Genomic DNA, 51,368 nt, shown 5'->3' with positions numbered 1-51,368 from the left:
GTTGGCACAAGGATGCCCAGAGACATGGGAGGGTTCGTCCTCATCAGCAATGCAGAGATCCAAGGTGCATCGCATATGTATTTTCCATTGGTTTTAACATACAAAAATAACCAGTGGTCGCGAAGCGCACCTACGGACTGTTAGATATCAACAAAAATGAAAAAGTATGTGATGAATTTTGTCGAAAAATATTTTTTTGGCACCCCTAAGATGCCAAGAAACCTTGATATATCAACATTTTTAGAGGGAGGTGAAAAAAGGTGGAGGCGATTTTACGCGAAATTTTGGCGAAGTTGACAAGCATCGAGAGCAACTTTTTGTCCTTCCAACAAGAAGTGCGTGAACGGTTTACACAGATTGATAAACGATTCGCTCAAATTGACGAGCGGTTCGCGCAGATTGATGAGCGGTTTGCCCAAATTGATGAGCGGTTCGCTCAAATTGATGAACGATTTGCCCAAATTGATGAACGATTTGCCCAAATTGATGAACGATTTGCCCAAATTGATGAACGATTCGCTAACATGGAAGCGCGGTTGGTTGTGCTTGAACAAGAGATGAAAGAAGCAAACAAGCGCATCGGTCGTCTTGAAGAAGAGATGTGTGAAGTGAAGGCACGTCTCGGACGTGTAGAAGCGCAATTAGACGAAGTAAAAGAAACGGTACATCGTCTCGAAGTTCAACTAGCCAACGATGTACACACATTACTGCAAAACATTTATAAAAAGATCGACGAAAAAGGATTTGAAATTGACGCCCTCAACAAACGTTTACTCAGAGTCGAAGCCTCTATCGAGCAACTACAATCGCAAGTGTAATCCAGCGAAAAAGCTGGTTTTTTCTTTTTTCCCATCGCCCTTTTCCGTATGAGTTGTCACCTTTTCCTGTAAATGATATCATGTAGATTAGTGATTCTATAATTAAGGAGCGTTTTCATATGCTTGGAATGTTGAAAAAAGTGTTTGATCCGAATAAACGGCAAATTGCACGATTAGAAAAAATCGCAAATGAAATTGATGCGCTCGGTCCACAAATGGCGCAGCTTTCTGATGAACAATTGCGCCAAAAAACAGACGAATTTAAAGCTCGACTTGAAAAAGGAGAGACGGTTGATGATTTGCTTGTCGAAGCGTTTGCGGTCGTTCGTGAAGCTGCAAAACGCGTGCTCGGCATGTATCCGTATAAAGTGCAATTGATGGGGGGCATCGCCCTTCATGAAGGCAACATTGCTGAAATGAAAACAGGGGAAGGAAAAACGTTAACGGCGACGATGCCGGTATATTTAAACGCGTTAACTGGAAAAGGCGTTCATGTCGTAACGGTCAACGAATATTTAGCGAGCCGTGATGCGACTGAAATGGGACAGTTATATCAGTTTTTAGGTTTATCTGTCGGCCTCAACTTAAGCAATATGTCGCGTGAAGAAAAGCAGGCGGCTTACCATGCAGATATTACATACGGAACGAACAACGAGTTTGGGTTCGACTATTTGCGCGATAACATGGTGCTATATAAAGAACATATGGTTCAACGTCCGCTTCACTATGCGATCATTGACGAAGTTGACTCCATTTTAATTGACGAGGCGCGGACGCCGCTCATTATTTCAGGTACGGCTCAAAAATCAACAAAATTGTACATTCAAGCGAACGCATTTGTGCGCACGTTAAAACGAGACGTCGACTATACGTACGATGAAAAAACGAAAAGCGTCCAGCTGACGGAAGAAGGAATGAACAAAGCGGAGCGGGCGTTTGGAATCGATAACTTATTTGATTTAAAACATGTGACGTTAAACCATCATATTAATCAAGCGTTGCGCGCCCACGTTGTGATGCAGCGCGACGTCGATTACGTTGTCGAAGATGGAAAAATCGTTATCGTCGATCCGTTTACCGGTCGTTTAATGCGCGGACGCCGCTATAGCGATGGACTTCATCAAGCGATCGAAGCGAAAGAAGGGCTTGAGATTCAAAACGAATCGATGACGCTTGCGACGATTACGTTCCAAAACTATTTCCGCATGTATGAAAAGCTAGCGGGGATGACGGGAACAGCAAAAACAGAAGAAGAAGAGTTTCGTAACATTTACAATATGCAAGTCATCGTTATTCCGACAAATAAACCAGTCATTCGCGATGACCGTCCAGATTTAATTTATCGTACGATGGAAGGAAAGTTTCGCGCAGTTGTTGAGGATATCGCAGAACGTCATGCGAAAGGGCAACCTGTCCTCGTTGGTACGGTATCCATTGAGACGTCTGAATTGTTGTCAAGCATGTTAACGAAGCGCGGCATTCGCCATAACGTTTTAAACGCGAAAAACCATGCGAAAGAGGCAGAAATTATTGCACAAGCCGGTCAAAAAGGCGCAGTTACCATTGCGACAAATATGGCAGGACGCGGAACGGACATTAAACTTGGTGAAGGCGTACGGGAACTTGGCGGTTTAGCCGTCATCGGTACGGAGCGCCATGAAAGCCGCCGCATCGATAATCAGCTGCGCGGACGTTCCGGTCGTCAAGGCGACCCTGGTGTATCGCAATTTTATTTGTCGCTTGAAGACGAGCTGATGCGTCGCTTCGGTTCGGAAAATATGATGGCGATGATGGATCGCTTAGGGATGGACGATTCACAGCCAATTCAAAGCAAAATCGTATCCAAAGCGGTCGAATCGGCGCAAAAACGTGTCGAGGGGAACAACTTTGATGCACGTAAACAACTATTGCAGTACGATGATGTATTGCGCGAACAACGCGAAATTATTTATCGCCAACGTTTCCAAGTGCTTGACTCAGAAAACTTGCGCGACATTGTTGAAAAAATGATTCAATCGGTCATTGAGCGCGTCGTGCACACGCATACACCAGATGAGGAGATGCCGGAAGAATGGAACGTGCAGGCGATCGTCGATTATATGCAAGCGAACCTTCTTCCTGAAGGAGACGTAACCGTTCAACATTTAAACGGCAAAGACCGAGAAGAAATGATTGAATTCATCTGGAACAAAGTGCGTGCACGTTACGATGAAAAAGAAAGCCGCATTCCGTCCGAACAAATGCGTGAGTTTGAGCGCGTCATCGTGTTGCGCGCTGTCGATATGAAATGGATGGAGCATATTGATGCGATGGAACAACTTCGCCAAGGTATTCATTTGCGTGCATACGGTCAAATTGATCCGCTGCGCGAATACCAGATGGAAGGGTATGCGATGTTTGAAGCGATGATTGCTTCTATTGAAGAAGAAGTTGCGCGCTATATTATGAAAGCTGAAATTGAAAGCAACCTAGAGCGACAAGAAGTTGCTAAAGGGGAGGCCGTCCACCCGAAAGAAGGCGAAGAAGTGAAACGTAAACCGGTGAAAAAAGCGGTGGAAGTCGGCCGAAATGATCCGTGCCCATGCGGAAGCGGAAAAAAATATAAACATTGTTGTGGACGATAATCGTCGTTTGCGTACAATAATGATTGAGGTGAAAGACATGATTGATTTAGTAGAAATTAAGCAAGAGCTTGAAAAAATGGCTAAGCGATTAGCGGACATTAGGGGGTCTCTTTGACCTCGAAACGAAAGAGGCGCGCATTGAGCAACTAGAAGCGCAAATGGCTGCCCCTGATTTCTGGGACGATCAAAAAGCAGCCCAAGTGGTCATTAGTGAAGCCAATGCGCTGAAAGATTTAGTTGGTGAATTTCGCTCGCTTGAAGAGCGGTTCGAAAATTTAGAGGTGACATACGAGCTTGTGAAAGAAGAGCCAGATGAAGAATTACAAAAAGAGCTCGTGGCTGAGGCGAAAAAATTATCGAAAGACTTTAGCGAATTTGAACTGCAGCTTCTATTAAATGAACCTTATGATAAAAACAATGCCATTTTAGAGCTACATCCCGGCGCAGGAGGAACGGAGTCGCAAGATTGGGCGTCCATGTTGTTGCGCATGTACACGCGCTGGGCGGAGAAAAAAGGATACAAAGTGGAAACGCTCGATTATTTGCCGGGTGAGGAAGCAGGTATTAAAAGCGTCACGTTGTTAATTAAAGGGCATAATGCATACGGATATTTAAAAGCGGAAAAAGGTGTTCATCGCCTCGTACGCATTTCGCCGTTTGACGCTTCCGGCCGCCGTCATACGTCGTTCGTTTCGTGCGAAGTCGTCCCTGAATTTGATGACAACATTGAAATTGACGTTCGTCCAGATGAAATTAAAGTGGATACGTATCGCTCAAGCGGTGCTGGCGGTCAGCACGTCAATACGACGGATTCAGCTGTACGCATTACACATATTCCAACTGGCATTGTTGTGACGTGTCAATCGGAACGTTCACAAATTAAAAACCGCGAAAAAGCGATGAATATGTTAAAAGCGAAATTGTATCAAAAGAAATTAGAAGAACAACAAGCGGAACTTGCGGAGATTCGCGGGGAACAAAAAGAAATCGGCTGGGGAAGCCAAATTCGCTCATACGTCTTCCATCCATACTCGCTCGTGAAAGATCATCGAACAAATACGGAAGTCGGAAACGTTCAAGCGGTGATGGACGGGGAAATTGATGTGTTTATCGACGCGTATTTACGCTCTAAATTAAAACAAGAGTAAGGTGTCCGACATGGGCACCTTTTGTTGTATATTATTGACGCCTAAAAAAAGAGCGTGATAATCTGGACATAACGAAAGGAGGGAATAACATGGCAGTAGACAAAAAAGTGCTTCATGAGATGATTGAACAGTTAAGCGAATCCGATCAAAAATCAGCCTACGAATTTTTATTGCATTTACTGCAAAGAGCAAAAAAAGATCATAAATGGTGGGATGAAATGGAAGAAGTAAGTGAAGAAGAAGCGTTGTTAACAGGAGAAGAAAAACGCCAGTTACAAGGAGATGAAGGATATGTGACTGGTGGTGATGCAAAACGTGAATTTGGCTTACAAGTTGATTTACCGTAAGGAAGCAGTAAAATTTCTTGCTAAGCAAGAGAAAGAAGTACAAGAACGGATAGCTATATCGTTAAAAGGATTGCTTTACAGTCCTCCTCAAGGAGACATTAAAAAATGAGGGGACAACAAGGTTTGTACCGTCTACGTGTTGGCACATACCGCATTCTTTTCCGCATTGATCACCACGAACAAATAATTTACATCGAGGCGATTGGAAATCGAGGAGACCTATATTAACTTCATTATATTAAATCATTATTGCGTTAATTCGATGTCATTTACTTCCTATATCGGGCATGCTATACTCACGAGGGAAGGTGAGAAGCATGCGAAAAAGAAGCAACATAACAAATCCACTCGTTGAAAAAGTGCTCGAATACGTATACATTCTTGTCGGCTCGGCCGTTGTGGCCGTTGCGTTTAATTTATTTTTACTCCCGAACCGTGTTGCGTCAGGCGGTGTGAGCGGCATTAGTACTATTTTACATGCGACGCTTGGCTGGCAGCCAGCATACGTGCAATGGTCTCTTAACATTCCGCTATTTATCGCAGGCGTGTTGTTGCTTGGAAAACAGTTCGGCATTAAAACGTTAGTTGGCACTGCTTTTTTGCCGTTTGTCGTATATTTGACGCGTGATGTCGCACCAGCAACAAACGACGCTCTACTTGGGGCGTTATTTGGCGGCATCGGTGTCGGTATAGGATTAGGGATTGTATTTCGCGGCCGGGCATCAACGGGAGGAACGGATTTAGCTGCTCAAATTATTCACAAATATACGGGTTTATCGTTAGGGACATGCGTTATTTTAATTGATGGCTTAATTGTGTTAACGGCGGCGTTCGTATTTGATTTAGAACGGGCGTTATATGCATTAATCGCATTATTTGTCACAAGTAAGACGATTGATTTCGTCCAAGTTGGATTTAGTAACTCGAAAATGGCGATGATCGTCACAAACAAAGAAGAAGAAGTGCGTGAAGCGATTTTGCATAAAATTGACCGCGGTGTGACAAAACTACATGCATACGGCGGATATACAGAAAAAGAGCGGCCTGTTCTTATGTGTGTCGTAGCACAAAGTGAGTTCACAAAATTGAAACAATTGGTGAAAACCATTGATCCGTCTGCGTTTGTCGTCGTTATGGACGCAGCGGAAGTGCTTGGAGAAGGATTTAAACGTGTCTAACATAAAAATGATGCGATATAATAGAAATGTATGAAAATGTTTACAAGGAGGACACATATATGAAGAAGAAGCTATTCGGTTTGTTCGCTAGTACGGCGATTGTGTTAGCGGCCTGTGGTGGCGGAAATACTGCAACAGAAAAGCCAGCGACTGGTGGAGAGACGGTTTCAGCTGCTGAATCTTTGTATAAAAAATCATGTGCAAGCTGTCACGGCCAAAACTTAGAAGGTGGCGTTGGCCCGGCATTAGATAAGGCTGGCGGTAAATTTTCTCAAGATGAAATTACGGATATTATCGTCAACGGTCGTGGAGGCATGCCAGGTGGCTTACTTCGCGGTGAAGATGCTGATAAAGTAGCGGAATGGTTAGCTGCGAAAAAGTAAGAGGATGCGATTTTGTGCATCCTCTTTTTATTTGTAACAGTCTTGAAATATAACTGTAAATAAAATTCGCCCCCTTTTTGCGACAAATGATGATATAATGGACGAGGTAAGAATTTTGCAGGAATATGTAGAAAAACATCGAATACTTAGGTGGTTGCTTATGATTGAAATGCAAGATGTATATAAAACGTATCCGAACGGAGTGATCGCATTAAACGGCATTTCCGTTCGCATTAAGCAAGGTGAATTTGTATATGTCGTCGGTCCGAGCGGCGCTGGGAAATCGACGTTTATTAAAATGATGTATCGCGAAGAAAAGCCGACAAGCGGAAAAATTATGATTAACGGTGTGAACTTAGCGAATATAAAAGACAGCAAAGTGCCGTTGCTTCGCCGAAACATCGGAATCGTCTTTCAAGACTTTAAGCTTCTTCCCAAGTTAACCGTATATGAAAACGTTGCGTTTGCTTTGGAAGTCATTGAAGAATCGCCAAAAAACATTCGCAAGCGCGTCATGGAAGTGCTTGACTTAGTTCGGTTAAAACATAAAGCGCGCTTTTATCCAGATGAATTATCAGGTGGAGAACAGCAGCGCGTGTCGATTGCCCGTTCGATCGTTAACAATCCGTCGATTGTCATTGCGGACGAACCGACAGGAAATTTGGACCCGGATACATCGTGGGAAATCATGGATATTTTCGAGCGCATTAATGACCGCGGAACAACGATTGTGATGGCAACGCATAACCGTGAAATTGTCAATACGATTCGCAAGCGCGTCATTGCGATCGAGCGCGGGAAAATTGCGCGCGATGAAGTGAAGGGGGAGTATGGCTATGAAACTTAACACCCTTCGCCGTCATTTTCGTGAAAGTTTAAAAAGTCTCGGACGAAACGGTTGGATGACGTTTGCGTCCATTAGTGCTGTCACGGTGACGCTTTTGCTTGTTGGTGTGTTTCTCGTCATTATGCTCAACATTCAACATATAACGAAACAAATTGAACGCGATGTTGAAATTCGTGTGCATGTCGATTTGAGCGCAACAGATGCGGACAAAGATGTGCTGCGGGCGAAACTGAAAGCTCTTTCTGGTGTGGAAAAAGTAGCGTATTCATCAAAGGATGAGGAGCTTCAAAAGTTAATTGAAAGCTTTGGGGAAGATGGGCAGTCGTTTCGTTTGTTTGAGCAAGATAATCCGTTAAGCGATGTATTTATTGTGAAAGCAAAAAATCCGCTTGATACGGAAAAAATCGCAAAACAAGTTGAAGCTTTGCCTTCTGTCGGTAAAGTCAAATACGGAAAAGGACAAATTGAAAAGCTATTTGCGGCAACGACGACGATTCGCAACGTCGGATTGGCGCTCATTGTCGGATTATTATTTACGGCGATGTTTCTCATCTCAAATACGATTAAAATTACAATTTTTGCCCGTCGTCGTGAAATTGAGATTATGAGATTAGTAGGGGCGACTAACGGATTTATTCGCTGGCCGTTTTTCCTTGAAGGGCTATGGCTCGGTGTATTAGGTTCAGTTGTGCCAATTGCGATCGTTCTATCCGCTTATTCGTACGTATTTGATTTACTGTACCCAAAATTAAAAGATACGTTTTTTCAACTTCTTCCTTTTTATCCGTTTGCATGGCAATTGGCGGCAGTGCTCGTTTTATTAGGGGCATGCATCGGCATGTGGGGAAGCTTGATGTCTGTCAGACGATTTTTGAAAGTATAGAAAGAGAGAGGGGTTTACGGTGCAAAAAAGATGGGGAACGATTGTTGTCGCTGTGATGCTGCTTGTTTCAAGCGTAGCTGCGCCTGCGTATGCGGTGACGAAACGTGATATTCAACAGAAAAAAGAAGAAATAAAAAATGTACAACAAAAGCAGTCAACGATTGAAAATAAAATTGAACAGTCGCAACAAGAAATTGAACGGCTAAAAGCGGAACAGCAAAAGATCGATGCGGAAATTAAAAAGCTCGATTTAGCTGTCGAAGAGACAAGTGCTAACATTCGTGCGAAACAACAAAATATTGAAGAAACGAAACAGCAAATTATCGCGCTTCGCAAAGAAATCGAGGAAGTAACAGCCCGCATTGAGCAACGCAATGAGTTGTTGAAAGAGCGGGCGCGCTCGCTGCAAGAAAGCGGAGGAGTTGTCAGTTATTTGGACGTGTTGCTTGGAGCGAAAAGTTTCAGCGATTTTATCGACCGAATGAGCGCGGTTGCGACCATTTTCGAAGCAGACCGTCAAATCATTAAAGAGCAAGAAGCAGATAAAGCGTTAAAAGAAGCAAAAGAGGAAGAGCTAAACGACAGCTTAGTTCGCCTGCAAGAGCAGCTAAATGAGCTACAAAAGTTAAAACAAACGTTAAACGAACAAATTGCGGCGAAAGAAAAACTGATGGCGCAATTGAAAGAGCAGCAAAAGCACGAAGAGGAAAAGCAACTCGCTTTAGAGGAAGAAAAAGAGTTGCTTGAGAAGCAAGAAGCAGCTATGAAAAACCAATTGCAAGAGATGATTCGTCGCCAAAAAGAACAGGAAGAAGCACGGAAACGAGCATTATCAAGCCGCGGATCATCGTCAGAGAGCGGTGGCAGTTTGCCTCCTGTGTCGAACGGTGCATTCATGCGTCCAGCAAACGGTCCAATTACATCAACATTTGGACCGCGGTGGGGTGAATTCCACTACGGAATCGACATTGGAAAACGCGGGGCTAGTGTGCCTGTCGTTGCGGCAGCTGACGGTTATGTTTACCGCTCATACTATTCCTCAAGTTACGGAAACGTCATTTTTATCATGCACTATATTGATGGACAAGTGTACACGACAGTATATGCCCATCTTGAGTCCCGCCTTGTTGGTGAAGGACAAAACGTGAGTAAAGGGCAAATGATCGGCTATATGGGCAATACAGGTCGCTCATTTGGCGCGCACTTACATTTTGAATTGCATCGCGGACCTTGGAATGCATCAAAGTCTAACGCAGTCGACCCATTAAAATATATTCCGTTTTAACGGTAAGCACAGCGAATGAGCTGTGCTTTTACGTATTGGTTGAGAAAGTTGTACGTTCGGTGTAAAATAAATACATCTTCAAGTAGTTATGAACGGTACAAGCTATTCATATAATGAAAACAAATGGGCATCGCACACGGTGTGATGCCTTTCATGTATCGAAGGGTGAGGAGGCAAAACATGAACAAAAAAACAATCGCAGCACTTATGGCTTTATCGATGTTGTTCGGCTCGGGTGTGACGTATGTCGGCATGCAGTCGCTCTCTTCGCAAACGTCAACGATTACAATCGATATGCCGACGACAACGGAAAAGCCGTCGAATGAGGAACTGAAAAAAATCGAACAAGCATACAGCATGATTAAACAAAAATACGTTCAAAACGTTGATGACCAACAGCTTATCGATGGCGCTATTCAAGGAATGATTGCGACGTTAAAAGATCCGTACTCCGTTTATATGGATAAAGAAACGGCAGAGCGATTTAACGAATCGCTAGATTCTTCTTTTGAAGGAATCGGGGCGGAAGTGAGCATGGTTGACGGCAAAGTAACGATTGTCGCCCCATTTAAAGGATCGCCTGCGGAAAAAGCTGGGCTTCGTCCAAATGACCAAATTATTAAAGTGAATGGGGAAAGTTTAGAGGGGCTTGATTTGTATGAAGCCGTCTTAAAAATTCGCGGCAAAAAAGGAACGGTTGCTCGCTTGGAAATTATTCGCCCTGGCGTAAACGGTGTATTGACAATTGAAGTCGTTCGTGATGAAATTCCGATCGAAACGGTATACGCGTCCATAAAGGAAGTGAACGGCAAACGAATCGGCTATATTGAAATTACGTCGTTTGCGGAAAAAACGGCGGAAGATTTTAAAAAGAAGATATCCGACTTTGAAAACAATGGGATCACAGGGCTCATTATCGACGTGCGCGGCAATCCGGGAGGGTATTTGCAAAGTGTGGAAGATATTTTGAAAGATCTTGTTCCGAAAGATAAACCGTACGTACAAATTGAAGAACGTGATGGCGATAAACAACGTTTCTTCTCCAATATAACGAAGAAAAAAGATTATCCAATTGTTGTGCTTATTGATAACGGAAGCGCCTCGGCATCAGAAATTTTAGCCGCAGCGTTAAAAGAAGCGGGCGGCTATCCGCTCGTCGGTGAAAAAACGTTTGGAAAAGGAACGGTTCAACAAGCGTTACCGATGGATGACGGCAGCCATATTAAATTAACGTTATATAAATGGCTCACACCAAACGGAAATTGGATTCATCAAAAGGGCATTGAACCAGATGTGAAAGTGAAGCAGCCTGACTTTTTCTACGCTCATCCGTTGCAAATTGACAAGCCGCTGGCGTACGATATGAACAATGAACAAATTAAAAGTGCACAACAAATGTTAAACGGGCTCGGCTTTAATCCGGGGCGTGAAGACGGCTATTTCAGCAAACAAACTGAACAAGCTGTGCAAGCATTCCAACAAGCCAATAGCTTGCCGGTCACAGGAAAAATTGATAAGCAAACGGCCAATGTGTTGCAAACAAAAGTGATGGAAGCTGTTCGCGACGAGCGATACGACGAGCAATTAAAGCAAGCGTTACAAATGATCGCAAAATAAACATCGCCCCCTGTCTCTTCTGAGGCAGGGGGCGCGTTTTATATGAACAGACTAATAATCCCACGGCGCTTTTGTTTCGTCGGCTTTTCGACGGGAAGTTCTGCTTGTTGTTGTTCCAGTTCGGCGATGCGCCGCTCAAGCTGTTGAATATGTTGAAGCATTTCTTCCATTTCTCGCCGATGTTGCAATAGTTGAAACGAGACGACGTCATCTGCTTTTTGTTCAACTTTTCGTTCGAGCTCATCGAGACGTTGTTCTACCTCTTCCCAATCGACATGTTCCTTCTCTTCTTCCTCTATGCCGAGAAACTTATATTTTTCTAGTTGTTCGACCGCTTCGTTCGTAAACACATAATGTCCTGCCTCGTTTTTTTTGCATGGAATGTTATACTTTTTTACCCACCGTTGCACCGTTTTTGTCGATACGCCAAGCCGTTTAGCGACTGTGCTCGTTTTTAGCTCCATCGTTCCACGCTCCTTCTCATCTTATATGAGAAAACAGTTAGACACTTCGTTTCAAATTCCTTTTTCCTTGACAAAACTAGTGCTCATTCGGCAAAGAAAGTGAATTTTCGTCAACCATAAATGCTTGAAATTTGTTACAATACAAAATAGACGATCGGAAAAAATGGAGATGATGGAAATGGAATTATGGGGACTAGAATGGTTGAAAGTATTCGGAACGTTTTGGCTGCAACCGTTGTTATATTATGCGATCATATTTGCTTCGTTTATCGGCTGGCGCCGTGTGCAACGCGAGCGGCGCGATTTTCATACGCGCGTCTATCGTTCTTCTCGTGAGCTACGTGCTATCGTTCGCTCACGCAGTTGGTTTGCGGTTGTTTTTTCAATTGTAACCGTTGGCGTTGGACTTGTCATTCCGAACGATACGCTCGTTTTTTGGGCGATTGTGACGATCGTATGCAGCTTTATGATGCAGCTCCGGCTTTTATCGGCTGCATATGTCGGGAGCATCGTCATATTTACTGTTAGTTTTTTTGCGCAAATGGAGTGGGCGAAGCCATTTTTTGATCATTTTTTCCCTCAGATGACGGAAACAAATGTGACCGCCGTCGCGCTTTTAATCGGGTTGCTTTTGTTTATCGAAATGTGGCTCGTTCACCGCGAAGGAGCAGAGCTTAGCTCGCCGCGGCTTGTAACGAGTAAGCGGGGACTCGTCATCGGTGAACAAATGATGCAACGTCTTTGGCTCGTACCTTTTATTATTCCTGTTCCAGGGGAGGGAGTGACGCCGTTTGCAGCGTGGTGGCCAATGATTTCAGGCGGTGATGCGTATTCATTTGTTCTCGTGCCGTTTTTACTTGGCTTTTCTCAACGCGTGCAAACGAGCATGCCTACTCATATAGCGAAATGGACCGCAAAGCGCATCGGTTGGCTCGCCACGGTTGTTAGTTTGCTAGCGATTGCTAGCTACTGGTGGGAGCCGCTAGCGATCGTTGTTGCAGTTGTCGCTATTTTATGGAGGGAATGGATTGCTTTATCAGCGAAATTGTATGAACAAAAGCGGCCTCCGTATTTTACAAAACGAGCGAATGGGCTTGTCATTTTAGGCGTGTTGCCGGATACGCCAGCACATAAAATGGCGCTTTCGGTCGGAGAAGTAATTGTGAAGGTAAACGGTATACCGGTCGTGACGGAAGATGAATTTTATGCAGCATTGCAACATAATCGTGCATTTTGTAAGCTAGAGGTATTAAACGAGAGCGGAGAAGTTCGCTTTGCGCAATCGGCTTTATTTGAAGGCGAACATCATGAACTTGGACTGTTATTCGTAAGAGATGAGGGATAGTATGTGGTTTTTGTTAGCGTTAATTGTACCGGCGTTGCTAGTTATTTTATTTACGCGGGTGACGTATAACCATTATGTCGGAACGTTGCTTACTGTCGCGTTGCTCGTAGCATCGTATGTGAAAGGATATACGGATCAATTGTATGAAATTGTTGCTGATGTAGCGTCGCTCATCGTCGGATTTTTATATGCTAAACGCATGGTAGAAAAGCAAAAACAGTCGTAAACCTGTCCATATGGGCAGGTTTTTTCATAGAATATTTGTTCGTATTTTTCGCTTTTCGATTCGTGAATATGGTACAATGAAAATAGAAATGAAGTGGAGGGACGATTGTGGACACATTTCAATTAGTATCCGCTTATGAGCCGCGCGGCGATCAGCCAAAAGCGATTGCCGAACTCGTTGCAGGCATTCAACAAGGCAAAAAACATCAAACGTTGCTCGGAGCAACAGGAACAGGAAAAACATTTACGATTTCAAACGTCATTCAACAAGTGAATAAACCGACGTTAGTCATTGCGCATAATAAAACGTTGGCAGGGCAGTTGTATAGCGAGTTTAAACAGTTTTTCCCGCATAATGCGGTCGAATATTTTGTGAGCTATTATGATTATTATCAGCCGGAAGCGTACGTGCCGCAAACGGATACGTACATTGAAAAAGATGCGAGCATTAACGATGAGATCGATAAATTGCGCCATTCCGCAACGTCTGCGTTATTTGAACGGCGCGATGTCATTATTATCGCAAGCGTGTCGTGCATTTATGGTTTAGGTTCTCCGGAAGAATATCGCGAACTAGTCGTCTCCCTTCGCGTCGGAATGGAAATCGAGCGCGATTATTTATTGCGGCGGCTTGTTGATATTCAATACGAGCGAAACGATATTGATTTTCGGCGCGGAACGTTTCGTGTGCGCGGGGATGTTGTTGAAATTTTTCCAGCTTCACGCGATGAGCATTGCATTCGCATTGAGTTTTTTGGCGATGAAATTGAACGCATTCGCGAAGTCGACGCGTTGACGGGGCATGTGATGGCAGAGAGGGAGCATGTGGCGATTTTCCCGGCATCGCACTTCGTTACGCGCGAAGAAAAAATGAATATAGCGATCGAAAACATTGAAAAAGAATTAGAAGAGCGGCTTCGCGAGCTGCGTGAACAAGGAAAATTGTTGGAAGCGCAACGACTCGAACAGCGGACGCGCTACGATATTGAAATGATGAAAGAGATGGGATTTTGTTCGGGCATCGAAAACTACTCGCGTCATTTGACGTTGCGTCCGCCCGGTTCGACCCCTTATACGTTGTTAGATTATTTTCCTGACGACTTTTTAATTGTGATTGACGAATCGCATGTGACGCTGCCGCAAATTCGCGGCATGTATAACGGGGATAAAGCGCGAAAAGAAGTGCTTGTCGAACACGGTTTTCGCTTGCCGTCGGCGCTCGATAACCGCCCGCTCACGTTTGCAGAATTTGAGCAAAAGGTGAATCAAATCATTTACGTATCAGCGACGCCCGGTCCGTATGAACTTGAACATTGTCCGCAAGTTGTCGAGCAAATTATTCGTCCGACAGGGTTGTTAGATCCGACGATTGATGTGCGACCGATCGCAGGGCAAATAGACGACTTAGTTGATGAAATTCAAAAGCGCATCGCTCGCAAAGAACGGACGCTTGTGACGACATTGACGAAAAAGATGGCGGAAGACTTAACCGATTATTTAAAAGATATTGGCATTCAAGTTGCTTACTTGCATTCCGAAATTAAAACGTTAGAGCGAATTGAAATTATTCGCGATTTACGATTAGGCAAATACGATGTGCTTGTCGGCATTAACTTATTGCGTGAAGGGCTTGATATTCCAGAAGTATCGCTCGTTGCTATTTTAGATGCCGATAAAGAAGGATTTTTACGCTCTGAACGTTCACTCATTCAAACGATTGGACGGGCGGCGCGCAATGCGAACGGGCATGTCATTATGTATGCTGATACGATCACGAAATCAATGGAAATTGCGATCAATGAAACGAAGCGGCGCCGCGCCATTCAAGAAGCATATAATCGCGAGCATGGTATCGTGCCGAAAACGATTCAAAAAGACGTTCCAGACGTTATTCGCGCTACGTTTGCTGCGGAAGAAAAAGAAACGTACGAAACGAAAGATGTTCGTCATTTATCAAAAGAAGAACGTCTTGCGCTCATTGCCCAACTTGAACAAGAAATGAAAGAGGCGGCGAAAGCTCTTCATTTCGAACGTGCAGCACAATTGCGCGATCTCATTTTAGAACTGAAAGCTGAGGTGTAGCGTATGGATCACATTATCGTCAAAGGAGCGCGTGCACACAATTTAAAAAATATTGATGTCGTCATTCCGCGCAATAAGCTCGTTGTGCTTACCGGCTTATCGGGCTCGGGAAAATCATCGCTTGCGTTTGACACCATTTACGCGGAAGGGCAACGGCGATATGTCGAATCGTTATCGGCATACGCTCGGCAATTTCTAGGGCAAATGGATAAGCCTGATGTCGATTCGATTGAAGGGCTGTCACCCGCCATTTCGATTGATCAAAAAACGACGAGCCGCAATCCGCGTTCAACGGTCGGAACGGTAACGGAAATTTACGATTATTTGCGCTTATTGTTTGCGCGTATCGGACGTCCGATTTGTCCGACGCATGGCATTGAAATTACATCGCAAACGGTTGAGCAAATGGTTGATCGATTAATGCAGTATCCGGAGCGGACGAAAATGCAAATATTAGCTCCGATCGTTTCGGGAAGGAAAGGGACGCACGTCAAAACGTTAGAAGAAATAAAAAAGCAAGGATATGTACGCGTGCGCATCGACGGGGAATTGCGCGATGTATCTGAAGACATCTCCCTTGAAAAAAATAAAAAGCATTCAATTGAAGTCGTTGTTGACCGCATCATGATGAAAGAGGGCATTCAGTCGCGTCTTGCCGACTCGCTCGAGACGGCGTTAAAGCTCGCGGAAGGAAAAGTGCTCGTCGACGTCGTCGGACAAGAAGAGCTATTGTTTAGTGAACATCATGCTTGCCCGCATTGTGGTTTTTCTATCGGTGAATTAGAGCCGCGCATCTTCTCGTTTAATAGTCCGTACGGGGCATGTCCATCGTGTGACGGGCTCGGGTCGAAGCTTGAAGTCGATCTTGACTTAGTTATTCCAAATCAAGAGTTGACGCTTCGTGAACACGCGCTCGCGCCGTGGGAACCACAAAGCTCGCAATATTATCCGCAGCTGTTAGAAGCGGTATGTCGTCATTACGGCATTGATATGGACGTGCCTGTGAAACAGTTGCCAAAACAACAGCTCGATCTTTTATTGTATGGATCGAACGGTGAGAAAATATATTTTCGCTATGAAAACGACTTCGGCCATGTGCGCGAAACGTATGTGGAGTTTGAAGGTGTCGTGCGCAATGTCGAACGCCGTTATCGCGAAACGACATCGGATTATGTGCGCGAACAAATGGAAAAATATATGACCGAACAACCGTGTCCGGCGTGTGATGGCAACCGTTTGAAAAAAGAAAGTTTGGCTGTTTTTATAGGCGGCAAGCATATTGGAGAAATGACGGCGATGTCGGTCAATGAAGCACTCACGTTTTTTGAAACGCTTCAATTGACGGAAAAGGAACAAAAAATCGCTCATTTAATTTTGCGTGAAATTGTTGAGCGTCTCGGCTTTTTAAAAAATGTCGGGCTCGATTATTTAACGTTAAACCGAGCGGCAGGGACGCTTTCAGGTGGAGAGGCGCAGCGCATCCGGCTCGCAACGCAAATCGGCTCGCGGCTAACAGGGGTGTTATACGTGTTAGATGAGCCGTCGATCGGGTTGCATCAGCGCGATAACGACCGGCTTATTGCGACGTTACAAAGCATGCGTGATTTAGGGAATACGCTCATCGTTGTGGAACACGATGAAGATACGATGCTTGCGGCAGATTATTTAATTGATATCGGGCCAGGAGCGGGGGCGCACGGCGGACAAGTCGTCGCTGCAGGCACGCCTGAACAAGTGATGAACGACCCGCAGTCGTTAACCGGCCAATATTTATCAGGAAAAAAATTTATCCCCCTTCCGCTCGAACGAAGAAAGCCAGACGGTCGTTGGCTGGAAGTCATTGGTGCACGAGAAAACAACTTAAAAAACGTCGATGTCCGCATTCCGCTCGGATTGTTCGTGGCGGTGACGGGCGTATCGGGTTCGGGAAAAAGTACGCTCATTAATGAAATTTTGCATAAAGCGTTAGCGCAAAAGTTGCATCATGCGAAAGTGAAACCGGGAGAACATACAGACATTTACGGTATTCATTATTTAGATAAAGTAATTGATATCGATCAATCACCAATCGGTCGCACACCGCGCTCAAACCCTGCGACATATACGGGCGTGTTTGATGACATTCGCGATTTATTTGCGACGACGAACGAAGCGAAAATGCGCGGGTATCAAAAAGGGCGGTTTAGTTTCAATGTAAAAGGCGGTCGTTGTGAAGCGTGTCGTGGCGACGGGATTATAAAGATCGAAATGCACTTTTTACCTGATGTCTATGTGCCGTGTGAAGTATGCCACGGCAAGCGATACAATCGCGAAACGCTAGAGGTAAAATATAAAGATAAAAATATCGCCGAAGTGCTTGATATGACAGTAGAAGAAGCGCTCGCGTTTTTTGAAAACATCCCGAAAATTAAACGGAAATTGCAAACGTTATACGATGTCGGCCTCGGTTATATGCAGCTCGGCCAACCGGCTACAACGCTCTCCGGGGGTGAAGCGCAGCGGGTGAAATTAGCGTCCGAATTGCATCGTCGTTCGACAGGAAGGACGTTATACATTTTAGACGAACCGACAACAGGCTTGCATGTTGATGATATTGCCCGTTTATTACACGTGCTACAACGGCTTGTGGAACAAGGGGATACAGTGCTTGTTATCGAGCATAATTTAGATGTCATTAAAACAGCCGACTATATTATTGATCTTGGTCCAGAAGGCGGCGATGGCGGCGGACAAATCGTTGCCACGGGGACGCCAGAGGAAGTCGCTCAAATCGAGCAATCATATACCGGGCGATATTTACAACCTATTTTAGCGCGTGATCGCGAACGCATGCGCCAGCGTATACCGAGCGTATAATGCGCTCGGTTTTTTTGTACGAAACTTTCCTTGTGATGAAACGTATGTATGAGTAAAGGAAAAAAGGAGGAATTGTAAATGGAAGGAAATAAATTACTCGCGTCGTTATGTTATTTTAGCGTATTTTTTGCTCCGTTTTTATTTCCGATTATCGTTTATTTCGTTGCGAAGCATGAACGGGTAAAAATGCATGCGAAAAAATCGTTTTTATCTCATCTCATTCCAATTGCGATTGTGCTCGTTACAGGTGGACTGTTTTTATTTTTTGTTATCATCGGAGTGGACGGATGGCTCGGTCTACCATTTATCGGAGTGATGATCGGAGGCGTCGTGCATGTCGTTGTGATCATTTGGAATATTATTAGAGGAATTCAAGTATTGCAAGAATCGGGAGGGATGTATGAATGAAAAAGCTTGTCAGGCTTCGTCGTGATCGAATGGTTGCGGGCGTGTTAAGCGGATTAGCGGCTTATATGAATATGGACGCAACCGTTGTTCGATTGTTGTTCGTTGCATTATTGCTTATTACTGGCGTCATGCCATTTGCTATGTTATATGCGCTTGCCGTGTTTATTATCCCGAATGAGGAGAATGTCCTATGAGATGGCTAGCACATATAGCTGTCAACGCTGTTTTATTGTTGGCGCTTGCAGGGTATTTTGAGTCGATTTATTTATCCGGGATTGGAGCTGCGTTTCTAGCGAGCTTCCTTTTGTCTTTATTAAATACGTTCGTGAAACCGCTTCTTATTTTGCTGACGCTCCCGGTTACTGTGTTGACATTCGGTTTATTTTTATTTGTCGTTAATGCGATGACGTTAGCGCTGACGGCATGGTTGATGGGAAGCTCATTTCAAATTGGTAGTTTTAGTACGGCGCTATTTGCGTCGCTCGCTATTTCGCTCTTTCATGTTGTCATTGATTCGCTTAAAAAAGAAAAGTAAAACGTTCTGCTTCGTACGCGGAGCGTTTTTATATGATTGGGCGTAAAACCCCTATGCCTTTAGGCTAGGGGATGTAAGCCCTAGCGGCCTTGTGTTTCAATGTATGGATGTATTTCATTGCTTTTTCAAGCCTTTACGGATCAGTTCATAAACCGCACCTGCAAAACTTGAAATGTAATTTTCTTTTTGATACTTTTCTATTTCTGCTACCAAATCAGCAGGGAACTTAATTAATTTTGCAATGCGTTCCATTTGTCTGCTACCTCCCCAATATACTTGATACAATACACTTGATGTATAATAAGTATATACTATAAAGGAGGTGAAGTCAATGTTGGTCAACAAAGCATACAAATTTCGCATCTATCCAAATAAAGAACAAGAAGTATTAATCGCGAAAACATTCGGTTGCTCGCGTTTTGTATTCAACTATTTTTTAGCGAAATGGGAGGATGCTTACAAGCAAACGGGCAAGGGACTCACGTATAAAACTTGTTCTTCTCAATTAACGCAATTAAAGAAACAATTCGTTTGGTTAAAAGAAGTGGATAGCATCGCACTTCAATCTTCACTCAAACATCTAGATGATGCGTACGATCGCTTTTTTAAAAAGCAAAACGACAAACCGCGCTTTAAGTCTAAAAAGAATGCTGTGCAATCGTATACAACTAAGCATACAAATGGAAATATTGCTGTGCTAGATCAACACATCAAGCTACCTAAACTTGGTCTTGTTCGTTTGGCGAAAAGTCGTGAAGTAGAGGGGCGTATCTTGTCTGCCACGATTAGACGAAATCCGAGCGGGAAATACTTTGTATCCATTTTGGTTGAAACTGACGTGCAAGCGTTGCCTAAAACGGGTTCAGCCGTTGGTATTGATGTTGGGTTGAAGGAATTTGCCGTTCTTTCTAATGGAACAAAGTACGCCAACCCGAAATGGCTTCGTAAGCTAGAAGAACAACTAGCAAAAGCACAACGCATTCTTTCCAGACGAAAAAAAGGTGGCTCGAATTGGAATAAGCAACGAATAAAAGTTGCACGATTGCACGAAAAAATGACAAATGCACGACATGATTACTTGCACAAAATTTCCACCGAGATTGTCAAAAACCACGACATCATCGGGATGGAAGATTTGTCTGTAAGCCATATGCTAAAAAATCACAACCTTGCAAAAGCGATTCAAGAAGTATCTTGGTCAACGTTTAAAGCCATGATCGAATACAAAGCTAGATGGTATGGGAAACAGATCGTAACCGTAGCAAAAAACTTTCCATCCAGTCAGCTTTGTTCGTGCTGTGGCTATCAAAACAAAGACGTGAAACATCTTGCTTTGCGTGAATGGGAATGTCCTGTGTGCCATACTCATCACGACCGAGATGTGAACGCAAGTATCAATATTAAAAACGAAGCGATTAGGCTTCTTAACCGCAGGAACTGTGGGGATCGCCTACTAAATAACCGAAAAAACTTTCGGTGTTCGTAGGAATCCGCTATGGCTTTAGCCTAGCGGTAGTTCAAGTGAAAGTGTTACAATGGAAAAAGGGAAAAGGAGGGGTTTGCATGCCAAAAGTGAGAACAAAAGACTTAATTGATGAGTTTCAGTTTGAGCTCGTAAGTGGAGCAGAAGGGATTCATCGCCCGATTACAACGAGCGACTTATCCCGTCCGGGCATTGAAATGGCCGGTTATTTTGCATATTACCCAGCTGAACGTGTGCAGTTGCTCGGGATGACGGAACTATCTTTTTTTGAACGATTAACTCCTGTTGAAAAGCGATTGCGCATGGAAAAGCTATGTACGGATATTACCCCAGCGATCATCGTTTCGCGTGGATTAGATGTGCCAAAAGAGTTAATTGAAGCTTCTGAGAAAAAAGAAGTACCTGTTATGCGCTCGCCGATGAAAACGACGCGGCTAGCTAGCCGACTGACAAACTATTTAGAAAGCAAGCTCGCGCCGACGACAGCTGTGCACGGGGTGCTTGTTGATGTGTACGGCGTCGGGGTATTAATTACAGGAAAAAGCGGGGTCGGAAAAAGTGAGACGGCACTTGAACTTGTAAAGCGCGGACATCGTCTCGTCGCCGATGATTGTGTCGAAATTCGACAAGAAGATGAAAACTTGCTCATCGGTAGCGCCCCCGAGCTCATTGAACATTTGCTTGAAATTCGGGGACTTGGAATTATTAATGTCATGACGTTGTTCGGCGCAGGTGCAGTTCGCCCGCATAAACGCATTTCGCTCGTAATCGACTTAGAACTATGGGATCCGAATAAACAATACGATCGTCTCGGGCTTGAAGAGGAAAAAGTAAAAATTATTGATACGGAAGTGACGAAGTTGACGGTTCCAGTTCGTCCAGGGCGAAATTTAGCGGTCATTATCGAGGTGGCAGCGATGAACTTCCGTTTGAAGCGCATGGGGGTCAACGCAGCAGAAGAATTTTCTGCGCGGTTAGCGGATGCAATTGGCGATGCGGAACACGATTATGAATGAGAGGATGAAGAAACATGCTTTTACATATCCAACCGCTTGATCGCGTTTTTTTCCAGCTTGGCCCAATTACAATTTACTGGTACGGCATCATTATTGCGACGGGTGTATTGCTTGGACTTTGGTTGGCAACAAAAGAAAGCGAGCGGCTCGGTATTCAAAAAGAAACATTTGTTGATCTTGTGTTAATTGCTGTGCCGATTGCCATTTTATGTGCACGTGCGTATTACGTTATTTTTCAATGGGACTACTATTCCAAACATATAGGTGAAATTCCGCAAATTTGGAACGGCGGCTTGGCCATTCATGGCGGTCTAATTGGTGCGATCGCAACAGGTGTTGTGTTCGCTAAAAAACGAGGGCTGTCGTTTTGGAAACTAGCCGATATTGCAGCGCCAAGCATTATTTTAGGGCAGGCGATTGGACGTTGGGGGAATTTTATGAACCAAGAAGCGCACGGTGGACCTGTATCGCGCGCATTTTTAGAAAGTTTACATTTGCCAGATTGGATCATTAACCAAATGTACATACAAGGGCAGTACTATCATCCGACATTTTTATATGAATCAATATGGAATGTACTTGGTTTCCTCGTTTTGCTTGCATTAAGGAGACGAAATATACGACGTGGTGAGCTGTTTTTAACGTATGTTATTTGGTATTCGATCGGACGCTTTTTCATCGAAGGATTGCGCACAGATAGTTTAATGTTGACGGAAACGATTCGTATGGCGCAGTTTATTTCGCTTTTGCTTCTTTTGTTTGCTGTTGGCTTGATCATCGTGCGGCGCATGAAGGGTTTGGCAAATGAGCGGTATAACGACTAAGTCGAAAGGGTGAGCGACTTGCTCCAAAGGGGTTTGTTTGTTGGATTAAAAACGACATGGACGCTCGGAAAAGTCATTTTTCCGATTACGGTCATAGTGACACTTTTACAATATTCCCCCGTTTTGCCATGGGTGACAAGCATGTTGACGCCGATGATGCGTTGGATCGGGTTGCCGGGCGATGCCGCTCTCGTGCTCGTGCTTGGCAATTTTTTAAATTTGTATGCGGGCATTGGTGCGATGTTAACGATGGATTTGACGGTGAAAGAAGTATTTATTTTAGCTGTTATGCTGTCATTTTCACACAATATGCTTGTTGAGTCGGCTGTTGCCGCCCAAGTAGGCGTTCGTGTATGGTGGACGGTTGCTGTGCGCGTCGGTTTAGCGTTTACGTCCGCTTGGCTTATTCACGTGTTATGGGATGGCGGAGAACAAATGGCGAAGTACGGCTTTATGCCGCAATCTTCGACAACGCCGCATACGTGGGGAGAAATCGTTTGGACAGGGATTGAAAAGGCGATATATGGTATTGGTCAGTTAGCGCTCATTATTATTCCGCTTATGATCGCTATTCAAGTGTTAAAAGAATTAAAGTGGCTAGATACGTTTTCTACATGGTTGTCTCCATTTACACGAATGCTTGGCATTCGCGACAATGCGTCGCTTACGATGGCGGCCGGCTTGTTGTTCGGTCTTGCTTACGGCGCGGGAGTCATGATTCAAGCGGTAAAGGAAGACGGTGTGTCGAAAAAAGATTTAACGTTAACATTTTTATTTTTAGTTGCTTGTCATGCGGTTGTAGAAGATACGTTGTTATTTGTGCCGCTTGGCATTCCAGTATGGCCGCTTTTAGTCATTCGGCTAACAACGGCAATTTTGCTTACAGCTACGTTAAGTTTTATTTGGAATCGAATGGAACAACGAAAAAGAAAGGAAGCGACGTATGAATATTAACACGATTTTATTTGACTTAGACGGAACGCTCATTAATACGAACGATTTAATTATTGAATCATTTTTACATACGCTCAACCGTTACTATCCGAATCAATATACGCGTGAAGATGTGCTCGCTTTTATCGGACCGCCGCTCCGCGATACGTTTGAGGCGATTGATCCGGAGCGTGCCGATGAAATGATTGAGACGTATCGAGCGTTTAATCATGCCCATCACGATGCGTTAGTGAAAGAATATGAAACGGTATATGATACGGTACGAACGCTACATGAACACGGATTCAAGCTCGGCATTGTAACGACGAAAATTCGTCATACAGTCAATATGGGCTTAAAGTTAACGAAGCTAGATTCGTTTTTCGAATGCATCGTTACGCTCGATGATGTTGAGCATGCGAAGCCGCATCCTGAACCGATCGAAAAAGCGCTTGCTTGTTTACGGGCAAAGCCAGAGGAAACGTTAATGGTGGGGGATAATCACCACGATATTTTAGCAGGGAAACATGCGGGAACAAAAACAGCAGGAGTGGCTTGGACGATTAAAGGCCGCGAACATTTGGCGACATATGAACCAGATATGATGCTCGAAAAAATGAGCGATTTATTGAGCATTTTAGGGGTGGCATCGCGTTGAGACGGACGACACGCTATGATGTAAAAGGAACGAACTCGTTATGGCAAGTATATCGAACCGTTTCGTTCTGGAAGGTGTTAAAAAACGTCATCGTTATTTTGATCGGACGCTATACGCCGTTTTTTCCTTTGAAAAATTGGCTATATCGCACGTTTTTACGCATGGACATCGGCGAACATACGGCGCTTGCGTTTATGGTCATGCCTGATATTTTGTTTCCGGAAAAAATTCGCATTGGCAACAACACGATCATTGGTTACAATACGACCATTTTAGCGCATGAATATTTAGTAAATGAGTATCGGCTTGGAGATGTGATCATTGGCGATGATGTGATGATCGGGGCGAATACAACCATTTTGCCGGGGGTCACGATCGGTGATGGTGCTGTTGTTGCTGCAGGTACGCTTGTGCACCGCGATGTGCCAGCTGGCGCATTTGTTGGCGGCAATCCGATGCAAATTATTCGTCTTAGCGAACGCTAAGGCGTTTTTTTTATCAATTAAAAAAGGAATCACGTCGAAAAAAATCGAATGAGTTTGTAGTTGACGAAATGAAAAACGGGGAGTAAACTACAAATAACAATCTTTAATTTGCTAATATATTAGCGAACTAAAGTAAAAAGAAGGACGGGACAAACGATGAGAGTATTTATGTTTGAGAAGCCGCTTGGCATGCGTGATACATTACCGGACGTATATCAAATTAAACGTGGGTTGCGTGAAGCGATGATGGAAGAAATCGAAACGTGGGGATATTCGTTTATTGAAACCCCTACGTTAGAATACGATGAAACGGTCGGTTCTGCCTCCGCCATTTTAGATCAGCAACTATTTAAATTGCTTGATCGTGAAGGGCATACGCTCGTTTTACGTCCCGATATGACGGCCCCGATCGCTCGTTTAGCAGCCTCGAAGCTATATGAGGAAGGTTGTCCGCTTCGTTTAGCGTATGCGGCAAATGTTTTTCGCGCTCAGCATCGAGAAGGAGGACGCCCCGCAGAGTTTGAGCAAGTAGGTGTCGAATATATCGGCGACGGCACGACGTATGCTGATGCGGAAGTGATCAGCTTAATGATTTTTGCTTTACAGCGCGCAGGATTACGCCATTTTACAGTAACGATCGGCCACATTGGTTACGTCGATGCATTGTTTTTCGATATTTTACGCCATGAACAACGGGTGGAAACGTTGCGCCGTTTTTTGTACGAAAAAAACTATGTCGGTTATCGTGAACACGTGAAATCGTTGCCGCTTTCTTCGATCGACCGCGACCGTCTTTTACGTCTTTTAACATTGCGCGGCGGTGAGGAAGCCGTGGCAGAAGCAAAAGCATTCGCGATGACAGAAGAAGAACATCGCGCCCTCGATGAACTAAAGCAGTTATGCGAGCATGTGAAACAATATGGCGTTGCCGATATGGTGAAACTCGATATGAGCTTAGTGAGCCATATGAGCTATTACACGGGTGTGCTTTTTGAAGTGTATGCAGAAAACGTCGGGTTTTTACTCGGCAACGGCGGTCGATACGATGAATTGCTCGCTAAATTTCATCGTCCGTCCCCTGCGACAGGGTTTAGCGTCCGATTAGATCGGCTAATGGAGGCGCTCGGTGAAAAACAACAACAAGGAAAAACGACGTGTATTATGTTTAGCCAAGAACGTTTTGCAGAGGCGTATGCAAAAGCGAAAGAAATGAGACAAAGAGGAGAAAAAGTTGTTTTGCAACAAGTGGCAGGTGTTCGGGATATGGATCAATTTACTGCCGCATTTGACGATGTTGTGTACGTACTAGGGAAACACGGAAAGGATGAACGATCATGTTGACCGTTGCGATGCCTAAAGGGCGCATTTTTTCAGAGGCGCTTTTCTTATTAAAACAAGCGGGTTATGACATCCCTGATGACTTAGAGCATTCACGCAAGCTCATGATTGATGTGCCAAATGAACAGCTTCGCTTCATTTTAGCGAAGCCGATGGACGTCGTCACATATGTTGAACATGGCGTTGCTGATGTTGGCATTGCGGGCAAAGATGTGCTTCTTGAAGAAGAACGTGATGTGTATGAAATATTAGATTTGCGCATTAGCCCTTGTTATTTGGCGGTGGCAGGATTGCCGAATACGCGCGTCCACCCGGTCGCTCCAAGAGTCGCAACAAAATATCCTCACATCGCCTCCACATATTTTCGCGAGCAAGGCGAACAAGTAGAGATTATTAAATTAAATGGATCTGTTGAGCTAGCCCCGCTCATCGGCTTAGCTGAGCGCATCGTTGATATTGTTTCGACAGGGCGAACGCTAAAAGAAAATGGACTTGTGGAATTAGAACGCATTGTTCATGTCACATCGCGCTTTATTGTTAATCCAGTGAGTTATCGCATGCAAGATCGTGCAATTGAACAAATGGTCGATCGGTTAACCGATGCGATTGAGAGAGGGGAGAAACAATGAGAATTGAACGTGTAACAGGGACGGTTTCGCTTCGACGGACGATTGAAAGCGGTACAGAAGAGCAAAGACAAGCGGTGAAGCGCGTGATTGAGGATGTGCGCAATAACGGAGACGCGGCGTTAAAAAAATATACGGAAATGTTTGATGGCATATGTCTCGATACGCTTGCTGTTACGCAAGAAGAAATTGAAGAAGCATATTGGCTAGTCGACGAACACATCGTGCATATTATTCGCGAAGCGGCACAAAACATTCGCGAATATCACGAGCGGCAACGCGCAACGTCATGGTTTATGACACGTGAAGACGGAACGATTCTCGGACAAAAAGTGACACCGCTTGATGCGGTCGGTTTATATGTTCCCGGCGGCACAGCAGCTTATCCGTCATCGGTGTTGATGAATGTCATCCCGGCGCAAGTAGCTGGAGTGAAACGTATTGTCATCGTTTCTCCGCCGAACGAGCGCGGAACGTTGCCAGCTGCCGTGCTCGTAGCAGCGTGTGAACTCGGCGTGCAAGAAATATATAAAGTTGGTGGGGCGCAAGCGATCGCCGCTTTAGCATACGGTACAGAAACGATTGAGCCAGTCGATAAAATATTTGGTCCTGGCAACATTTACGTTGCGCTTGCCAAAAGGGAAGTGTTCGGTCAAGTCGACATTGATATGATTGCAGGACCAAGCGAAATTGTTGTGCTCGCCGATGAAACAGCGAAGCCAAACGAAATTGCCGCTGATTTATTATCGCAGGCGGAACATGATGAGCGAGCGGTCAGCATATTTGTTACACCGTCTTTATCGCTTGCTTTAAAAGTAGAGGAAGAAGTCGAAAAACAACTTGCTACTCTTCCTAGAAAAACGATCGCACAAAAAGCGATTGATGAATATGGCGTCATTTATGTAACGGATACGATGAAACAAGCCATTGATGTCGTGAACGAATTAGCGCCAGAACATTTAGAAATTATGACAGCGGAACCGTTTGAAATGTTAAGCGCCATCCGACATGCCGGTGCGATTTTTCTAGGACCGTACAGTTCCGAACCGGTTGGAGATTATTTTGCAGGCACAAATCACGTGTTGCCGACAAATGGAACTGCCCGTTTTTCATCTGGGTTAACAGTTGAGGCGTTTATGAAAAAATCAAGCGTCGTCTTTTATAGCGAACAGGCATGGCGACAACATGCGGAAAAAATTGCTACATTTGCGCGACTGGAAGGGCTAGAGGCGCACGCAAGAGCAGTAGAGGAACGGTTAAAAAGGGGTGAAAAATGATGCGGACAGCAACGGTGAAACGAGTGACAAATGAAACGCAAATTGAGCTTACGTTTGCGGTTGATGGGGAAGGAAAAGCAGAGTTGGAAACAGGGGTGCCGTTTTTAACTCATATGCTTGACTTATTTACAAAGCATGGACATTTTAATTTGTCTGTTCGTGCGAAAGGAGATACCCACATTGACGATCATCATACGACAGAAGATATCGGCATTTGTTTAGGGCAAGCGATTCGAGAAGCGCTCGGTGATAAAAAAGGGATAAAGCGATATGGAAACGCCTTCGTCCCGATGGATGATGCGTTAGCGCAAGTCGTCATTGATGTGAGCAATCGCCCGCATCTTGAGTTTCGTGGTGAATTTCCAAGTCAAAAAGTCGGGTCGTTTGACGTAGAGTTAGTGCATGAATTTTTATGGAAACTTGCGTTAGAAGCACGAATGAATGTGCATGTCATCGTTCATTACGGACGGAATACGCATCATATGATTGAAGCGGTATTTAAAGCGCTCGCTCGTGCGCTCGATGAGGCAACGATGATCGATCCGCGTGTGAAATCGGTACCGTCAACGAAAGGAATGTTATAAATGATCGGCATCATTGATTACGGCATGGGAAATTTGTATAGCGTCAGTAAAGCGTTAGAACGGCTCAATGTACCGTATATCGTTGAACATGAGCAACAAGCGTTGCGTCAAGCTGATGGTTTCATTTTACCGGGGGTCGGTTCGTTTAAAGATGCGATGCACATTTTAACCGAAACGAAGCTACATTCGTTTATCCGTGAACAAGTGGCAGAAGGAAAACCGCTTCTCGGCATTTGTTTAGGGATGCAACTATTGTTTGAAGAAAGCGAAGAAAACGGTTCGACGTCCGGATTACAATTACTTCCAGGTCGCGTCGTTCGTTTTAGCGGTGTGACGAAAGAGGGAGAACGATATAAAGTACCACATATGGGATGGAATGAGCTCGTTTTTCATCAACCATCTCCGCTTTTTGATGATGTTGGGCGAGGGCACGTATATTTTGTTCATTCCTATTACGTGCAAACGAGCGATCCAACAGTTGTACTAGCTAGCGCACAATATGATGTAACTGTTCCTGCGATTGTTGGACGGGGCAACATATTCGGCATGCAATTTCATCCGGAAAAAAGCGGCGAACTCGGCATGCGTCTATTGCAAAACTATGCGAGAATCGTAGAAAGGAAGAAAAGCTAATGTTTACTATTTATCCGGCTATCGATATGCGCGGTGGGAAGTGCGTTCGCCTTATACAAGGAGATTACAATCGAGAAACGGTATACGGTCATTCCCCAGTTGAAATGGCTCGTTCGTTCGTTTCACAAGGTGCGACATGGATTCATATGGTCGATTTAGATGGGGCGAAGGAAGGTAGACGAGTGAATGATACATTCGTCGTTGAAGTAGCAAAGACGCTTGGGGTGAGCGTTCAAGTTGGTGGAGGCATTCGCACGGAAGAAGATGTGGCGTATTACTTAGAAAAAGGAGTGGCGCGCGTCATTTTAGGGAGTGCCGCCATCTCGAATCCTTCGTTTGTGAAAGCGATGCTTCGTACGTACGGTGAACAAATTGTCATCGGGATTGATGCGAAAAATGGATTTGTGGCAACGGAAGGATGGACGCATACGTCAACAATCGAAGCGGTTGAACTTGGAAAACAACTTGCAGAAGCAGGGGCGGAGATGTTTATTTTTACTGATATTGCTACGGACGGAATGTTGTCGGGGCCGAATGTTGAGGCGGTCGTCCGGCTTGCTCAAGCGACGAACAAGCGGGTCATCGCTTCTGGTGGCATACGGTCACTCGATGATTTGCGCGCTTTAAAACGATGGGAACGAGAAGGGGTCGCGGGTGCAATTGTTGGCAAGGCGCTATATACAGAGCAGTTTACAGTTGCTGAGGCGTTAAAGGCGGTGGAGGAATGATTACGAAGCGCATTATTCCTTGTTTAGATGTAAAAGACGGCCGTGTAGTTAAAGGGGTGCAATTCGTTTCGTTGCGCGATGCAGGTGATCCGGTAGAGCTTGCGCGCGCATACGATGAACAAGGAGCGGACGAGCTTGTATTTTTAGACATTTCCGCCTCTCACGAAGGACGAAAAACGATGGTCGATGTCGTCAAGCGTGTAGCAGCACAGCTTGCCATCCCTTTTACAGTAGGGGGCGGCATTCAAACGGTGGAGGATATGAAAGCGATTTTACGTTCGGGAGCAGACAAAGTATCGATTAACACATCTGCCGTCCTCCGTCCAGACCTCATTAACGAAGGGGCACAATTTTTTGGTACGCAATGTATCGTTGTGGCGATCGATGCTAAATACGACCCGGAGCTTCGTTCTTGGCGCGTGTATACGCACGGTGGACGGCGTCCAACAGAATGGGAAGTTGTCGCATGGGCGAAAGAAGTTGTGAGGCGCGGCGCGGGGGAAATTTTGTTGACAAGTATGGATCGCGATGGAGGAAAAGACGGGTTTGACATAGAGCTTACTAAGCGAGTAAGCGAGGCGGTATCGGTCCCTGTCATTGCATCTGGAGGGGCAGGGTGCGCCCAACATTTTGTCGACGTGTTTCAAATTGCCCGAGCAGACGCTGCGTTAGCTGCTTCGATTTTTCATTATCAAGAAACGTCCGTGCAACAAGTGAAACAGTACGTACGTGAACAGGGGGTAAATGTGCGATGAACATCGAACACATTCGTTTTAATGGGCAAGGGCTTGTACCGGCGATCGTACAAGATGCACATAGTAAAGAAGTATTAACGTTAGCGTATATGAACGAGCAATCGTTGCAAAAAACGTTGGAAACGAAGGAAACATGGTTTTATAGCCGCTCTCGCCAGCAGCTTTGGCATAAAGGTGAAACGTCTGGAAATGTACAAACAGTTGTTGATATTCGCTACGACTGTGACGCCGATGCCCTTCTTGTTCTCGTTGAACCGCACGGGCCAGCGTGCCATACGGGAGAATACTCTTGTTTTCACCGCCGCTTAAGCGATGAAAAGCCTGCGACTAAACGTGATCGTTTTGCGATTTTAAATGTGCTAGAGTCGGTTATTGCGGAACGGGAAGCGAAACGTCCTGAAGGATCGTATACGACATATTTATTTGACAAAGGAATCGACAAAATCGCTAAAAAGGTTGGGGAAGAAGCGGCTGAAGTCATTATCGCAGCTAAAAACCGTTCAAAAGAAGAACTGCGATGGGAAGCGGCAGATTTATTGTATCATTTGCTCGTTTTGTTGCGCGAGCAGCGCGTGTCGCTCGATGATGTTCTTTCCGTATTAGCCGAGCGCCATCGTTAATGCTTTTTTTTCCATCCATGTTGTTCTGAAGCGAAAATGTGGTATACTGTCTTTCGGTGAATGAAATCAACATGGAGGGTTCGATGGAAAAACATTTGCAAAAACGTGTCGGGAAAGTGATTCCGTTTATTCAAGACGGTACGTACTTTTTTAATAAAGGTTTAACATATTATCGCCGACGTGATTTGCATAAAGCGAAAGCGTATTTGCAACGTGCGGTGCAACTTGAACCAGAGCAGAGCGCGTTCGCGTGTCAATTGGCGATTGTATTGTCAGAATTGGGGGAATATGCGCAATCGAACGAATGGTTATTGCGCGTCGTTGAGCGTGACGATCAGTTAACGGAGTGTTTTTATTTTTTAGCCAACAACTATGCTCATTTAGGATTGTTCGGCGAGGCGATGAAATATGCTGAGCGATATATGGAATGTGAGCCTGATGGGGAATTTGCGGAGTATACGCTTGATTTATTAGATATTTTAACGATTGAGCAAGAAGATGAAGAATGGCTCAATTATGATGATATGTTAATGAAACAAGAACAGGCGCGCACATTGCTTGAAAAAGGGGAGTTTCAAGAAGCGATCGCCTTATTTGAAGAAATGATTGAGCAACATCCAGAAAATTGGGCTGCGTACAACAATTTAGCGCTTGCCTATTTTTATCAAGGGAATATCGGAAAAGCGAGACAAACGATTGAATATATTTTAAAACAAAATCCAGGCAATTTGCATGCGCTTTGTAACGATGCGGTGTTTTCTTATTATTTACAAGAGCATGGACGGCTTTTCTCACTCACTCAGTTGCTGCAAAATGTGCATCCTATTTCATTTGAGCATCGATATAAGCTCGGTGTTACGTTCGCGATTGTTGGGCGCTATGACTTAGCTTTTCAATGGTTGCGTCAGCTACAACGCCGCGGCTTTGAAGGCGATGCCCCATTTTATTATTGGTATGCGTATGCAGCGTATCATATGGGGTATCGTTCGTTAGCGGAGACGATGTGGCAAAAATTAATTGCGCTTCATCCAGATAAAAAAGGAAGCGAGCCTTGGCGGTATCGTGAACAGACGATTGAGCATATTCAATCGCTATTTGAAAAGCAAGATATAGGTTCTTCATTTTATGCGTTATATTTAATCAGCAAATCGTTTGCAGCAGACGATTGTCCGTTTCCGAAGCAATCGTGGTCTCATCCATTTTTACAGCAGTGGAGCGATTATGTATATGGAAATCAACGCCAAAAGCCTATGGTAGATGCGCACCGCATCGTCACGTTACTTGTTCAACATAACGGTTTTGAATACGAGGCTTTATATATTGCTTGGTTTTCTTTTTTTGTTGAGGCGATGAGGGAAATCGATTCATTTTCGAATCACGAGGCATGGGCAGCGGCATTTGAATATATGTTTCGTAAACATCGTGGTGAGCGTGTGACGCAGCGCATGCTTGGAGAACGTTACGGGGTGTCAGTAACAACGGTTGGAAAGTATGCGAAAATCATTAAACAACAGTGGTACACATGAGCAAGTTAATAGACGCCCTTTCTTCAGTTGTATTACGATAGACATATGGAAAAGATAAAATGAAGATTTGTTCATGCAGAAAGGGTGGAGAAGACGTGTCACAAGAAAAAGTGTATGACGTAATTATTATCGGTGCTGGGCCCGCAGGAATGACGGCGGCGGTATATACATCGCGTGCGAACTTGTCAACGCTCATGTTAGAGCGTGGCGTTCCCGGTGGTCAAATGGCCAATACAGAAGAGGTGGAAAATTATCCGGGATATGATCATATTCTTGGACCGGAATTGGCGTCAAAAATGTTCGAGCATGCGAAAAAGTTTGGTGCTGAATACGCATACGGTGATGTAAAAGAAGTGATTGACGGCGAACAATATAAAACGGTTGTGACGAGCAACCAACAATATAAAGCTCGTGCGATCATCATTGCGACGGGGGCAGAGTACAAAAAACTTGGCGTGCCTGGCGAAAAAGAATTAGGGGGACGTGGCGTTTCATACTGTGCCGTATGTGACGGAGCCTTTTTTAAAGGAAAAGAGCTTGTCGTCGTTGGCGGTGGAGATTCGGCTGTTGAAGAAGGTGTATATTTGACGCGCTTTGCAAGTAAAGTGACGATCGTCCACCGTCGCGATCAGCTGCGCGCACAAAAAATTTTACAGCAGCGCGCATTTGCGAATGAAAAAATTGATTTCATTTGGAATCATACGGTGAAACAAATTCACGAAAAAGACGGTCGTGTGGGCAGCGTAACGCTCGTTCATACGCAAACAGGAGAAGAGCGCGAGTTTCCGTGTGACGGCGTGTTTATTTACATCGGTATGGTGCCTTTAACAAAACCGTTTGCTTCGTTAGGCATTACAAACGAGAACGGCTATATTGAAACGAATGAACGGATGGAAACGAAAGTGCCTGGCATTTTCGCGGCAGGGGATGTTCGTGAAAAGTCGCTCCGTCAAATTGTTACAGCAACAGGCGACGGAAGCATTGCAGCGCAAAGTGCGCAACATTACGTGGAAGAATTAAAGGAAAAGCTTAACATTCAGTAATGAAAACGTAATGTTGCTTTAATTGAACTGTAACACGCTTGAAACAATAAAAGAGTATGATAAAAGTAAGTAATTGACCCCCTTTTTATATATACTCGTTGGCACGGGCTCTCGTCCCGTGCTTTCTTTTTGTGATGGACGTGAAAACGTTTCAAAATTTATACTTTGTGACCGTTTGTAAGAAATAGTATAATGAAAAAAACATCTTTATTATTGTTATTTGAGGTGAACGGACGTTGCAACGAGTAACGAACTGTGTATTAGTGAAAGATGGACGCATTCTCTTGTTAAAAAAGCCGCGGCGTGGTTGGTGGGTCGCGCCAGGGGGGAAAATGGAGCAAGGAGAATCTATACGAGAAGCGTGTATTCGTGAATATCGCGAGGAAACAGGTTTATACATTAAAAATCCACAATTAAAAGGGGTATTCACGTTTGTAATGAAACGAGGGGAAGAAGTCGTTTCGGAATGGATGATGTTTACGTTTTTTGCGGAACATTTTGAAGGGGAAAACGTATTACAATGTGAGGAAGGAGAACTCGCTTGGCATCCAATTGAACATATATCGACGTTGCCGATGGCGCCAGGCGATTACCATATTATTGACTATGTCGTGAAAGGCACGGGCATTATGTACGGCACATTCACGTATACAGAGGAATTTGAGTTGTTGTCTTACCGGCTTGATCCGAGTTAAAGAAAGGGGAGAGGGCGATGAGCACAGGCTCAGCACACGTTCAAATGGTGATTATTACAGGAATGTCAGGGGCGGGGAAGACGGTTGCGATCCAAAGCTTTGAGGACTTAGGCTATTTTTGTGTCGATAACTTACCGCCGACATTGTTGCCAAAGTTTCTCGAATTAATTCGAGAATCGGGCAATAAAATGAATAAAATTGCACTTGTTATGGATTTGCGCAGCCGCGACTTTTTCGACCGTCTTTTTGCCGCGCTTGATGATTTAGCAGAAACGTCATGGGTGACACCGCAAATTTTGTTTTTAGATGCAAGCGATGCTACGCTCGTGAGCCGCTATAAAGAAACGCGCCGTTCTCATCCGCTTGCACCGAGCGGATTGCCGCTTGAAGGCATTCGGCTAGAGCGCCAATTGCTTGAAGAATTAAAAGGGCGTGCTCAAATGATTATTGATACGTCTAGCCTAAAGCCGCGCGAGCTGCGCGAAAAAATTGTGCAAACATTTGCGACACCGGCGACGACAACATTTTCTGTCAATGTCGTCTCGTTCGGATTTAAATACGGTTTACCGATTGATGCAGATCTCGTTTTTGATGTCCGCTTCTTACCAAATCCGCATTACATTGAACATATGCGTCCGAAAACAGGATTAGATGAAGAAGTATCGTCTTACGTATTAAAGTGGACGGAAACGCAAAAATTTATTGAAAAAGTAACAGATTTGCTTTCGTTTATGCTCCCGCACTATAAACGGGAAGGAAAAAGTCAAGTTGTCATTGCGGTCGGATGCACGGGCGGGCAACACCGTTCGGTTACGTTAGCTGAGTATATTGCACGCCACTTTGCGCATGAATATACGACGCACGTGTCTCATCGAGATATTGCAAAAAGAAAGGATACGCACCGATGAAAAAAATAGTTGTCATTGGTGGGGGAACGGGGCTTCCTGTTTTGCTCCGCGGGCTGAAACAATATGATGTTGATTTAACCGCCATCGTAACTGTCGCAGATGATGGTGGGAGCTCAGGAAGATTGCGTGACGAACTTGATATGCCCCCGCCTGGAGATATTCGAAACGTGCTTGCTGCTCTTTCTGACGTCGAGCCGCTCATTATTGAATTGTTTCAACATCGGTTCGAAAACGGAAATGGGTTGTCCGGTCATTCGCTTGGGAATTTAATTTTAGCAGCGATGACGTCAATTACTGGCGATTTTGTGCATGCGGTTCGCGAAATGGGAAAAGTGTTGAACGTGCGTGGAAAAGTGTTGCCGGCAGCCAATGAAAGCGTTGTGTTGCATGCGGAAATGGAAGATGGGACAATTGTATCAGGTGAGTCAAAAATTCCGTATTCCGGAAAAAAAATTAAGCGCGTCTTTTTAACTCCAGAACATATTGAACCGCTCAATGAGACGATTACAGAATTACAAACAGCCGATTTAATTGTCATCGGACCTGGGAGCTTGTATACAAGCATTTTACCGAACTTACTCGTTCCTAAAATTGGCGAAGAGGTATGCCGATCAAAAGCGAAAAAAGTATATATATGCAACGTCATGACTCAAGCAGGAGAAACGTTAAACTATACGGCGAGCGATCATGTGAAAGCGCTGTATGATCATATGGCATGTGCCTTTTTAGATGCTGTCATTGTAAACGACGCGCCGATTTTACCTGAAACGAAAGAGCGCTATGCGAAAGAACTTGCGGATCCGGTCGTTTGTGATACAGCTGAATTAGAGGCGCTCGGTTTGCAAGTTATTTGTGATGCGATCATTGATGAGCGAGATGGAACGGTGCGTCACGATACGAAAAAAGTAGCGGCGTTGCTCGTTTCGCTTCTTGCACCTCCTTCGCACGACATACATTGATAGGAGGTGAAGTGGTTGTCGTTTGCATCGGAAACGAAAAAAGAGTTGACGAATATAGAAGTGAAAACGTGTTGTTTAAAAGCAGAATTATCCGCTTTAATTCGAATGAATGGCTCTATTTCATTTTCCAATCGGCGTTTACTGTTAAATATTCAAACGGAAAACGCAGCAATTGCTCGGCGAATTTATACGTTATTGAAAAAAGGATATGACGTAGCTGTCGAATTACTTGTACGTAAAAAAATGCGCTTAAAGAAAAACAATGTATATATTGTACGCGTCGTTGAAGGGACGAATGAACTACTATCTGATTTAAAAATTATGGAAGAAGGGTTTTCGTTCGTTCATTCCATTTCACAAGAGCTTGTGCAAAAAAAATGTTGCAAGCGCTCGTACTTGCGCGGCGCCTTTTTAGCTGGAGGGTCTGTCAATAACCCAGAAACGTCGTCGTATCATTTAGAAATTTTTTCGCTGTATCGCGAACATAACGAATCGCTTTGTGAACTGATGAACACGACGTTCCATTTACATGCACGCACGTTAGAAAGAAAAAAAGGGTTTATTACGTATTTAAAAGAAGCGGAAAAAATTGCGGAGTTTTTAAGCATTATCGGGGCACATCAAGCGTTGTTGCGCTTTGAAGATGTGCGCATCGTGCGCGATATGCGCAATTCGGTCAATCGGCTCGTTAATTGCGAAACAGCTAATTTAAATAAAACCATTGGAGCAGCGTTGCGCCAAGTCGAAAACATTCGGTATATCGACGAGACGATTGGGCTCGATCAACTGCCAGAAAAACTTCGTGAAATTGCGAAATTGCGCATTGAGTATCAAGATGTAACATTGAAAGAACTCGGTGAAATGGTTTCCGGAGGGAAAATTAGCAAGTCAGGAATTAACCATCGCCTGCGAAAACTAGACGAAATTGCTGAACGACTCCGTGCGGGCCAGCCGATTGATTTTCATAAATCTTTGTAACTATGGGAGGAATGTGTGATGGTGGAAAAACAAGTAGAAGTGCGGTTAAAAACAGGATTGCAAGCGCGTCCAGCAGCGTTGTTTGTTCAAGAAGCGAACCGTTTTTCAGCCGATGTTTATATTGAGAAGGACGGCAAAAAAGTGAATGCGAAAAGCATTATGGGATTAATGAGCTTAGCGATCCATACAGGGGCAGTAATCACGATTTATGCTGACGGTCCAGATGAGCAGGAAGCGCTAAACAAGCTCGTGAAATACGTTGAACAAGAATAAAAACAAGGCGGTCGCACCGCCTTGTTTTTATTTTTCATCTACGCGTGTTAATACGCGGTCGATTAAACCGTATTCTTTCGCCTTTTCTGCCGTCATAAAGTTGTCGCGATCCGTATCACGCTCAATGACTTCGATCGGTTGTCCTGTGTTTTCGGACAAGATGCGATTTAACTTGTCACGCAAGAATAAAATACGCTTTGCAGCAATTTCAATTTCTGTCGCTTGACCTTGTACGCCACCAAGCGGCTGATGAATCATAATTTCGCTATTTGGTAACGCAAACCGTTTTCCTTTGGCGCCCGCTGCGAGTAAAAATGCGCCCATAGAAGCAGCCATCCCGATACAAATCGTTGATACGTCTGGTTTAATAAATTGCATCGTGTCGTAAATTGCCATGCCGGCTGTAATGGATCCACCCGGACTGTTAATGTAAAGAGAAATATCTTTTTCAGGATCTTCTGCTGCTAAAAATAAAAGTTGAGAAACGATTGAGTTTGCGACGTGGTCATCAATCGCGCTTCCTAAAATGATGATGCGGTCTTTTAATAAGCGAGAGTAAATGTCATATGCGCGTTCCCCGCGACTCGTTTGTTCAATGACTGTAGGAATTAAGTTCATACTTTTCCTCCTCCGATAAATCGTTTTTTATGTACTTTTATCATACAAAAAAGGTCAATAAAGGTCAAATAAAACACCTTCTGCTTATATGTATTCGCTTTTTTTCTTCTACATCCCTTCTTTCATCGTTTCCTCTTCCTAAAATTTTAAACGTCATTTCTCTTGCAATTTTTTTATGTGTTCACTATAATGGTAAGTGCATTTATCATTGTGCCCTCGTAGTGTAGTGGATAGCACGAGAGATTCCGGTTCTCTTAGCGTGGGTTCGAATCCTGCCGAGGGCGTTTTTTTTATCTCGATGGTTCAGATTAAAAATCACCAAACCCTTGATACGACTGCGTTTGCGGTCGTTTTTTATTTTTCGAAAATCCGATTGAAAACGATAGAATTCGAAAAAATTTTGCACGAATTTTGCACGGCTTTTTTATTTTGCATTGTACAATTCTGTCATCGTTAAGTCTACTTGTCGGGACTCTTTTTGTTCCATCTCATCTAAAATGTGCGAATATGTTTGCAAGGTGGTTACAATATCTTTATGGCCAAGCCGTCTGGACACATACTTAATGTTTATCCCCTTGTATAAAAGCATAGAAGCGTGCGTATGGCGCAGTCCGTGGCAGGTGATAGGTTTAACCCCAACCTTTTTACATAACGCTTGTAGCGTCTTGTTTACCGCGTTATTTGTGATGACTCCCATTTTCGTGTTAACGAACACTAAGTTCTTTGAATTTCGCAATCCAGTTTTCATCGCCAACTCGTTTTGGTGTTTCCGCAGCTCTTTTAGCATGTTTAACGTTTCGTCATCAATCGTAATCGTTCGTTTTGAATCAAAAGTCTTCGTGTCGCTAAAATCATGTTTATCTTTAAAGTCCCACGTTTTATTGATTGTAATCGTTTTGTTTTTAAAATCAACGCAATCCCATGTAAGTCCCATAATTTCAGAGAACCGTGCACCGGTGGCAATCGCGAACAGAATGATGTATCTGGAGATGTATTTTGGCTTCATGTCTTTTTTAACTTCGACTACCAGCTTTTTTACTTCATCGAAATTAAGGTACTTTAATTCCTCTGATTTTGTTTCTAATTCGCCTTTTATAATGACTTTATATGTCGGATCGCGCGTAATAATTCCGTCCTCGATCGCGTCCCGGAGACACGATTTAATGTACGTGTGCCGTTTCTGGACCGTCGCCGTCGTGTGGTTTTTGCTGATTTCGTTAATAAATTTTTGGTACATGTCACGTGTAATATCTTTCAATTTTACGCCAGCGAAATGTTCCTCAACCAACCTGACGGATAACTCAATATTTCGTTCATGCGCCAAGCTGTATTTCCCTTTTTTATACACCTCATACCAATTCCGCATGTACTCCGAAAAAAGCTGATCCCCGGCGTTGATGTCGTATCCTTTGTGTAATTGTTTTTCCAGTTCGGCAGCTGCAAGCTCCGCCTCTTTCTTGGTGCGAAAGCCGCCTTTCGTTTTCGTTTTGTATTGCCCATTTTCTTTGTATGAAACACGATAACGCCAACCGTTTTTCATTTTTTGAATGCTGGCCATATGTATTCACCCCTTTCTTTAATATTTTAAGCGTTTTGTCGTCCGGTGCTGGTATAATTCAAGCAAAACACATAAAGTGATTGCTAAAGCATGAATGATTGACTAATATGCGATTTTGAATTTGTGTTAAGCGTTCTTCGCATAACTTTGGTGTCACCTTAAACATGTGAGCCATCTGCTCGATTATGTATCGCTCATTCCAGTCGATGAAATCAAGCATATGATATGGAATGGCTGCGTACTTCGTGAAAAGCTTTGCATCACGTTCTTGAAGTTCACGGAACGCCTCTGGCATCATACTCTGCACGCCAACGTGGCGAAGAATATGACACAACTCATGAAAGAAGGCTTCGCGCTTTTCTTCTTTCGACAATCGGGAATCGACGACGATGCAGCGGAATCGCCCGAAAACTTGATGCGTGGACGGAAACGGTTTCTCACGCAAGAAAATATTCATCCGTCGCGCTATGTATTCAATGTCAATATGTGATGGATGGAAGATACCGAGTCTTTTATAAAAATTCGTTACCCAGTCCTCGAGTGCAGTTGTGTAGTAATTACATAATTGCATAAAATCCCCTCCCTAGAGGAAATTATACGAACAAATGTTTGTTTTGGCAAGAAAAAGAAAAAGCCCAGACATGGGCTTAAACAGCTAACTCTTCTTCAAATTCCTCTATATATTTCCCTTCTTTTTCGATTTTAGTTCCGAGCTCTTTGAACTCTTTTGAATGAATCTCAAGTTTTTTGACTCGTTCATCTTTGGATTCGAGGTATCTTAACATATCAAATAATGTTTGGTCCCTGTTGTTCAGGTCTTCTTGGTTATAAAAAAGATAGATTCCGGCCTCTTGTTGATATGACCCTAAAATTGTTATAAGTTTTGTAAACCAGTCATTTAAACGTTCTCGATTTGAAGGAGCTACTTGTAGCAAATTAATGACACCGTTCTTATAAACAAAATCGATTATGAAATGGATGCTGTTTATATCTTTAATAGGCTTGAACCGTGCATTCTGTTTAACTTTCGTTCCAATCAAATTAAGTTCATCGAAATATTTTTTAATATAGTTCTTGGTGTTAATATGTGAAATCTTTTCATCACACGATAAAAACTCTTTGCCAATATAATTTTCTAATAATGATTGAAATAGCTGGTCTGGATTATTTGTTTTTGAAAAAGTTGGTTCGGACAATCGAAACTCATTAGGAAGTTTGTTGTTCAGTTCTTCCAAAAAAGCGTTAGTATACTTACCTGAGTCAAAAAGGGTTCCATTTGATGGAAGGGTTTTGAGCATATATTCGATATAATCCTTTTGAACCCGATAAGTATCCAATAAAACATCGTTAGCTAAAAGACATCTTAATTTTATATTTGTTATATCTAATAAGGTGTATCTTAGCTTTCCTATTTCAGGAGCATGAAGCATTAGACCGACGTTTATTACTTCACCGCGAATTTGGTTAGGGACATATTGGATCACTGAGTACCAGTTTTTTTGTCTATCCAACTTAATTCACCTCCGGTATAGTGTTGGAATGCTCCCATACGATGAAGTTCATTAATTATTATGCGGACAATGTCCTTTTGTTTCATTAAAAATTGCTTATATGCCGCAATTTGATTTTGTTTTTCGACGAACCATTCATCCGGTATCCCTTTAAACCATTCATCAATCATCGTAGGTGTTATATTCTCAATTTTATACACTACATCCATAAAAGAATGATTATTTGGATCGGAAACATTAATATGTTGGTCAAGGGCACGGAAAATAATACCCATCCCTACAAAAGGACTTCCACCGTTAAGTCTAGCATATGTGTCTATTATATAGGAAACATAATTGCGATCAGGGGAAGCCTTCAACAAAAATTGTCTTTTATTGATATTCCAATAAGGATTACCAAAGCAATGACCATGATCTATAACGAATACTTTTCTCTGACCGTCGACCTTTGCTATCAAAATGTTTCCATCGTTTGAAAATCGGTCAAAGTTAGCTGTCAGTATGTCCATTGCTATAATTTTTGGTATTTCGTCAGAATTGACAATCTTTTTAAAAAAGTTTGTCCAAGGTACCTTAATATAAGGCTTTTTCATTCTTACAAGCTGTTCATATCCGTTCTTTAAATTATTTTCTGAACCATCTATGTATTTGCTAGCAAAATGCAGACCTGGTGAATATCTATATTGAAAATTTAATGCAGGAGCATTTTCAAGAAAATCTCTATCAATGTTAGCTGCTACGCAGTCTGGTATGTGGATGTCAAGGTATTTAGCAATATTATAAACTAAAGCTTCTTGTAAAAACATAGCGCTCCATACTTCCCACTTTTGTGTGTGAGGGTTATAGACGTTTTGGTTTTTCAGAACATACGTCTTCCCGTCCTCTCCGATAACCATTATTGGTCTGCTCATCCCTTTTTTATCATCACCCAGTTCTTTAAGAAACGCATCAACCTCAATTCTACGCAGCAATACTATCCCCTCCCTCTGTTTTAAAAAGTACAATGTAAAAGTTATTTTTACATAAAATAGACACTGTGAATTAATCTTTGGTGCCGTCTGATGTCTTATTCTTCTCCCTTGCCTTATGCACAACTCAGTCAAAATGCTTCACGATCTCTTCAATTTCTTCTTTAGAAAAATTCCTCATCACCGTTGCTTGATGGATTTGGATCATCCGTGCGACCGAGTAGGTAGTCAGTGGTGACGTTGAAAAAGGTGACGAGTTTTGAAGTATTTCAGGGAAATTTAAGTGTGTAATAGTCTATCTTTCACACGCAATCCCGTCTTTGTCACGATCAAGTTTCTTATTCATGTTATATAAATCTGGGGATACGGTAGGTTTAAATTTTGTTTTCCCTCCTTTATTCTTGACGTTTGCGGATAATGCCACGCCACCAGGATACTTAGCATTGAGTTCCTTACAATTTGAAAAAGCAGAAACTTTCGTGTTTTTAGAAGCTGAAGATGTGACCACAGAAGACTTGGCTTTGGATCCGGTTCTTTTTTTAGCTTCCACATCGTCAGTTACAGAGAAACTGAACACAATCGTGGAACAAAGAGCAAGCGACAGTAAACGTTTCATTGAATTGCTTCCTCCCATCTTTTTAATGATAAAAGCCACCTAAAGTACGTGAATGACGTCTTAGGTGGCTATTCTTTGTTGCCTTTGTTTTTCTCTTTCGCCTTATGAACAACCCATTCAAAATGTTTAACGATTTCCTCGATCTCTTCTTCAGAAAGTTGCTTCCACTTCTCAATATCAAAGAATCCCATCTGCTCGATTCCATACTCTTTAATGAGCTGATTAATCCTCGCCAGTGTACCTAATTCCTCATTGTCGCTCTCTGGCGGATTCGGATCATCGGTGCGACCGAGTAGGTAGTCGGTGGTGACGTTGAAAAACTGCGCCAATCTATTGATGGTATCAATGTCCGGTTGGCTTTGTCCGTTTTCGTATTTCGAGTAGCCTTGGCGAGTTATTCCTAAAAAATCAGCCATATCTTGATGTGTTAGCTTCTTTTGCAATCTCAATGTTTTAAGTCTAACAGGGAACATTTAAAATCCCCTTTCTTGCGCATCTGTTTTTATTATAAAGCAACATATTGTTGCTATAAACAAAAATTAATTACTAGCAACAAAAAATTGCTGATTAATATTGACAGTAACTTTTTGTTGCGTATAATTAAAAATAACAAAGCAACTTTTGGTTGCTGGGAGGTGAGTTTTATGACTAAAGAACAACTTAGAGAAACCCTTGTGCAGGCAAGAGAAAGTAAAAATTTGACCCAAGAACAAGTTGTAGAACTATCTGGATTAAGCATCACGCGGCAGTACTATGGGATGATCGAAAACGGCGAGCGAAGACCATCCGTAGATGTTGCTAAAAAAATAGCTCCTGTTCTTGGAGTAAGCTGGACAATTTTTTTTGAAGTAGATAGCAACCAAAAGTTACGTAATATAACGTCAGCATAGCAAGCCTTTGCTCCTTGACAACTCAATCCCCATGACATGAAAGGAGGTGAGTTAGATGGCAGAGAAAGAGCAAGAACTTGTCCGTAAATTCGAGGAACTCATTCTTACTCTTCCAGCGCATGAGTTAACGGAAACTCTTGGATGTAGCTACAGCATGCTTCATCGATTAAAAAGCCAAATTCGTCATGGGCACCATGAAAGAGCATCTATTCAGTACAAAGGCGTTATTACCTTGCTACTGCGTTATTTACTCTAAAGTATTTTAAATAATAAAAATCAGCGATCAATGAAAATGGATCGTCAGTTTCTTCAAAATAAATGGCAACGTTCTTAAATTGGTGCTTGTCTTTAAATCGGTTAACATCGAAAAACGTTTCGTCCATATCTTCGAGGCACCATTCAAAAAGGACATTAAATAAAATAATATCGTTTTCTAACAGTTCGGATAACTGTTTTCGGTCAAGGCACTCGTTTTTCATAATTTCTAAGCATTTTTCCTTGGCGGTTGAGAAAATCTCTAATAAAGTTTCTCTGTATTTCACCGGGTGATAGAAAAACTTTGTGCCTTTGATAAGCAATGGCATGCCGTTTGGGCAGTTTTTTAAAGCATCTTGATATACATTCTCCCAACCACAAGGAATCTTGTTTAAGTCTAAATGCCATAAGTATTTTCTCATAAATATCACTCCTCCTCTTTAGATTAATGGCTCCTTGACAACTCAATCCCCATGACATGAAAGGAGGTGAGTAAGATGAGTGTTCTAAACAAGTATGTGATTATCGCCCATTTTCATCTCATGTTGAAACAGAACAATTTCAGTGAAGCAGACCTAAAAGAAGCGGTCGATCTGCTTCACAAAGAGCTGTTCCCAGAGGTTTGGGCGAAAACTAACGATTTGAATAATAGCAAAGCTTAATTTGCGTTAATGACTTGTTCAGAATTTATCGCACGTTTTGTGTTTTTAAACTCCTTAACACCCCAATCCATTGTAAGGAGGTGAAACCGAATGACAATTGAGCAACAAACGAATAAAGAGATTGTTCAAGCCATTGAACAATATGTCGAACAAGAGTCTGAAGAGTGGGTGCAACATGTTCTCAGCAATGCAAAAACGGTAGGCGATTTAATGACGGCTCTCTGGGAGCATGGCAAAGTAAAAAAAGACGGAACCGAAGTTGAACGTATGTTACATCGCTTAATTTATGAGCGCGGCGCATCCACAATAAAAGCTTTGATTAGAGAAATGGAGTGCCTTGTGTCCGAAAAAGCACTGTCTCACTTTGGAGACAGCGCAATACGCTAATTTAGTTGCTGAATTTGATCTTTTAGCATACGTTCAACAATCTCATGTTGTCTTTTGTAGTTTTCAAATTCTGAATATAACCAAGATGTATTTCGATCCCGTTGCTCAATCACTTCCTTTAATTCAAAGTAAACATCATTCCAGAAGTTGAACAGTGAAGTGATTTCATAATGAGCAAGCTCTTCGTTCATTGCTAAAAATAATTTAGCTTTTTCACTAAGTGTATAAATCTCTGATAAGTAAATGCTGACGATTGGCGACGGATTTTTAGGATCGTTTACCGTTTTTTGATACAAAGAATTTGTTTTATGAAAGAGCTCAGTGCAATTGTTCAGAAACTCAATCAAGCGATATTTATCCATTTGTTTTTCACCTCCTTCCTGCCGTATTCATTCGCCAAGAAGGAGGAAATTCCTACAAAAAACGACCTGACTGAAAAATGAGCGATGTTTTAATGCAAAGGAGGTAGGTTTAATTGGATAAAATCTGGTGGTCCATGCAAGATCTCAAAGAACGAACAGGCTATAGCGAGGATTGGCTCAAAGAGAACATCCTCTTGCATCCTCGCTATCGGCAAATGCTTGATTTAGAAAATGGTGGGTTTGTGTATTACCCAGAGAAAAAAGGAGAGCGTTGGTGCTTTATCGCATCGCGTATGGAGGAGTTTTTAGCCAAGTATTTCCGTGACATATTCACGACAAAGACCAACACAAAATCACGGATCGCTCAATGAACTTCCACTGTTGACGCTGGTTGTTCTAATGATACTGTAACATGCCATTCTCAATGGTGATGGTAGAAGGGGGAGAACAGGAAATGAAACGTGGTAGAGCGGCTGATGCGGTGAAGTCGGCGCGGCAGGCGACAGGGATGACACAACAACAACTTTCGTTTGAAATCTATGAATCTCGCGAAGCAGTTTCACAGCAAGAAAACGGACGGTATCGAGTGCAGCCGAATATATCGAAATATTTTGCCGAGAAGCACAACAATCCGTGGGTGGCACTGGAAGCGGCTGCGGAGTACACCGGCTGGGGTCCAGTCAAGCTGGACGGTGAGGTGGTCGATCTTCATCGTGCGAGTGTCGCAATGAAAACAAAAGAGGAACTAACCGAAGCGCTACAGGCGATCGAAAGTGTATGTGTAGCGAACCATCCGCGAGCGATTAGGGAGTACGATAAACAGCATCTTGAAGAAGCAATTTTGCAAGCGATCGATGCAATTGTTGCGCTCACGCAATACGTCGCAGTTATATGTATGGATTACGGTTTTTCCTGGTTTAAAATGTGGCAACGGCATCGTACGAAATTGCAGGCGAAGGGATTTATTCGGAAATAGAGGAGGAGAAGCGAAATGGATCATGCGATTAAAAGGTTGAAAACATTCTTGGAAGTCGAGTTGGACTTTTTGCGTGAAGAATGGAAGGACGGAAAAGGAAGCTACAAAAAGCTTTCCGATTGCCCAAGCTACAAAGCATGCAAAGCGTATGTTGATGCGATCAATGTTCTAGTGAAAGCTTATTATCATCCAGAGTACGTGGAGCAATATAAATGTCCATCTGTAAAAGAATTAATTTGAGGAGGAGAGAACAATGAGTTTTTGTCTAACAGCAAGCCGTTTAATGAAAGCAAGCGAGGTAAAGAAGTTATGCGCAGAATTGCGTAATGACCCAGCGTTGCTACTAGCGTTAGAACTTACAGCAAAACAAGAGTGGTACAAAAGAAAAATGGCCAGTGCGCCAACACTAGCCATCGCTCAATAAATAATCAACCTTTGATCTAATCATATTCTAGCATAAACGATTCGCGAAAGGAAGGGCAAGCGCATGCTTGCCGATTGGAGTACAAGCAACAGGTATCTCCCAGCCTGAAAATGGGCGTGTCCCCCAGCCCATGAGCTTGTACTTCAATCGGTGCGCATGCACACTAGACCGAGCGAGAGCGGGCGACGATCCAAGAGGGGAGCCGCGCCACAATACATGTTACGGTCATCGCCACGACGTCTAGAAATTCATTTGGAGGAGGAAAAGATTATGCAAGATACGCTCTTTTTGCAAGAAGTGGATTTGTTGCAAAAGGCATCGCGGTGCGTCGAGTACATACAAGAATCGCTTCAAAACCGCGACTATGAAACAGCGAAAATTGAAATGTCGGAGTTGCGTTTTTTATTAGACGAACTGCAAGCAATCGAACAAAAGAAATTACGTCGCGCACAGCTTTTTGAAGTTGTCGCTGACATGCGTAAGCGCGGCATTCAAATTGATTTTGTATCGCGGATGCTGGGGTGATGGTGTGACAAGAGAAGAGAAAAAGCAAATTCGGCTACAAATTTTGAAATTGCTAGATACACAGTGTGCAGGATGTAAAGAACGGCATAGTAGTACAAAAAGCACATGTGTAATCAGTTGTCCGATCGGAAAGCAAATGCAACAGCTATCTGTATTGTTATCGAAAGAAAGCTCTCGCATAAAAAGAGGCAAATGGACCGAAGAAGAAGAGTTTTATTTATGGCAACATAAAGATATTTTAGATGTTTCAGAGCTTGCAGCTCGTTTGGAACGAAGCGAAGTATCCGTATATTCAAAGTTGCGCCAGCTTGAGAAAAAGAATGTTTTGCCTTGTTAGAAGGGAGGTCACGAAGCATCACTACATTGTATGCTTCATGCGTGTAAATATGCTATTTGAAGTAGAATTCGCAGCAAAGAAGAACGGCTATTTCGAAACGATCCATACGGCACTCATTCACGCGCTCACTGTGTCCGAGTGCCGTCAAATCGCGTTAGAAATAGCCGAGCAAATAGGAAAAGGTGATATACAGGTTTTTATTTCAGACTTCTAGGATTATTATGCCAAAACGGAGTGCGGAAAGCAAGAGAGGAAGGGGATATACATGGCGACAAGACTTTTAATGGATGAAGAGCCGTTAGTGATTTTACCGTCACTAGCGGCCACGATCGGCTTGAATGAAAGTATCGTGTTGCAACAATTGCACTATTGGCTTGAGCGCAGCAATCACATTCACGAAGGGCATAAGTGGGTATACAACACATACGAGGAATGGCAAGAGCAATTCCCATTCTGGTCGGAAAGTACGATTCGCCGTATTATCACAAAACTTGAAAAGCAAGGACTTATCATCGCCGGCAATTTCAATCGCTCAAAGATCGATAAAACGAAGTGGTATCGGATCGATTATGACAAATTGACTGAACTTGAAAACCCGGTTTATGAAGTAAGTGCGACTGTTCAAAATGACACCTCGACTGCTCAAAATGAACAGACGACTGACGAAATCGACAGTCCATCTGGTCAAAATGAACAGTCCATCTGTTCAAAATGGACAGACGAAGCGCTCAATTTGAACAGACCAATACCAGAGAATACTACAGAGATCACTACAGAGAAAAAAGAAGAAGTAGAAGAAGACGCACACGTGCGTGAGAATCCGTTCACCTTTTTTGAACAAAACGGCTTTGGTACGATTGGCGGCTACATAAGCGAAAAAATTTCAACTTGGATCGATGATACATCCGAAGCTCTTGTTTTAGAAGCGATGAAAATTGCAGTAGAAAACGGCGTGAAAACGTGGAAGTACGTTGAGACCATTTTGCGTGATTGGTCGGAAAAGGGGTATCAAACCGTCGAACAAGTGCATGCAGCGCAAAAAGCGTTTAAGGAGCAGCAAGCAAAGAAACGCAATGGCTCTAGCACGAATGGAAAAAAAGCCGTTCGAACAGAAATCGTACCAGACTGGTTAAACACCGACTATTCGCGATATGAACACAAAGCAGACGTGGATCCAGCTGCGCTCGAACGTAAACGACGTGAGTTAGAAGAGCGACTGAAAAAGTATCGCAATGACTAGGTGAGTGCTATGCCGTACCCGATTTGGATTCGATTAGAGTATCAAAACGACGTTGGACGAATAGTCGGTTTCACCGGCAGCATTCAATCTGAATCGGCTTTGATCGAAGTATTGGAACGATACGAGATTACGAGAGAGCGACTTGTATCGGTCTGGATTAATGGGAAAGCGTACCCGACATCAAAGCTTGATCGATTCTTTTCGAAAATATAGCGGAGGTGGAATGGGTTGTTGCTGTTAAAGCATGTATTGATTCAACGTTTGCGCCGAAAAGGTGTTTTCGTTGCAGCTGACGGGCGAGCACTCTCGAAACTGACGCTAGAAGAGATTCAACGGGAATACGAGCGAATGGAGGGTAATCACGATGAACTGGTCAAAAGCAACGCTTAAACAATTATACGTTATCGTGCGATATGAACATTGTCCGATTCGATATAAACAAATGGCGCTAAAAGAGATACAAAAACGATTGGAGGATTTGCGATGAGTCGTAAGTCGCTACATGGCCCAGTTGTCGTCAGTTACCTAACGCCAGAAGAGCTTGAAGCGTATCGGAACCGTCCGCGCAAGAAATATTACGACGAAGATAACCGCCGAGCAATTGACTGGCGTTGGCCGCAAAACAGAAAGAAAAGGGGAGCGAAATAATGGACTTATCCAAGCTTTTTGAGATGCAGCGGGAACTGGATGAGCGTATTGTTCGAGAAAAAGGATTAGATGGTCAGAATCTTTTGCCGAATAAAGTATTAGCCTTACAGGTGGAGCTGGCAGAACTCGCAAACGAGTGGCAAGGGTTTAAGCATTGGAAAACGAATCGGCAACCGAAAGAGGGGATGTTGGAAGAATATGTGGACTGTTTACATTTCATTTTGAGCATTGGATTGAGCGGAAATATCGGGACGATAGAATGGGAACAGATTGAACCGTATAAAGCAAAATCCACTATTCAACAGTTTATAGGCTTGTTTGAATATACATCACGTTTACTTGAAGATATCACGGTATATGTCGACATTTGGAGTTCTTTCATCGGACTTGGAGAAATGCTCGAATTTACTTGGGATGAAGTTGAGGCAGCGTATATGCGTAAAAACGCAGTCAACCATCACCGCCAAGAAAGTGGGTATTGAGATGGATGCAAAGCATTGGATGGAAGAATTAAACAAGAATCAAATACTTCGCAACGTGCAAAAATTGCTCGAAATACAAACCGAAAAGGGGATTGAAAAATACGGAACAACCGTCAATCCAAGTGACTACACATTGGTCGGCTGGCTGGAACACTTGCAGCAGGAAATGATCGATGCAATCGTATATTGCGAGGTGCTGAAATTTAAATTTGCGCACTTAATTGCGCTTGAGAAGCTAAATTCGGACGTGAATGACGAATGAAGCGTCGTAAGCGAAAAGCCAGATGGTATCTTTTATATCGCAAGGAACATCGTGATGCTGTTTATGTTTATGAACCATTGCGTAAGTATGAGTTGCAAAGTAGGATTCGACGTGGATGGAAAGTGATTGGATAAAACAAAAAAGCCGGGATCTCTCCCGACAGTCCAACCCAATTATACCACATGGAGGGATTCCGGTGAGTAAAAGAGCGCAAGAATTGCAGATTGATATAGATAATATGACTGTTTCGCATCCCATTGTGCCAGGGAAGGTGCTTGTGATTGTCATTGACGGTGTGCAAGGGAAAGCAAAAGTAGCGGAAGCGGTTGAGCATGGATATACGATCATTGAAACAGCGAAGGGAAAAACGGCACGAATCAAATTCGAGGAAAGCGAGTTGTTTTAAGTGAAAATAGCGGTTCATGTGTATGAATGCAAGAGTTGCGATGTAGTGTTTGCAGTTTCGCAGGACTTTGAAGAACAGCACCTTGTGCAATGTCCGGTTTGTGGAAGTGATAAGGCGTTGCAAGAAGTATCGACTGGAGAATTGCACATACAACGGAAACAGCAATTACTTGTCGTTCCAGTAGGGAAAACAAATATTTTCGAGTTTCTGGGGTGATGATGTTGCAAATTACATTACCGCCAATCTCAGAAGATGATGCGTTAGAGTTGCAAGTCTACATCAGCTGTGGGGAAAGTGTCTTTGGACAGCCTGAAAGTCAAACGTTACGCGAGTTTATTGACTTTCTGTATAAAAAATGTCGAGAAATCGAAGCTGAGCGCTGGCGCAACGATCCACAAAACTGGGGTGCATGCAGTAAATGGCCGTATGAGGATGATTTGCCGTTTTAATACGCATTCGACACATAATGCGAAGGAGGATTAATCATGAGAATTACTGGTAAACAAACAGTTGAAATTGAAATCAATGAAAAGGAATTAGGGTATGCGATCATGCAACATGTTATTGATGAGTATTTCGGCGGTGATTTTGATGATGCAGGATGTGATTGGTACACGAAAGATACAAAAGTATACGTTGGTGGCGAAGATTGGTTGGTATCCGAAAATCCGCATGTTGCGGTTCTTGTTGATGCGGTGAACATTTTACGCTATGGAAAAAAGCTTGAATTATATACATGCACTTTAAGATGATGACTTCTGTATGAACACCTTTTTCCATGGTTATACTGCTCCTAAATACCCACGTATAAAAGGAGCGGAAAGGACATGAAACGTCTTAAAATTACAAATGAT

70 protein-coding genes, 1 tRNA gene and 1 pseudogene are annotated in these 51,368 nt (G+C 43.3%); 61 read left to right on the top strand and 11 right to left on the bottom strand.

What is annotated here, in order from left to right; translation table 11 throughout:
• Positions 1-260 precede the first annotated feature (260 nt).
• From K1I44_RS10705 to K1I44_RS10655, 11 genes and pseudogenes are all read left to right on the top strand, one after another.
• On the top strand, positions 261-818 hold the full coding sequence (locus tag K1I44_RS10705; protein WP_219986140.1) for a hypothetical protein: 558 nt from the start codon (positions 261-263) through the stop codon (positions 816-818).
• A 119-nt stretch (positions 819-937) separates the two neighbouring features.
• The gene (gene secA, locus K1I44_RS10700; protein WP_219986139.1) at positions 938-3,442 is read left to right on the top strand and encodes a preprotein translocase subunit SecA; all 2,505 of its coding nucleotides are present in this window, start codon (positions 938-940) and stop codon (positions 3,440-3,442) included.
• 40 nt (positions 3,443-3,482) lie between these two features.
• A protein-coding gene (prfB, locus tag K1I44_RS10695; RefSeq protein ID WP_219986142.1) for a peptide chain release factor 2 occupies positions 3,483-4,590 on the top strand; the annotation gives its coding sequence in 2 pieces (ribosomal slippage) (positions 3,483-3,554 and positions 3,556-4,590; 1,107 coding nt in all).
• Positions 4,591-4,679: 89 nt separating this feature from the next.
• Positions 4,680-4,937: a hypothetical protein gene (locus K1I44_RS10690; protein ID WP_219986138.1), complete on the top strand. Its 258-nt coding sequence runs from the start codon at positions 4,680-4,682 to the stop codon at positions 4,935-4,937.
• Positions 4,906-5,165 (top strand): annotated as a pseudogene (locus tag K1I44_RS10685) (type II toxin-antitoxin system RelE family toxin). Before K1I44_RS10690 ends, K1I44_RS10685 begins: the two are co-directional and overlap by 32 nt.
• 89 nt (positions 5,166-5,254) lie before the next feature.
• Positions 5,255-6,115: a YitT family protein gene (locus K1I44_RS10680; protein WP_219986137.1), complete on the top strand. Its 861-nt coding sequence runs from the start codon at positions 5,255-5,257 to the stop codon at positions 6,113-6,115.
• Between the two features lie 59 nt (positions 6,116-6,174).
• Positions 6,175-6,498, top strand: coding sequence for a cytochrome c551 (gene cccB, locus K1I44_RS10675; RefSeq protein ID WP_219986136.1), 324 nt, complete (start codon positions 6,175-6,177; stop codon positions 6,496-6,498).
• Positions 6,499-6,658: 160 nt separating this feature from the next.
• Positions 6,659-7,345, top strand: a complete 687-nt coding sequence (gene ftsE, locus K1I44_RS10670) for a cell division ATP-binding protein FtsE (protein WP_021093726.1) — start codon at positions 6,659-6,661, stop codon at positions 7,343-7,345.
• A complete protein-coding gene (ftsX, locus tag K1I44_RS10665; protein WP_219986135.1) occupies positions 7,335-8,228 on the top strand; it encodes a permease-like cell division protein FtsX in 894 nt (297 codons plus the stop codon). Before ftsE ends, ftsX begins: the two co-directional genes overlap by 11 nt.
• A 19-nt stretch (positions 8,229-8,247) precedes the next feature.
• A complete protein-coding gene (locus K1I44_RS10660) occupies positions 8,248-9,513 on the top strand; it encodes a murein hydrolase activator EnvC family protein (protein WP_219986134.1) in 1,266 nt (421 codons plus the stop codon).
• Positions 9,514-9,693: 180 nt separating this feature from the next.
• Positions 9,694-11,130 (top strand): S41 family peptidase, encoded by a 1,437-nt coding sequence (locus K1I44_RS10655; protein WP_219986133.1) that lies wholly within the window; start codon positions 9,694-9,696, stop codon positions 11,128-11,130.
• 38 nt (positions 11,131-11,168) lie between these two features.
• On the opposite strand, the gene K1I44_RS10650 is transcribed toward K1I44_RS10655, so the two are convergent.
• Complete coding sequence (locus tag K1I44_RS10650) at positions 11,169-11,594, bottom strand: MerR family transcriptional regulator (RefSeq protein WP_219986132.1); 426 nt, start codon at positions 11,592-11,594, stop codon at positions 11,169-11,171.
• Positions 11,595-11,772: 178 nt separating this feature from the next.
• On the opposite strand from K1I44_RS10650, the gene K1I44_RS10645 reads away from it, so the two are divergent.
• The 7 genes from K1I44_RS10645 (at position 11,773) to K1I44_RS10615 (ending at position 19,045) form a co-directional block, all read left to right on the top strand.
• Positions 11,773-12,939, top strand: coding sequence for a PDZ domain-containing protein (locus K1I44_RS10645; RefSeq protein WP_219986131.1), 1,167 nt, complete (start codon positions 11,773-11,775; stop codon positions 12,937-12,939).
• A gap of 1 nt (position 12,940) precedes the next feature.
• Complete coding sequence (locus K1I44_RS10640) at positions 12,941-13,165, top strand: CsbA family protein (protein ID WP_003397333.1); 225 nt, start codon at positions 12,941-12,943, stop codon at positions 13,163-13,165.
• Between the two features lie 107 nt (positions 13,166-13,272).
• Positions 13,273-15,246, top strand: a complete 1,974-nt coding sequence (gene uvrB / locus K1I44_RS10635) for an excinuclease ABC subunit UvrB (protein WP_003397331.1) — start codon at positions 13,273-13,275, stop codon at positions 15,244-15,246.
• A 3-nt stretch (positions 15,247-15,249) separates the two neighbouring features.
• Complete coding sequence (uvrA, locus tag K1I44_RS10630; protein WP_219986130.1) at positions 15,250-18,102, top strand: excinuclease ABC subunit UvrA; 2,853 nt, start codon at positions 15,250-15,252, stop codon at positions 18,100-18,102.
• A 78-nt stretch (positions 18,103-18,180) separates the two neighbouring features.
• Positions 18,181-18,510, top strand: a complete 330-nt coding sequence (locus K1I44_RS10625) for a magnetosome magnetite crystal formation protein family (protein ID WP_219986129.1) — start codon at positions 18,181-18,183, stop codon at positions 18,508-18,510.
• A complete protein-coding gene (locus K1I44_RS10620; protein WP_003397326.1) occupies positions 18,507-18,704 on the top strand; it encodes a PspC domain-containing protein in 198 nt (65 codons plus the stop codon). Before K1I44_RS10625 ends, K1I44_RS10620 begins: the two co-directional genes overlap by 4 nt.
• Positions 18,701-19,045 (top strand): phage holin family protein, encoded by a 345-nt coding sequence (locus tag K1I44_RS10615; RefSeq protein ID WP_003397325.1) that lies wholly within the window; start codon positions 18,701-18,703, stop codon positions 19,043-19,045. Before K1I44_RS10620 ends, K1I44_RS10615 begins: the two co-directional genes overlap by 4 nt.
• 114 nt (positions 19,046-19,159) lie before the next feature.
• Here the strand turns inward: K1I44_RS10615 and K1I44_RS10610 are convergent, their stop codons facing one another.
• Positions 19,160-19,297 (bottom strand): hypothetical protein, encoded by a 138-nt coding sequence (locus tag K1I44_RS10610; RefSeq protein ID WP_003398636.1) that lies wholly within the window; start codon positions 19,295-19,297, stop codon positions 19,160-19,162.
• 79 nt (positions 19,298-19,376) lie between these two features.
• Between K1I44_RS10610 and tnpB the strand changes: the two genes are divergently transcribed.
• The 21 genes from tnpB (at position 19,377) to K1I44_RS10505 (ending at position 37,387) form a co-directional block, all read left to right on the top strand.
• Positions 19,377-20,531: an IS200/IS605 family element RNA-guided endonuclease TnpB gene (tnpB, locus tag K1I44_RS10605; RefSeq protein WP_219986128.1), complete on the top strand. Its 1,155-nt coding sequence runs from the start codon at positions 19,377-19,379 to the stop codon at positions 20,529-20,531.
• Between the two features lie 77 nt (positions 20,532-20,608).
• Positions 20,609-21,544, top strand: coding sequence for an HPr(Ser) kinase/phosphatase (gene hprK, locus K1I44_RS10600; RefSeq protein WP_003397323.1), 936 nt, complete (start codon positions 20,609-20,611; stop codon positions 21,542-21,544).
• A 14-nt stretch (positions 21,545-21,558) separates the two neighbouring features.
• Positions 21,559-22,368, top strand: coding sequence for a prolipoprotein diacylglyceryl transferase (gene lgt / locus K1I44_RS10595; RefSeq protein ID WP_219986127.1), 810 nt, complete (start codon positions 21,559-21,561; stop codon positions 22,366-22,368).
• Positions 22,369-22,386: 18 nt separating this feature from the next.
• The gene (locus K1I44_RS10590) at positions 22,387-23,322 is read left to right on the top strand and encodes a nucleoside recognition domain-containing protein (RefSeq protein ID WP_219986126.1); all 936 of its coding nucleotides are present in this window, start codon (positions 22,387-22,389) and stop codon (positions 23,320-23,322) included.
• Positions 23,312-23,959: a pyrophosphatase PpaX gene (gene ppaX, locus K1I44_RS10585; RefSeq protein WP_003397320.1), complete on the top strand. Its 648-nt coding sequence runs from the start codon at positions 23,312-23,314 to the stop codon at positions 23,957-23,959. Before K1I44_RS10590 ends, ppaX begins: the two co-directional genes overlap by 11 nt.
• Positions 23,956-24,444 (top strand): acyltransferase, encoded by a 489-nt coding sequence (locus K1I44_RS10580; protein ID WP_003397319.1) that lies wholly within the window; start codon positions 23,956-23,958, stop codon positions 24,442-24,444. Before ppaX ends, K1I44_RS10580 begins: the two co-directional genes overlap by 4 nt.
• Before the next feature lie 156 nt (positions 24,445-24,600).
• Positions 24,601-25,785, top strand: coding sequence for an ATP phosphoribosyltransferase regulatory subunit (locus tag K1I44_RS10575; protein ID WP_219986125.1), 1,185 nt, complete (start codon positions 24,601-24,603; stop codon positions 25,783-25,785).
• Complete coding sequence (gene hisG, locus K1I44_RS10570; RefSeq protein WP_003397317.1) at positions 25,779-26,411, top strand: ATP phosphoribosyltransferase; 633 nt, start codon at positions 25,779-25,781, stop codon at positions 26,409-26,411. The genes K1I44_RS10575 and hisG overlap by 7 nt, the downstream gene beginning before the upstream one ends.
• A complete protein-coding gene (gene hisD / locus K1I44_RS10565) occupies positions 26,408-27,685 on the top strand; it encodes a histidinol dehydrogenase (RefSeq protein WP_003397316.1) in 1,278 nt (425 codons plus the stop codon). The genes hisG and hisD overlap by 4 nt, the downstream gene beginning before the upstream one ends.
• The gene (gene hisB, locus K1I44_RS10560) at positions 27,682-28,269 is read left to right on the top strand and encodes an imidazoleglycerol-phosphate dehydratase HisB (protein WP_035045007.1); all 588 of its coding nucleotides are present in this window, start codon (positions 27,682-27,684) and stop codon (positions 28,267-28,269) included. Before hisD ends, hisB begins: the two co-directional genes overlap by 4 nt.
• On the top strand, positions 28,270-28,902 hold the full coding sequence (hisH, locus tag K1I44_RS10555) for an imidazole glycerol phosphate synthase subunit HisH (protein ID WP_219986124.1): 633 nt from the start codon (positions 28,270-28,272) through the stop codon (positions 28,900-28,902).
• Complete coding sequence (gene hisA / locus K1I44_RS10550) at positions 28,902-29,630, top strand: 1-(5-phosphoribosyl)-5-[(5-phosphoribosylamino)methylideneamino]imidazole-4-carboxamide isomerase (RefSeq protein WP_219986123.1); 729 nt, start codon at positions 28,902-28,904, stop codon at positions 29,628-29,630. Before hisH ends, hisA begins: the two co-directional genes overlap by 1 nt.
• Entirely contained in the window at positions 29,627-30,385 is a 759-nt protein-coding gene (hisF, locus tag K1I44_RS10545; protein ID WP_003397311.1) for an imidazole glycerol phosphate synthase subunit HisF, read from the top strand. The genes hisA and hisF overlap by 4 nt, the downstream gene beginning before the upstream one ends.
• Entirely contained in the window at positions 30,382-31,005 is a 624-nt protein-coding gene (gene hisIE / locus K1I44_RS10540) for a bifunctional phosphoribosyl-AMP cyclohydrolase/phosphoribosyl-ATP diphosphatase HisIE (RefSeq protein WP_219986122.1), read from the top strand. The genes hisF and hisIE overlap by 4 nt, the downstream gene beginning before the upstream one ends.
• A gap of 83 nt (positions 31,006-31,088) precedes the next feature.
• Positions 31,089-32,531, top strand: a complete 1,443-nt coding sequence (locus tag K1I44_RS10535; protein WP_219986121.1) for a tetratricopeptide repeat protein — start codon at positions 31,089-31,091, stop codon at positions 32,529-32,531.
• Positions 32,532-32,626: 95 nt separating this feature from the next.
• Positions 32,627-33,574 (top strand): thioredoxin-disulfide reductase, encoded by a 948-nt coding sequence (gene trxB / locus K1I44_RS10530; protein WP_003397307.1) that lies wholly within the window; start codon positions 32,627-32,629, stop codon positions 33,572-33,574.
• A 236-nt stretch (positions 33,575-33,810) separates the two neighbouring features.
• Entirely contained in the window at positions 33,811-34,269 is a 459-nt protein-coding gene (locus tag K1I44_RS10525; RefSeq protein WP_003397305.1) for an 8-oxo-dGTP diphosphatase, read from the top strand.
• Between the two features lie 17 nt (positions 34,270-34,286).
• Positions 34,287-35,177 carry an RNase adapter RapZ gene (gene rapZ / locus K1I44_RS10520; protein WP_003397304.1) on the top strand — a complete coding sequence of 297 codons (891 nt, stop codon included), beginning with the start codon at positions 34,287-34,289 and terminating at the stop codon, positions 35,175-35,177.
• Positions 35,174-36,136 (top strand): gluconeogenesis factor YvcK family protein, encoded by a 963-nt coding sequence (locus K1I44_RS10515; protein ID WP_219986120.1) that lies wholly within the window; start codon positions 35,174-35,176, stop codon positions 36,134-36,136. Before rapZ ends, K1I44_RS10515 begins: the two co-directional genes overlap by 4 nt.
• A gap of 15 nt (positions 36,137-36,151) precedes the next feature.
• Entirely contained in the window at positions 36,152-37,114 is a 963-nt protein-coding gene (gene whiA, locus K1I44_RS10510) for a DNA-binding protein WhiA (RefSeq protein WP_003397302.1), read from the top strand.
• Between the two features lie 18 nt (positions 37,115-37,132).
• Entirely contained in the window at positions 37,133-37,387 is a 255-nt protein-coding gene (locus K1I44_RS10505; RefSeq protein ID WP_003397301.1) for an HPr family phosphocarrier protein, read from the top strand.
• A gap of 27 nt (positions 37,388-37,414) precedes the next feature.
• Here K1I44_RS10505 and clpP read toward each other — a convergent pair whose 3' ends face one another.
• Positions 37,415-38,005: an ATP-dependent Clp endopeptidase proteolytic subunit ClpP gene (gene clpP / locus K1I44_RS10500; RefSeq protein ID WP_003397299.1), complete on the bottom strand. Its 591-nt coding sequence runs from the start codon at positions 38,003-38,005 to the stop codon at positions 37,415-37,417.
• Between the two features lie 212 nt (positions 38,006-38,217).
• Here clpP and K1I44_RS10495 point away from each other — a divergent pair.
• A tRNA-Arg gene (locus K1I44_RS10495) sits at positions 38,218-38,289 on the top strand.
• A gap of 140 nt (positions 38,290-38,429) precedes the next feature.
• Here the strand turns inward: K1I44_RS10495 and K1I44_RS10490 are convergent.
• From K1I44_RS10490 to K1I44_RS10465, 6 genes are all read right to left on the bottom strand, one after another.
• Positions 38,430-39,563 (bottom strand): tyrosine-type recombinase/integrase, encoded by a 1,134-nt coding sequence (locus K1I44_RS10490; RefSeq protein WP_219986119.1) that lies wholly within the window; start codon positions 39,561-39,563, stop codon positions 38,430-38,432.
• 58 nt (positions 39,564-39,621) lie between these two features.
• Positions 39,622-40,134, bottom strand: coding sequence for an ImmA/IrrE family metallo-endopeptidase (locus K1I44_RS10485; RefSeq protein WP_219986118.1), 513 nt, complete (start codon positions 40,132-40,134; stop codon positions 39,622-39,624).
• 76 nt (positions 40,135-40,210) lie between these two features.
• Positions 40,211-41,074, bottom strand: coding sequence for a DUF3037 domain-containing protein (locus K1I44_RS10480; RefSeq protein WP_219986117.1), 864 nt, complete (start codon positions 41,072-41,074; stop codon positions 40,211-40,213).
• A complete protein-coding gene (locus K1I44_RS10475) occupies positions 41,044-42,045 on the bottom strand; it encodes a HipA family kinase (protein ID WP_219986116.1) in 1,002 nt (333 codons plus the stop codon). The genes K1I44_RS10480 and K1I44_RS10475 overlap by 31 nt, the downstream gene beginning before the upstream one ends.
• Before the next feature lie 292 nt (positions 42,046-42,337).
• Entirely contained in the window at positions 42,338-42,658 is a 321-nt protein-coding gene (locus tag K1I44_RS10470; RefSeq protein WP_219986115.1) for an excalibur calcium-binding domain-containing protein, read from the bottom strand.
• Positions 42,659-42,726: 68 nt separating this feature from the next.
• Entirely contained in the window at positions 42,727-43,131 is a 405-nt protein-coding gene (locus tag K1I44_RS10465) for a helix-turn-helix domain-containing protein (protein ID WP_219986114.1), read from the bottom strand.
• A gap of 171 nt (positions 43,132-43,302) precedes the next feature.
• Here K1I44_RS10465 and K1I44_RS10460 point away from each other — a divergent pair, with 171 nt between their 5' ends.
• The gene (locus K1I44_RS10460; RefSeq protein ID WP_171334924.1) at positions 43,303-43,548 is read left to right on the top strand and encodes a helix-turn-helix transcriptional regulator; all 246 of its coding nucleotides are present in this window, start codon (positions 43,303-43,305) and stop codon (positions 43,546-43,548) included.
• Between the two features lie 55 nt (positions 43,549-43,603).
• A complete protein-coding gene (locus K1I44_RS10455) occupies positions 43,604-43,804 on the top strand; it encodes a hypothetical protein (RefSeq protein WP_219986113.1) in 201 nt (66 codons plus the stop codon).
• Here K1I44_RS10455 and K1I44_RS10450 read toward each other — a convergent pair.
• A complete protein-coding gene (locus K1I44_RS10450; protein ID WP_219986112.1) occupies positions 43,776-44,225 on the bottom strand; it encodes a hypothetical protein in 450 nt (149 codons plus the stop codon). The genes K1I44_RS10455 and K1I44_RS10450 overlap by 29 nt on opposite strands.
• A 75-nt stretch (positions 44,226-44,300) precedes the next feature.
• On the opposite strand from K1I44_RS10450, the gene K1I44_RS10445 reads away from it, so the two are divergent.
• On the top strand, positions 44,301-44,465 hold the full coding sequence (locus tag K1I44_RS10445; RefSeq protein ID WP_021095428.1) for a hypothetical protein: 165 nt from the start codon (positions 44,301-44,303) through the stop codon (positions 44,463-44,465).
• Between the two features lie 90 nt (positions 44,466-44,555).
• Positions 44,556-44,852, top strand: a complete 297-nt coding sequence (locus K1I44_RS10440; RefSeq protein ID WP_064214193.1) for a hypothetical protein — start codon at positions 44,556-44,558, stop codon at positions 44,850-44,852.
• On the opposite strand, the gene K1I44_RS10435 is transcribed toward K1I44_RS10440, so the two are convergent.
• Positions 44,849-45,214, bottom strand: coding sequence for a hypothetical protein (locus K1I44_RS10435; RefSeq protein WP_219986111.1), 366 nt, complete (start codon positions 45,212-45,214; stop codon positions 44,849-44,851). The genes K1I44_RS10440 and K1I44_RS10435 overlap by 4 nt on opposite strands.
• Before the next feature lie 113 nt (positions 45,215-45,327).
• On the opposite strand from K1I44_RS10435, the gene K1I44_RS10430 reads away from it, so the two are divergent.
• The 17 genes from K1I44_RS10430 to K1I44_RS10355 all read left to right on the top strand — a co-directional run bounded on the left by K1I44_RS10430 (position 45,328) and on the right by K1I44_RS10355 (position 51,266).
• Entirely contained in the window at positions 45,328-45,585 is a 258-nt protein-coding gene (locus K1I44_RS10430) for a DUF771 domain-containing protein (RefSeq protein ID WP_081253614.1), read from the top strand.
• An 83-nt stretch (positions 45,586-45,668) separates the two neighbouring features.
• Positions 45,669-46,190, top strand: coding sequence for a helix-turn-helix domain-containing protein (locus tag K1I44_RS10425; protein WP_064220523.1), 522 nt, complete (start codon positions 45,669-45,671; stop codon positions 46,188-46,190).
• Positions 46,191-46,205: 15 nt separating this feature from the next.
• A complete protein-coding gene (locus tag K1I44_RS10420) occupies positions 46,206-46,430 on the top strand; it encodes a hypothetical protein (protein ID WP_219986109.1) in 225 nt (74 codons plus the stop codon).
• Between the two features lie 13 nt (positions 46,431-46,443).
• Positions 46,444-46,614, top strand: coding sequence for a hypothetical protein (locus tag K1I44_RS10415; RefSeq protein WP_183244534.1), 171 nt, complete (start codon positions 46,444-46,446; stop codon positions 46,612-46,614).
• Between the two features lie 270 nt (positions 46,615-46,884).
• Positions 46,885-47,139, top strand: coding sequence for a hypothetical protein (locus K1I44_RS10410; protein ID WP_219986108.1), 255 nt, complete (start codon positions 46,885-46,887; stop codon positions 47,137-47,139).
• A gap of 4 nt (positions 47,140-47,143) precedes the next feature.
• Positions 47,144-47,476, top strand: coding sequence for a zinc-finger domain-containing protein (locus tag K1I44_RS10405; protein ID WP_219986107.1), 333 nt, complete (start codon positions 47,144-47,146; stop codon positions 47,474-47,476).
• Between the two features lie 265 nt (positions 47,477-47,741).
• Positions 47,742-48,716 carry a DnaD domain-containing protein gene (locus K1I44_RS10400; protein WP_219986105.1) on the top strand — a complete coding sequence of 325 codons (975 nt, stop codon included), beginning with the start codon at positions 47,742-47,744 and terminating at the stop codon, positions 48,714-48,716.
• A 9-nt stretch (positions 48,717-48,725) separates the two neighbouring features.
• The gene (locus K1I44_RS10395) at positions 48,726-48,929 is read left to right on the top strand and encodes a hypothetical protein (RefSeq protein ID WP_043968049.1); all 204 of its coding nucleotides are present in this window, start codon (positions 48,726-48,728) and stop codon (positions 48,927-48,929) included.
• 15 nt (positions 48,930-48,944) lie between these two features.
• Positions 48,945-49,106, top strand: coding sequence for a Fur-regulated basic protein FbpA (locus tag K1I44_RS10390; RefSeq protein WP_255573374.1), 162 nt, complete (start codon positions 48,945-48,947; stop codon positions 49,104-49,106).
• Positions 49,081-49,203 carry a hypothetical protein gene (locus tag K1I44_RS15400; protein WP_255573373.1) on the top strand — a complete coding sequence of 41 codons (123 nt, stop codon included), beginning with the start codon at positions 49,081-49,083 and terminating at the stop codon, positions 49,201-49,203. Before K1I44_RS10390 ends, K1I44_RS15400 begins: the two co-directional genes overlap by 26 nt.
• A complete protein-coding gene (locus K1I44_RS10385; protein WP_167333786.1) occupies positions 49,200-49,364 on the top strand; it encodes a hypothetical protein in 165 nt (54 codons plus the stop codon). Before K1I44_RS15400 ends, K1I44_RS10385 begins: the two co-directional genes overlap by 4 nt.
• Positions 49,364-49,846, top strand: a complete 483-nt coding sequence (locus K1I44_RS10380) for a dUTP diphosphatase (RefSeq protein ID WP_043968047.1) — start codon at positions 49,364-49,366, stop codon at positions 49,844-49,846. Before K1I44_RS10385 ends, K1I44_RS10380 begins: the two co-directional genes overlap by 1 nt.
• Before the next feature lies 1 nt (position 49,847).
• Positions 49,848-50,108, top strand: a complete 261-nt coding sequence (locus K1I44_RS10375) for a hypothetical protein (protein ID WP_064214185.1) — start codon at positions 49,848-49,850, stop codon at positions 50,106-50,108.
• Positions 50,109-50,304: 196 nt separating this feature from the next.
• Complete coding sequence (locus K1I44_RS10370; protein ID WP_219986104.1) at positions 50,305-50,514, top strand: XtrA/YqaO family protein; 210 nt, start codon at positions 50,305-50,307, stop codon at positions 50,512-50,514.
• A complete protein-coding gene (locus K1I44_RS10365) occupies positions 50,515-50,730 on the top strand; it encodes an FmdB family zinc ribbon protein (RefSeq protein ID WP_021095440.1) in 216 nt (71 codons plus the stop codon).
• Positions 50,730-50,963 (top strand): hypothetical protein, encoded by a 234-nt coding sequence (locus K1I44_RS10360; protein ID WP_021095441.1) that lies wholly within the window; start codon positions 50,730-50,732, stop codon positions 50,961-50,963. Before K1I44_RS10365 ends, K1I44_RS10360 begins: the two co-directional genes overlap by 1 nt.
• Before the next feature lie 36 nt (positions 50,964-50,999).
• Entirely contained in the window at positions 51,000-51,266 is a 267-nt protein-coding gene (locus K1I44_RS10355; protein WP_219986102.1) for a hypothetical protein, read from the top strand.
• Positions 51,267-51,368: the final 102 nt, after the last annotated feature.

It is taken from the genome of Anoxybacillus sp. ST4 (assembly GCF_019448545.1).
In the GTDB taxonomy this organism is placed as follows: domain Bacteria; phylum Bacillota; class Bacilli; order Bacillales; family Anoxybacillaceae; genus Anoxybacillus; species Anoxybacillus pushchinoensis.
This window is presented reverse-complemented; position numbering and strand designations above follow the sequence as displayed.

Coding starts and splice junctions, on each gene's coding strand:
- secA (WP_219986139.1), top strand. CDS start 938: ATGCTTGGAATGTTGAAAAAAGTGTTTGATCCGAATAAACGGCAAATT.
- K1I44_RS10690 (WP_219986138.1), top strand. CDS start 4,680: ATGGCAGTAGACAAAAAAGTGCTTCATGAGATGATTGAACAGTTAAGC.
- K1I44_RS10680 (WP_219986137.1), top strand. CDS start 5,255: ATGCGAAAAAGAAGCAACATAACAAATCCACTCGTTGAAAAAGTGCTC.
- cccB (WP_219986136.1), top strand. CDS start 6,175: ATGAAGAAGAAGCTATTCGGTTTGTTCGCTAGTACGGCGATTGTGTTA.
- ftsE (WP_021093726.1), top strand. CDS start 6,659: ATGATTGAAATGCAAGATGTATATAAAACGTATCCGAACGGAGTGATC.
- ftsX (WP_219986135.1), top strand. CDS start 7,335: ATGAAACTTAACACCCTTCGCCGTCATTTTCGTGAAAGTTTAAAAAGT.
- K1I44_RS10655 (WP_219986133.1), top strand. CDS start 9,694: ATGAACAAAAAAACAATCGCAGCACTTATGGCTTTATCGATGTTGTTC.
- K1I44_RS10650 (WP_219986132.1), bottom strand. CDS start 11,594: ATGGAGCTAAAAACGAGCACAGTCGCTAAACGGCTTGGCGTATCGACA.
- K1I44_RS10645 (WP_219986131.1), top strand. CDS start 11,773: ATGGAATTATGGGGACTAGAATGGTTGAAAGTATTCGGAACGTTTTGG.
- K1I44_RS10640 (WP_003397333.1), top strand. CDS start 12,941: ATGTGGTTTTTGTTAGCGTTAATTGTACCGGCGTTGCTAGTTATTTTA.
- uvrA (WP_219986130.1), top strand. CDS start 15,250: ATGGATCACATTATCGTCAAAGGAGCGCGTGCACACAATTTAAAAAAT.
- K1I44_RS10625 (WP_219986129.1), top strand. CDS start 18,181: ATGGAAGGAAATAAATTACTCGCGTCGTTATGTTATTTTAGCGTATTT.
- K1I44_RS10620 (WP_003397326.1), top strand. CDS start 18,507: ATGAAAAAGCTTGTCAGGCTTCGTCGTGATCGAATGGTTGCGGGCGTG.
- K1I44_RS10615 (WP_003397325.1), top strand. CDS start 18,701: ATGAGATGGCTAGCACATATAGCTGTCAACGCTGTTTTATTGTTGGCG.
- K1I44_RS10610 (WP_003398636.1), bottom strand. CDS start 19,297: ATGGAACGCATTGCAAAATTAATTAAGTTCCCTGCTGATTTGGTAGCA.
- tnpB (WP_219986128.1), top strand. CDS start 19,377: ATGTTGGTCAACAAAGCATACAAATTTCGCATCTATCCAAATAAAGAA.
- hprK (WP_003397323.1), top strand. CDS start 20,609: ATGCCAAAAGTGAGAACAAAAGACTTAATTGATGAGTTTCAGTTTGAG.
- lgt (WP_219986127.1), top strand. CDS start 21,559: ATGCTTTTACATATCCAACCGCTTGATCGCGTTTTTTTCCAGCTTGGC.
- ppaX (WP_003397320.1), top strand. CDS start 23,312: ATGAATATTAACACGATTTTATTTGACTTAGACGGAACGCTCATTAAT.
- K1I44_RS10575 (WP_219986125.1), top strand. CDS start 24,601: ATGAGAGTATTTATGTTTGAGAAGCCGCTTGGCATGCGTGATACATTA.
- hisG (WP_003397317.1), top strand. CDS start 25,779: ATGTTGACCGTTGCGATGCCTAAAGGGCGCATTTTTTCAGAGGCGCTT.
- hisD (WP_003397316.1), top strand. CDS start 26,408: ATGAGAATTGAACGTGTAACAGGGACGGTTTCGCTTCGACGGACGATT.
- hisB (WP_035045007.1), top strand. CDS start 27,682: ATGATGCGGACAGCAACGGTGAAACGAGTGACAAATGAAACGCAAATT.
- hisH (WP_219986124.1), top strand. CDS start 28,270: ATGATCGGCATCATTGATTACGGCATGGGAAATTTGTATAGCGTCAGT.
- hisA (WP_219986123.1), top strand. CDS start 28,902: ATGTTTACTATTTATCCGGCTATCGATATGCGCGGTGGGAAGTGCGTT.
- hisF (WP_003397311.1), top strand. CDS start 29,627: ATGATTACGAAGCGCATTATTCCTTGTTTAGATGTAAAAGACGGCCGT.
- hisIE (WP_219986122.1), top strand. CDS start 30,382: ATGAACATCGAACACATTCGTTTTAATGGGCAAGGGCTTGTACCGGCG.
- K1I44_RS10535 (WP_219986121.1), top strand. CDS start 31,089: ATGGAAAAACATTTGCAAAAACGTGTCGGGAAAGTGATTCCGTTTATT.
- rapZ (WP_003397304.1), top strand. CDS start 34,287: ATGAGCACAGGCTCAGCACACGTTCAAATGGTGATTATTACAGGAATG.
- K1I44_RS10515 (WP_219986120.1), top strand. CDS start 35,174: ATGAAAAAAATAGTTGTCATTGGTGGGGGAACGGGGCTTCCTGTTTTG.
- K1I44_RS10505 (WP_003397301.1), top strand. CDS start 37,133: ATGGTGGAAAAACAAGTAGAAGTGCGGTTAAAAACAGGATTGCAAGCG.
- clpP (WP_003397299.1), bottom strand. CDS start 38,005: ATGAACTTAATTCCTACAGTCATTGAACAAACGAGTCGCGGGGAACGC.
- K1I44_RS10490 (WP_219986119.1), bottom strand. CDS start 39,563: ATGGCCAGCATTCAAAAAATGAAAAACGGTTGGCGTTATCGTGTTTCA.
- K1I44_RS10485 (WP_219986118.1), bottom strand. CDS start 40,134: ATGCAATTATGTAATTACTACACAACTGCACTCGAGGACTGGGTAACG.
- K1I44_RS10470 (WP_219986115.1), bottom strand. CDS start 42,658: ATGAAACGTTTACTGTCGCTTGCTCTTTGTTCCACGATTGTGTTCAGT.
- K1I44_RS10465 (WP_219986114.1), bottom strand. CDS start 43,131: ATGTTCCCTGTTAGACTTAAAACATTGAGATTGCAAAAGAAGCTAACA.
- K1I44_RS10460 (WP_171334924.1), top strand. CDS start 43,303: ATGACTAAAGAACAACTTAGAGAAACCCTTGTGCAGGCAAGAGAAAGT.
- K1I44_RS10455 (WP_219986113.1), top strand. CDS start 43,604: ATGGCAGAGAAAGAGCAAGAACTTGTCCGTAAATTCGAGGAACTCATT.
- K1I44_RS10450 (WP_219986112.1), bottom strand. CDS start 44,225: ATGAGAAAATACTTATGGCATTTAGACTTAAACAAGATTCCTTGTGGT.
- K1I44_RS10445 (WP_021095428.1), top strand. CDS start 44,301: ATGAGTGTTCTAAACAAGTATGTGATTATCGCCCATTTTCATCTCATG.
- K1I44_RS10440 (WP_064214193.1), top strand. CDS start 44,556: ATGACAATTGAGCAACAAACGAATAAAGAGATTGTTCAAGCCATTGAA.
- K1I44_RS10435 (WP_219986111.1), bottom strand. CDS start 45,214: ATGGATAAATATCGCTTGATTGAGTTTCTGAACAATTGCACTGAGCTC.
- K1I44_RS10425 (WP_064220523.1), top strand. CDS start 45,669: ATGAAACGTGGTAGAGCGGCTGATGCGGTGAAGTCGGCGCGGCAGGCG.
- K1I44_RS10420 (WP_219986109.1), top strand. CDS start 46,206: ATGGATCATGCGATTAAAAGGTTGAAAACATTCTTGGAAGTCGAGTTG.
- K1I44_RS10415 (WP_183244534.1), top strand. CDS start 46,444: ATGAGTTTTTGTCTAACAGCAAGCCGTTTAATGAAAGCAAGCGAGGTA.
- K1I44_RS10410 (WP_219986108.1), top strand. CDS start 46,885: ATGCAAGATACGCTCTTTTTGCAAGAAGTGGATTTGTTGCAAAAGGCA.
- K1I44_RS10400 (WP_219986105.1), top strand. CDS start 47,742: ATGGCGACAAGACTTTTAATGGATGAAGAGCCGTTAGTGATTTTACCG.
- K1I44_RS10395 (WP_043968049.1), top strand. CDS start 48,726: ATGCCGTACCCGATTTGGATTCGATTAGAGTATCAAAACGACGTTGGA.
- K1I44_RS15400 (WP_255573373.1), top strand. CDS start 49,081: ATGAACTGGTCAAAAGCAACGCTTAAACAATTATACGTTATCGTGCGA.
- K1I44_RS10385 (WP_167333786.1), top strand. CDS start 49,200: ATGAGTCGTAAGTCGCTACATGGCCCAGTTGTCGTCAGTTACCTAACG.
- K1I44_RS10380 (WP_043968047.1), top strand. CDS start 49,364: ATGGACTTATCCAAGCTTTTTGAGATGCAGCGGGAACTGGATGAGCGT.
- K1I44_RS10375 (WP_064214185.1), top strand. CDS start 49,848: ATGGATGCAAAGCATTGGATGGAAGAATTAAACAAGAATCAAATACTT.
- K1I44_RS10360 (WP_021095441.1), top strand. CDS start 50,730: ATGATGTTGCAAATTACATTACCGCCAATCTCAGAAGATGATGCGTTA.
- K1I44_RS10355 (WP_219986102.1), top strand. CDS start 51,000: ATGAGAATTACTGGTAAACAAACAGTTGAAATTGAAATCAATGAAAAG.